At 65.3% G+C, this 55524-nt stretch carries 56 protein-coding genes and 1 other RNA gene (1 of these 57 only partly in view); 23 read left to right on the top strand and 34 right to left on the bottom strand.

Annotation, left to right across the window (positions count from 1 at the left end; translation table 11 throughout):
- Window positions 1-617: the 3' portion of a 2-dehydropantoate 2-reductase gene (locus tag JQ586_RS34460; protein WP_212399085.1), read on the top strand. The gene continues 307 nt to the left of window position 1, outside the view; the window shows 617 of its 924 coding nt (coding positions 308-924); its start codon lies beyond the left edge, outside the window; the stop codon is at window positions 615-617.
- 291 nt (window positions 618-908) lie between these two features.
- Window positions 909-1289 carry a DUF1330 domain-containing protein gene (locus tag JQ586_RS34455; RefSeq protein ID WP_212399084.1) on the top strand — a complete coding sequence of 127 codons (381 nt, stop codon included), beginning with the start codon at window positions 909-911 and terminating at the stop codon, window positions 1287-1289.
- Between the two features lie 51 nt (window positions 1290-1340).
- On the opposite strand, the gene JQ586_RS34450 is transcribed toward JQ586_RS34455, so the two are convergent.
- The gene (locus JQ586_RS34450; protein WP_312017054.1) at window positions 1341-2315 is read right to left on the bottom strand and encodes an IclR family transcriptional regulator; all 975 of its coding nucleotides are present in this window, start codon (window positions 2313-2315) and stop codon (window positions 1341-1343) included.
- 39 nt (window positions 2316-2354) lie between these two features.
- Here JQ586_RS34450 and JQ586_RS34445 point away from each other — a divergent pair, with 39 nt between their 5' ends.
- From JQ586_RS34445 to JQ586_RS34420, 6 genes are read left to right on the top strand one after another with little or no spacing between them, the layout of a single operon-like run.
- Complete coding sequence (locus JQ586_RS34445) at window positions 2355-3530, top strand: ABC transporter substrate-binding protein (protein WP_212399091.1); 1176 nt, start codon at window positions 2355-2357, stop codon at window positions 3528-3530.
- 56 nt (window positions 3531-3586) lie between these two features.
- A complete protein-coding gene (locus JQ586_RS34440) occupies window positions 3587-4936 on the top strand; it encodes an aromatic ring-hydroxylating dioxygenase subunit alpha (RefSeq protein WP_212399083.1) in 1350 nt (449 codons plus the stop codon).
- Entirely contained in the window at window positions 4933-5739 is an 807-nt protein-coding gene (locus JQ586_RS34435) for an SDR family NAD(P)-dependent oxidoreductase (protein ID WP_212399082.1), read from the top strand. Before JQ586_RS34440 ends, JQ586_RS34435 begins: the two co-directional genes overlap by 4 nt.
- Window positions 5740-5769: 30 nt before the next feature.
- Window positions 5770-6363 (top strand): 3-phenylpropionate/cinnamic acid dioxygenase subunit beta, encoded by a 594-nt coding sequence (locus JQ586_RS34430; RefSeq protein WP_212399081.1) that lies wholly within the window; start codon window positions 5770-5772, stop codon window positions 6361-6363.
- Window positions 6364-6373: 10 nt separating this feature from the next.
- The gene (locus JQ586_RS34425) at window positions 6374-6568 is read left to right on the top strand and encodes a hypothetical protein (protein WP_249148534.1); all 195 of its coding nucleotides are present in this window, start codon (window positions 6374-6376) and stop codon (window positions 6566-6568) included.
- 24 nt (window positions 6569-6592) lie between these two features.
- Window positions 6593-6988, top strand: a complete 396-nt coding sequence (locus JQ586_RS34420; RefSeq protein ID WP_212399080.1) for a hypothetical protein — start codon at window positions 6593-6595, stop codon at window positions 6986-6988.
- 61 nt (window positions 6989-7049) lie between these two features.
- Here the strand turns inward: JQ586_RS34420 and JQ586_RS34415 are convergent, their stop codons facing one another.
- The 4 genes from JQ586_RS34415 to JQ586_RS34400 form a co-directional block, all read right to left on the bottom strand.
- Window positions 7050-7316, bottom strand: a complete 267-nt coding sequence (locus tag JQ586_RS34415; RefSeq protein WP_212399079.1) for a DUF3551 domain-containing protein — start codon at window positions 7314-7316, stop codon at window positions 7050-7052.
- Between the two features lie 45 nt (window positions 7317-7361).
- Complete coding sequence (locus JQ586_RS34410; RefSeq protein WP_212399078.1) at window positions 7362-7634, bottom strand: DUF3551 domain-containing protein; 273 nt, start codon at window positions 7632-7634, stop codon at window positions 7362-7364.
- An 83-nt stretch (window positions 7635-7717) separates the two neighbouring features.
- On the bottom strand, window positions 7718-8419 hold the full coding sequence (locus JQ586_RS34405; RefSeq protein ID WP_249148533.1) for a hypothetical protein: 702 nt from the start codon (window positions 8417-8419) through the stop codon (window positions 7718-7720).
- Window positions 8420-8529: 110 nt separating this feature from the next.
- Window positions 8530-9366: a metal-dependent phosphohydrolase gene (locus JQ586_RS34400; RefSeq protein WP_212399077.1), complete on the bottom strand. Its 837-nt coding sequence runs from the start codon at window positions 9364-9366 to the stop codon at window positions 8530-8532.
- Window positions 9367-9609: 243 nt separating this feature from the next.
- Between JQ586_RS34400 and JQ586_RS34395 the strand changes: the two genes are divergently transcribed.
- The 3 genes from JQ586_RS34395 (at window position 9610) to JQ586_RS34385 (ending at window position 12334) form a co-directional block, all read left to right on the top strand.
- Window positions 9610-9825, top strand: coding sequence for a hypothetical protein (locus JQ586_RS34395; RefSeq protein ID WP_212399076.1), 216 nt, complete (start codon window positions 9610-9612; stop codon window positions 9823-9825).
- 164 nt (window positions 9826-9989) lie between these two features.
- Entirely contained in the window at window positions 9990-10778 is a 789-nt protein-coding gene (locus JQ586_RS34390) for an ATP-binding cassette domain-containing protein (RefSeq protein ID WP_212399075.1), read from the top strand.
- A complete protein-coding gene (locus JQ586_RS34385; protein ID WP_212399074.1) occupies window positions 10775-12334 on the top strand; it encodes a glycine betaine ABC transporter substrate-binding protein in 1560 nt (519 codons plus the stop codon). Before JQ586_RS34390 ends, JQ586_RS34385 begins: the two co-directional genes overlap by 4 nt.
- 36 nt (window positions 12335-12370) lie before the next feature.
- On the opposite strand, the gene JQ586_RS34380 is transcribed toward JQ586_RS34385, so the two are convergent.
- From JQ586_RS34380 to JQ586_RS34360, 5 genes are all read right to left on the bottom strand, one after another.
- On the bottom strand, window positions 12371-13333 hold the full coding sequence (locus JQ586_RS34380) for an ABC transporter permease (protein ID WP_212399073.1): 963 nt from the start codon (window positions 13331-13333) through the stop codon (window positions 12371-12373).
- The gene (locus JQ586_RS34375) at window positions 13323-14309 is read right to left on the bottom strand and encodes an ABC transporter ATP-binding protein (RefSeq protein WP_212399072.1); all 987 of its coding nucleotides are present in this window, start codon (window positions 14307-14309) and stop codon (window positions 13323-13325) included. The genes JQ586_RS34380 and JQ586_RS34375 overlap by 11 nt, the downstream gene beginning before the upstream one ends.
- Window positions 14306-15472 (bottom strand): NEW3 domain-containing protein, encoded by a 1167-nt coding sequence (locus JQ586_RS34370; RefSeq protein ID WP_212399071.1) that lies wholly within the window; start codon window positions 15470-15472, stop codon window positions 14306-14308. Before JQ586_RS34370 ends, JQ586_RS34375 begins: the two co-directional genes overlap by 4 nt.
- Before the next feature lie 273 nt (window positions 15473-15745).
- Window positions 15746-17458, bottom strand: a complete 1713-nt coding sequence (locus JQ586_RS34365; protein WP_212399070.1) for a sulfatase-like hydrolase/transferase — start codon at window positions 17456-17458, stop codon at window positions 15746-15748.
- Window positions 17459-17626: 168 nt separating this feature from the next.
- Window positions 17627-18331 carry a TetR/AcrR family transcriptional regulator gene (locus JQ586_RS34360; protein WP_212399069.1) on the bottom strand — a complete coding sequence of 235 codons (705 nt, stop codon included), beginning with the start codon at window positions 18329-18331 and terminating at the stop codon, window positions 17627-17629.
- A 111-nt stretch (window positions 18332-18442) separates the two neighbouring features.
- Between JQ586_RS34360 and JQ586_RS34355 the strand changes: the two genes are divergently transcribed.
- On the top strand, window positions 18443-19063 hold the full coding sequence (locus tag JQ586_RS34355; RefSeq protein WP_212399068.1) for a ferric reductase-like transmembrane domain-containing protein: 621 nt from the start codon (window positions 18443-18445) through the stop codon (window positions 19061-19063).
- A gap of 13 nt (window positions 19064-19076) precedes the next feature.
- On the opposite strand, the gene JQ586_RS34350 is transcribed toward JQ586_RS34355, so the two are convergent.
- On the bottom strand, window positions 19077-19310 hold the full coding sequence (locus JQ586_RS34350; protein WP_212399067.1) for a hypothetical protein: 234 nt from the start codon (window positions 19308-19310) through the stop codon (window positions 19077-19079).
- 140 nt (window positions 19311-19450) lie between these two features.
- Here JQ586_RS34350 and JQ586_RS34345 point away from each other — a divergent pair, with 140 nt between their 5' ends.
- The gene (locus JQ586_RS34345; protein ID WP_212399066.1) at window positions 19451-20497 is read left to right on the top strand and encodes an adenylate/guanylate cyclase domain-containing protein; all 1047 of its coding nucleotides are present in this window, start codon (window positions 19451-19453) and stop codon (window positions 20495-20497) included.
- 179 nt (window positions 20498-20676) lie between these two features.
- Window positions 20677-21783, top strand: a complete 1107-nt coding sequence (locus tag JQ586_RS34340; RefSeq protein WP_212399065.1) for a DUF2336 domain-containing protein — start codon at window positions 20677-20679, stop codon at window positions 21781-21783.
- Between the two features lie 177 nt (window positions 21784-21960).
- Here JQ586_RS34340 and ilvC read toward each other — a convergent pair whose 3' ends face one another.
- The 8 genes from ilvC to miaA form a co-directional block, all read right to left on the bottom strand.
- On the bottom strand, window positions 21961-22980 hold the full coding sequence (ilvC, locus tag JQ586_RS34335; protein WP_212399064.1) for a ketol-acid reductoisomerase: 1020 nt from the start codon (window positions 22978-22980) through the stop codon (window positions 21961-21963).
- A 151-nt stretch (window positions 22981-23131) separates the two neighbouring features.
- On the bottom strand, window positions 23132-23743 hold the full coding sequence (locus tag JQ586_RS34330; RefSeq protein WP_212399063.1) for a LysE family translocator: 612 nt from the start codon (window positions 23741-23743) through the stop codon (window positions 23132-23134).
- Window positions 23744-23750: 7 nt separating this feature from the next.
- A complete protein-coding gene (locus JQ586_RS34325; protein WP_212399062.1) occupies window positions 23751-24629 on the bottom strand; it encodes an EamA family transporter in 879 nt (292 codons plus the stop codon).
- Window positions 24630-24672: 43 nt separating this feature from the next.
- Window positions 24673-25368: a class I SAM-dependent methyltransferase gene (locus JQ586_RS34320; protein WP_212399061.1), complete on the bottom strand. Its 696-nt coding sequence runs from the start codon at window positions 25366-25368 to the stop codon at window positions 24673-24675.
- Window positions 25369-25371: 3 nt separating this feature from the next.
- Complete coding sequence (ilvN, locus tag JQ586_RS34315) at window positions 25372-25914, bottom strand: acetolactate synthase small subunit (protein WP_212399060.1); 543 nt, start codon at window positions 25912-25914, stop codon at window positions 25372-25374.
- 24 nt (window positions 25915-25938) lie between these two features.
- Window positions 25939-26925 carry a threonine dehydratase gene (locus JQ586_RS34310; protein WP_212399088.1) on the bottom strand — a complete coding sequence of 329 codons (987 nt, stop codon included), beginning with the start codon at window positions 26923-26925 and terminating at the stop codon, window positions 25939-25941.
- Window positions 26926-27075: 150 nt separating this feature from the next.
- Complete coding sequence (locus JQ586_RS34305; protein WP_212399059.1) at window positions 27076-28851, bottom strand: acetolactate synthase 3 large subunit; 1776 nt, start codon at window positions 28849-28851, stop codon at window positions 27076-27078.
- 342 nt (window positions 28852-29193) lie between these two features.
- Window positions 29194-30135 carry a tRNA (adenosine(37)-N6)-dimethylallyltransferase MiaA gene (gene miaA / locus JQ586_RS34300; RefSeq protein ID WP_212399058.1) on the bottom strand — a complete coding sequence of 314 codons (942 nt, stop codon included), beginning with the start codon at window positions 30133-30135 and terminating at the stop codon, window positions 29194-29196.
- On the opposite strand from miaA, the gene serB reads away from it, so the two are divergent.
- Window positions 30134-31039, top strand: coding sequence for a phosphoserine phosphatase SerB (serB, locus tag JQ586_RS34295; protein WP_212399057.1), 906 nt, complete (start codon window positions 30134-30136; stop codon window positions 31037-31039). The two genes, miaA and serB, sit on opposite strands and share 2 nt — an antisense overlap.
- A gap of 98 nt (window positions 31040-31137) precedes the next feature.
- Here the strand turns inward: serB and JQ586_RS34290 are convergent, their stop codons facing one another.
- The 9 genes from JQ586_RS34290 to JQ586_RS34250 form a co-directional block, all read right to left on the bottom strand.
- On the bottom strand, window positions 31138-32637 hold the full coding sequence (locus JQ586_RS34290; RefSeq protein ID WP_212399056.1) for a Do family serine endopeptidase: 1500 nt from the start codon (window positions 32635-32637) through the stop codon (window positions 31138-31140).
- Window positions 32638-32800: 163 nt separating this feature from the next.
- Window positions 32801-33001 (bottom strand): DUF2065 domain-containing protein, encoded by a 201-nt coding sequence (locus JQ586_RS34285; RefSeq protein WP_212399055.1) that lies wholly within the window; start codon window positions 32999-33001, stop codon window positions 32801-32803.
- A 95-nt stretch (window positions 33002-33096) separates the two neighbouring features.
- Window positions 33097-33999: a protease modulator HflC gene (gene hflC / locus JQ586_RS34280; RefSeq protein WP_212399054.1), complete on the bottom strand. Its 903-nt coding sequence runs from the start codon at window positions 33997-33999 to the stop codon at window positions 33097-33099.
- Window positions 33996-35135, bottom strand: coding sequence for an FtsH protease activity modulator HflK (gene hflK, locus JQ586_RS34275; protein ID WP_212399053.1), 1140 nt, complete (start codon window positions 35133-35135; stop codon window positions 33996-33998). Before hflK ends, hflC begins: the two co-directional genes overlap by 4 nt.
- A 145-nt stretch (window positions 35136-35280) precedes the next feature.
- Complete coding sequence (locus JQ586_RS34270) at window positions 35281-35793, bottom strand: dihydrofolate reductase (protein ID WP_212399052.1); 513 nt, start codon at window positions 35791-35793, stop codon at window positions 35281-35283.
- A complete protein-coding gene (locus JQ586_RS34265) occupies window positions 35793-36278 on the bottom strand; it encodes a GNAT family N-acetyltransferase (RefSeq protein ID WP_212399051.1) in 486 nt (161 codons plus the stop codon). Before JQ586_RS34265 ends, JQ586_RS34270 begins: the two co-directional genes overlap by 1 nt.
- 8 nt (window positions 36279-36286) lie before the next feature.
- The gene (locus JQ586_RS34260) at window positions 36287-37081 is read right to left on the bottom strand and encodes a thymidylate synthase (protein WP_212399050.1); all 795 of its coding nucleotides are present in this window, start codon (window positions 37079-37081) and stop codon (window positions 36287-36289) included.
- A 193-nt stretch (window positions 37082-37274) separates the two neighbouring features.
- On the bottom strand, window positions 37275-38789 hold the full coding sequence (locus tag JQ586_RS34255) for a tripartite tricarboxylate transporter permease (RefSeq protein ID WP_212399049.1): 1515 nt from the start codon (window positions 38787-38789) through the stop codon (window positions 37275-37277).
- 7 nt (window positions 38790-38796) lie between these two features.
- Window positions 38797-39297: a tripartite tricarboxylate transporter TctB family protein gene (locus JQ586_RS34250; protein WP_212399048.1), complete on the bottom strand. Its 501-nt coding sequence runs from the start codon at window positions 39295-39297 to the stop codon at window positions 38797-38799.
- Window positions 39298-39500: 203 nt separating this feature from the next.
- On the opposite strand from JQ586_RS34250, the gene ssrA reads away from it, so the two are divergent.
- The 6 genes from ssrA to JQ586_RS34220 all read left to right on the top strand — a co-directional run bounded on the left by ssrA (window position 39501) and on the right by JQ586_RS34220 (window position 43285).
- Window positions 39501-39858: a transfer-messenger RNA gene (gene ssrA / locus JQ586_RS34245) on the top strand.
- A 144-nt stretch (window positions 39859-40002) separates the two neighbouring features.
- Window positions 40003-40536, top strand: coding sequence for an SspB family protein (locus tag JQ586_RS34240; RefSeq protein WP_212399047.1), 534 nt, complete (start codon window positions 40003-40005; stop codon window positions 40534-40536).
- A 153-nt stretch (window positions 40537-40689) separates the two neighbouring features.
- Window positions 40690-42105: a class II fumarate hydratase gene (gene fumC / locus JQ586_RS34235; protein ID WP_212399046.1), complete on the top strand. Its 1416-nt coding sequence runs from the start codon at window positions 40690-40692 to the stop codon at window positions 42103-42105.
- A gap of 277 nt (window positions 42106-42382) precedes the next feature.
- Window positions 42383-42571, top strand: a complete 189-nt coding sequence (locus JQ586_RS34230; RefSeq protein WP_212399045.1) for a DUF4169 family protein — start codon at window positions 42383-42385, stop codon at window positions 42569-42571.
- A complete protein-coding gene (locus JQ586_RS34225) occupies window positions 42568-42840 on the top strand; it encodes a ribbon-helix-helix domain-containing protein (protein WP_212399044.1) in 273 nt (90 codons plus the stop codon). Before JQ586_RS34230 ends, JQ586_RS34225 begins: the two co-directional genes overlap by 4 nt.
- Window positions 42841-42916: 76 nt before the next feature.
- Entirely contained in the window at window positions 42917-43285 is a 369-nt protein-coding gene (locus tag JQ586_RS34220; RefSeq protein ID WP_212399043.1) for a VOC family protein, read from the top strand.
- An 84-nt stretch (window positions 43286-43369) separates the two neighbouring features.
- On the opposite strand, the gene JQ586_RS34215 is transcribed toward JQ586_RS34220, so the two are convergent.
- Both JQ586_RS34215 and JQ586_RS34210 read right to left on the bottom strand, forming a co-directional pair.
- Window positions 43370-47059: an AsmA-like C-terminal region-containing protein gene (locus tag JQ586_RS34215; protein ID WP_212399042.1), complete on the bottom strand. Its 3690-nt coding sequence runs from the start codon at window positions 47057-47059 to the stop codon at window positions 43370-43372.
- Between the two features lie 190 nt (window positions 47060-47249).
- Complete coding sequence (locus tag JQ586_RS34210) at window positions 47250-48482, bottom strand: cytochrome P450 (RefSeq protein WP_212399041.1); 1233 nt, start codon at window positions 48480-48482, stop codon at window positions 47250-47252.
- 67 nt (window positions 48483-48549) lie between these two features.
- Here JQ586_RS34210 and JQ586_RS34205 point away from each other — a divergent pair, with 67 nt between their 5' ends.
- Window positions 48550-49164 carry a TetR/AcrR family transcriptional regulator gene (locus tag JQ586_RS34205; protein ID WP_212399040.1) on the top strand — a complete coding sequence of 205 codons (615 nt, stop codon included), beginning with the start codon at window positions 48550-48552 and terminating at the stop codon, window positions 49162-49164.
- Window positions 49165-49185: 21 nt separating this feature from the next.
- Here the strand turns inward: JQ586_RS34205 and JQ586_RS34200 are convergent, their stop codons facing one another.
- Genes JQ586_RS34200 through JQ586_RS34185 form a run of 4 tightly spaced genes read right to left on the bottom strand, consistent with a single transcriptional unit; the run spans window position 49186 to window position 54386 of the window.
- Window positions 49186-50469 carry an MFS transporter gene (locus JQ586_RS34200; RefSeq protein ID WP_212399039.1) on the bottom strand — a complete coding sequence of 428 codons (1284 nt, stop codon included), beginning with the start codon at window positions 50467-50469 and terminating at the stop codon, window positions 49186-49188.
- Window positions 50470-50497: 28 nt separating this feature from the next.
- On the bottom strand, window positions 50498-51475 hold the full coding sequence (locus tag JQ586_RS34195; protein ID WP_212399038.1) for an NAD(P)-dependent oxidoreductase: 978 nt from the start codon (window positions 51473-51475) through the stop codon (window positions 50498-50500).
- A gap of 12 nt (window positions 51476-51487) precedes the next feature.
- Window positions 51488-53338: a TRAP transporter large permease subunit gene (locus tag JQ586_RS34190; protein WP_212399087.1), complete on the bottom strand. Its 1851-nt coding sequence runs from the start codon at window positions 53336-53338 to the stop codon at window positions 51488-51490.
- A 16-nt stretch (window positions 53339-53354) separates the two neighbouring features.
- Window positions 53355-54386 carry a TRAP transporter substrate-binding protein gene (locus tag JQ586_RS34185; RefSeq protein WP_212399037.1) on the bottom strand — a complete coding sequence of 344 codons (1032 nt, stop codon included), beginning with the start codon at window positions 54384-54386 and terminating at the stop codon, window positions 53355-53357.
- A 155-nt stretch (window positions 54387-54541) separates the two neighbouring features.
- Here JQ586_RS34185 and JQ586_RS34180 point away from each other — a divergent pair, with 155 nt between their 5' ends.
- Window positions 54542-55279: a FadR/GntR family transcriptional regulator gene (locus JQ586_RS34180; RefSeq protein WP_249148531.1), complete on the top strand. Its 738-nt coding sequence runs from the start codon at window positions 54542-54544 to the stop codon at window positions 55277-55279.
- The last annotated feature ends 245 nt before the right edge of the window (window positions 55280-55524 follow it).

Here is a 55524-nt window from a genome sequence, read left to right as displayed (position 1 = left end):
ACGGGATCGACGCGCCGGAACGCCTGATCCCGATCCTCGGACAGAAGGCCGTGATGGGCGGCGTCGCGCAGATCAGCGCCTCGATCATCAAGCCCGGCGTGATCAACCAGGTCGGCACCTTCATGCGCATGATCTTCGGCGAGCTCGACGGCAGCGTCACGCCGCGCGGCAAGGCATTGCTCGAGCTCTGCCTGAAAGCCGGCTTCGACGCCACGCTGAGCGAGCAGATCACGACCGAGCTCTGGATGAAGTTCGTGCTGCTCGCCACCAATGCCGGCATGACCGCGGTGACACGGCAGCCGCTCGGCAGGCTGCGCGACGACCCCGATTTGCGACCGTTGTTCGTCGCGGCCTGCGAGGAGACCGTCGCCGTCGCGCGTGCCTCCGGCATCAAGCTGCCGACGGATGCGCTTCAGAAGGTGCTGGATTTCATCGGCCACGCGCCGCCGGCAATGAAGGCGTCGATGGCGCTCGATCTCGAGCGCGGCAACCGGCTGGAATTGCCCTGGCTGAACGGCAAGGTGGTCGAACTCGGCCGCAAGCTCGGCATCCCGACGCCGACGCATGACATGCTCTATGCGGTGCTGAAGCCCTACATCATGGGCACGCCGGCGTAGTGTGAGCCATCGCCACACGCGAGATGTCTTGCCAGGCTGAAGCAGACACGCCGCGTCACAAAACAACCATAGGTATTGATCCGGGGACGGTGTAGCCTCCTCGCGCGGCAAGCGTTTGGCTTGCCGAGAGCTGCAGATAAAGCGGAGACATGCCGAATTCTCCGCTTGCGACAGTTGGCAGCCTATTCCATCGGCGACATTGTTTTCGACTGGCAATTCCCGCGGCAGCGAACGCGCGCGCTCACCTGCGACGCGTACTCACCTGAACCATAGATCAAATGGAGAATTACCTTGAAAACAGCATACACTGCTGCCTTGTCCATGCTTGCCGGCATCGCGGTCGGCGCCGTCGCGATCGAAGGGCTTCACGCGCAGTCCACACCAAAGGCCTATGTCGTCTCGGAGATCGAGGTCCTCGATCAGGGCGCGCAGAATGCGTACCTTCCGAAAGTGACGGAGCTGATCAAGTCGTCCGGCGGAACCTTTCTGGCTCGCGGCGGCAACATTTTCGCTGTCGAAGGCGAGGCGCCAAAGCGTGTGACCATCGCGGTCTATGACAGCTTCGCGAAGGCTCAGGCCGCGCGCACGTCGCCGGAGTGGAAGGCACTGGCACCGGAGCGGAACAAGGCGATCAAGGTCAGATCCTTCATCACCGAAGGCCTGCCGAATTGATCCTGGAAGGATGAACGCTTGTCGCGAGGCCGCCCGACCGGGCGGCCTCTTCTAATCGGCGCGCACACGCCTCGTTGCCGACGGCTCACCGTCCTGAAATCCCGACAGGACCGAAATCCGCCGCCCGGCCTCGCGCACCAGCTTCGAATATTCAAGCAGCTTCTGCTCATCGATACGGGCACTCGGCCCGTACAGGCCCACCGAACCGACCACGCTGCCGCGATGATCGAAGCACGGCGCCGAGACCGCGACGGCGCCGGCGAAGATCTCACCGTGGCTGGTTGCATAGCCGTGACGCCTGGCGAAGCCCAAGGCTTCCTCAAGCTGCGCGCGCTCGTCGCCCTTCTTGACGGTGGAGAGAAGCTCGGCCTGTCGCGCCGGGTCCATGAAGGCCAGCATGGCCTTGCCGGTCGATCCCTGGGTCAGACTCAAACTGTCGCCGACACCACGGCTGATCGAGAGCACGTGACGGCTCTCGCATTCGAGAATGCAGATGCCTCGGTCCTCCTGCACCCGGAAAAGCGCTGCGGTCTCGCCGGTTGCTTCGCGCAGGCCTTCGACAACCGGGCGCGCGATCGTGACGACATCCAGTCCCTTCAACCACACATGCGACAGCTTCATCACGCCATGTGACAGACGGAAGCGCTGCGGGTCACCTTCGGCCTGAATGAGGTCGCGCTGCGCCAGCGTCTGCAGCAGACGGTACAGGGTTGGCCGGCTGAGCCCGACGCGCTTCTGGATTTCGATGACGCTCAAGGCCGGCTGATCGGGGGTGAAGCATTGCAGGATCGCGATCGCTCGGTCCACTGCGCGCACTCCCGACGCGCCGTGCTCCGTGTCCTGATCGTCAGCCCTGGGTTTCTTCGTCATCGACCACCTCGGCAATTTCGGCGGGGCGCACTGCATCCAGCGCACTTGACCGACCCGCCCGCGCGGATACAGTATCAAATTATGAGAATGATGTCCATCAGATGGACACAAACAAATCGGACACGTCGGGAGGATCGGGATTTGCTTCAGACACACGCGTCCTGCAGATGGGCGATCTCGGCGATCGCCACGCTGATGCTCTCGACGTCGCTGGCGCAGGCCGCACCCGACGGCTCGGGCATTTCGGACGGCGTCGTGCGGATCGCGGTGTTGGGTGACTATGGCAGCGGCCGCGATCTTGGGGGCCCAGGCTCGGTCACCGCCGCAAAGCTTGCCGCCGAGGATTTTCACAACAAGGTGCTCGGCAAACCGATCGAGATCATATCGGCGGATCACCAGAACAAGCCGGACGTTGCGGTCGGGATCGCGCGGCAATGGTTCGACGTCGAGCACGTCGATGCGGTGACCGACCTCGCCGTGAGTTCGGTCGGCCTTGCCGTCGCCGGGCTTGCCACACAAAGCAACCGCACGGCGCTGGTCTCGGGCGCAGCGACGTCGGAACTGACCGGCGACAAATGCTCGCCCGTCGTCACGCACTGGGCGGACGATACCTACGCGCTGTCGGCCGGACTTGTGGGGGAACTGAGCCGCCGCGTCGGCAAGGATTGGTTCTTTGTCGCGGTCGATTATTCGTTCGGTACGGCGATGGTGAAGGATGCCTCGCGGGCCGTGACCGATGCGGGAGGCAAGGTGCTCGGTGCGGTGCGATACCCGTTCAACACCACAGACTTTTCATCCTTTCTGCTGGCGGCCCAAAGCTCCGGCGCCAAGGTCGTGGCACTGGCCGGCACGGGTGCCGACACCGTCAACGCGGTGAAGCAGACCCACGAGTTCGGCCTGCAACAGGGCGGACAGACCATCGTCGGCATGCTGACCTTCATCTCCGACGTCCATTCGATCGGCCTGCGCGACGCGCAAGGCATGTACGTCGCAGCGCAGTACTACTGGGACGACGACGATGGCACCCGCGCGTTCGCCAAGCGGTTCTTCGAGATCGAGAAGCGCGAACCGACCAAATTGCAGGCCGCGACCTATGCGGCGGTACGCCACTATCTGAAGGCGATCGAGGCCGGCGGCAGCGACGACGCCAAGACCGTCAACGCCGAGATGCGCAAGCTGCCCGTCGATTTCTTCGGCCGGCCCGCGCGCATCCGCAACGACGGCCGCGTCGTCTACGATCTTTCGCTCTATCGCGTGAAGAAGCCGGAAGAGAGCAGGTATCCCTGGGACTATTACCAGAAGATCGCGGTGATTCCCGGCGACCGGGCCTTCCGTCCCGAAGGCACAGGCGGCTGCAAGCTCGACGAATAGGAAACAACTTCATTTGCCGCGACACGCCGTCGCGCATGTCAGACAAGGAGGAATCGATGTCTCCACGGAATGACTTTGACCATCTCGTTGACGTCAGGAACGGCTTCATCAGCCGCGAGATCTTCGTGGACGCCGAAATCTACCGGCAGGAGCTCGACAAGGTCTTCACCCGGGCCTGGCTTCTGGTCGGCCATGAAAGCCTGGTGCCGAATCCCGGCGATTTCTACACATCGCGGATGGGCGAGGAGTCGGTCATCCTCTGCCGCGACAAGAAGGGCGAAATCCACGTCTTCCTCAACTCGTGCCGGCACCGCGGCATGAAGGTGTGCCGATACGAGCAGGGCAACACGTCGCTGTTCACCTGCCCCTACCACAGCTGGACCTATACGACCGACGGCAAGCTGCAGGGTGTTCCGCTGCACCGGACGCTGTATGACGGCGTGCTCGACCGCGAGACCAACTCGCTGGTCTCGGTCGCCAAGCTCTGCAACTACAAGGGTTCGATCTGGGCGACCTGGGACAAGGATGCGCCCGACTTCATCACCTATCTGGGCGACGCCAAGATCCATCTCGACCAGGCGCTCGATTGCCGCGACGGCCGTGAGGGCGGCTCGGAGGTGATCGGCGTCCATAAATGGGTCTTCCCCGCCAACTGGAAATTCGCTGCCGAGAACTTCCTCGGCGACACCTATCACAATCCGAGCCACCGCTCCGTCGACCTGATCGGCATCGGGCCGAGCGCCGCGGCGGGCAAGAAGGGCCGCCGCGACGACGAACTCGAGAAGGCGCAACACGTCTGGATCAGCTTTCCGGGCGGACACGGCGTGCACAGCGCCATCCAGCCGGAGGCCAACGAGTACGTCGAGTCCTTCCTCGACAACCCGATCCTCGAAAAATACTTCCGGCACTGTTTCGAGGAGCGGAAGCGACGGCTCGGCGAGCAGGCACGCCTCCTGCCTTTCGTCGGCACGATCTTCCCGAACACCTCCTACCATGGACGCCAGCCGCGCGGACTGTGCGCCTGGCATCCGCACAGCCCGACCTCGACCGAAGGCTGGCGTTTCTTCCTCGTCGACAAGGACGCGCCGCAGGAAGCCAAGGACTACCTGCGCCACTACTACATGCGTTACTCGGGCCCGGCCGGCATGACCGAGCAGGACGACATGGAGAACTGGCTCTATGCGACCGCGGCCAGCACGGGGACGATCGCGCGGCGTCACCCCTTCAATTATCAGCAATCCATGGGTGCCTACGTGACCGATCATCCGCTGGGCGGCGACGTCAGCACGCAAGTCACCGAGCAGATCGCGCGCGGCTTCTATCGTCGCTGGACCACCTACATGCAGGGCGGCGACTGGAACGAGTTGCTCGGGTCGCCCGCGGGCAACAGGCAGGCCGCAGAATGACCGCCGCGGGAAAAACCGTCCTCGTCAGCGGGGGCACTTTCGGCATCGGCCGCGCGATCACGCTCGGCCTTGCCAGACGCGGTCATTCGGTCGTGGCATTTGGCCTTGAGTCGCCGCAGGTGTCGAGCATCGCGCAAAATGCCATTCCCGGCCTGCGCGAGCTGCTTGATCGCGAGGGCCTCTCCGCCGAACTGATGGAAGCCGATGTGTCTGATGCGGCTGATGTCGCCGGGGTGATCGAGCGGGCGCTGGCGCGCTACGGCCGCATCGATGGCGTCGTCAACAACGCTGCGATCGGTCCGCTCGGAACAGTGCTCGATACCGACGAGGCGCTGTTCGATCGCATCATCGCCGTCAATCTCAAGGGGCCGTATCTGACGAGCCGTGCTGCGATCCCGCACATGATCGCGCAAGGTGGCGGCGCGATCGTCAACATCGGATCCGGCGCCGGCTGGGGCAAGCCGAACATGGCGGTCTATAGCGCGAGCAAGGGTGGCGTCGTGGCCCTCAGCGCGGCGATGGCTTACGATTTCTTCCATCAGCGGATCCGCGTGAACACCGTGATCCCCGGTGGCGGCGGTATCGTCACCGGCATGAGCCTCGGCCGCGTCGGCGGCGAAGCAAGCCGCTTCGGCAAGGGCGCGGCGGGTACCGCCGCAGGCCGCGCCGCCACCGGCGACGACATTGCCAATGTTGTCGCCTTCCTGCTGTCGCCGGAAGCCGAAACGCTGTCCGGCACCGTGATCGACGTCGGCTGCTTTGCGCAACAGGGCGGACCGATCCCGTCCAAGCCGGCACCCTGACGATATGCCATTCCTGATGAGGAGATGCCCATGACGATGACCGTCCAGGACAGACAGCCGGCCGATCCGGCATCCAACGCCGCGATCGAAAGATCCGCGGCCTACTACCGGCTGAAAGCCGATGTCGAGGATTTCTATTATCGCGAGGCCGACCTGATCGATGACCGCCGCTTCCGCGACTGGCTCGACCTGCTGGCCGAAGACATCACGTATTTCATGCCGATCCGGCGCAACGTGAAGTTTGGCCAGCAGGCCGCGCGCGAGAATACCAGGCGCGGCGAAGGCATGAGCTGGTTCGACGAAGACAAGTGGACGCTGAGCAAGCGGGTCGAACAGATCCTGACCGGCGTGCACTACGCCGAAGAACCGCTATCGAGGATCACGCACATGGTCAGCAATGTGCAGATCAGGGCTGTGCGGCCGGATCTCGACGCGCCGCGCGAGCTCGATGTCACCAGCCGCTTCCTCGTCTACCAGAACCGCGTCGAGTACGAGACCTACACCTTCGTCGGCCGCCGCAACGACACGCTGCGCCTGACCGAAGCAGGCTGGAAGATCGCGAAGCGCGAGATATTGCTTGAACAGAACATCCTGATGGCCAAGAATCTGACGACCTTCTTCTGAGCGCTGCGCAATGATGGATGTCACGACGATCAAGGTGGGGGCGCGCCTGAAATTGCAGGAAGGCGTCGTTGCCGAGGTGATCGAGAACATGGACGACGGCCAGTGGCTGCAGGTCCGCTGCCTGGAATCGCCCGCCCGGCCCGATGAGGTCGGCACCGTCGAGCTGTGCCATGCCCAGGACATCGTCAAGGTGCTCAGCGAGTAAGTTCCAGCGTTTGGACAAGTGGACATGCTGCGATTTGAGTATATGCCGAGCGATTTCCATCCGCTGTTCCTGTTCCTCGGCGAAGGAACGGATCTCGCGGCGCTGGCAGCGCTGTTGCGGCGATTTGCCGAGAATCCGCAATTCATCACCGTGGCGGAACGCATTCCGGGCGCCGTCTCGCGGCACGAGTTGGTGCTGGCGCCGGCCGACGACGAATTCGGAATGCGCGACCTCGGGGGGCGCTTCGCCTGGAAGCTGACGGGCTGGCAGGCCGAGCGGATCGCCGAGCGCATCGAATTGCTGACGCCGCAAGACAGCAAGTCGGGCTCGGAAATCCTCGAGATCGGCAGCGACGGCGAAATCCCGGTCAAGATGTCGCGCGGCGAGTTCACCGACGACTTCCTGATCACGCGCAGATAGCGGTGGACGTTTCCGCGTAAGAGCTCCGTTCCGATTCAACCGGAACGGAGATTGCGCGACATCAATATGAGTGGCGATGGCGGCGTCCGGGTGCCGGCCGCGACCCCGCGTAATAGGGGTTGACCGAACACGTCGCGGCAAGACCCGAGGCCGTCGCCTGGCACTGCGGGATCGAAGTGAACTTGCAAGCGATATAGCCCCCGCCGCCCCCGATCCGGCCGCCGAAATATTGTATGCACACCGGATAGTTGGGATCGTAGTTCTGCGCGGCCGCGGGTCCGGCCATGGCGACGGTAAACGCTGTGACCACATAGAATATCAGGCGCATCGACTTCTCCTTGTCATCGGGATCGTTTCCTCGCAATCGCCGGAGTTAGTCAACGTGGTGGTGGCGCCGCTGCGCGCGGCCCTTCGGCGCCGGTTTTGGACCGGCATAGAACGGATTGGCCGAGCACGTCGCCGGTCGCCCCGAGGCGGTGGCCTGGCACTGCGGGATCGAGGCGTAGCTGCAATCAATGTACTCCGGCGTCAGCCCGCCACCATAGACGGTCATGCACACCGGGTAGTTCGGATCATAGGCCTGCGCGGCGGCGGGCCCGGTGAACACGACCCCGAGCGCGGCAATCGCGTAGAATCTGAAGCGCATCGGATCCTCCCTGAAGTCCCGACGTTTCGTCACACCTGCGGGAGTTAGTCAACAGCCGGGCACGGTCACGTCGTGATTGGAGGCTATCGCTGGTCGCCCGCCGGCTTGCCGTCGTCGTCGCCGAGGCAACGGATGATGAAGGCAGTCGTATCCCGCGGCAGCACCTGGGCTGCGCGCGCCTTGAGGCGGCATTCGACCTGCGCGATCTGGCGCGCGCGCTGCCGCTCGGTCGGCAGCGACGACTGGCGCAGCCGGCGCAGCGTCATGGGCGAGCCGTCCGATTCGAAGCTCAGCTCGTATTTCTTGCCGTTCTGGTCGGTGGCGGCACAATTGATGCTCGACACCTGCCGCGTCACGAAGCTTCCGATCTGACGGCACGAGCCCGTCGACATCTCGACCTGGGGCACCGGCAGGCCGTCGACCCTCGGCCGGTCGTGCGATTTCAGCAGCATGCGGTCGACCGAGACCTCGAACACATTGTCCTGGGTCCGCTCGGCACTCTCGCCGGCGAACGAGACGATGTGGCTGTTGTCCGCGGGGTCGTCGAGCACCACGGTGAACTCCGAACGTCCGCGCTGATTGTGGAAGTAGGCGACCGCCTTGCAGCTGTAGTTGCGTCCGGCAACGTTGACATTGCGGCAGGTGCCCGACATCAGCGCATACAGGTCGACGTCATAGACCGGACCGGCCATTGCCAGCGCGGGCCACCAGCCGATCGCGACCAGGATCAGCCACGCAAAGCCAGACGTCCGATGATGGGGAATGCATTCGAGGGGCAAGCGCATGGCCCAAGGTCGCCGATTTGCCTCGGCCATGCAACCGGGCGATGGCCGGCAAACGCCGGTATTTTGCCGGACCGGAGCCGGATGAGCGGCGCACCGGATGAGCCGGCGAGTCAGCTCTGCGGACCGGAAAGCCCGATCTCCCGTTCGGCACGGAACACATTGCCGTAGAGGTTGGCGATCCACTGCCGGCCCCGCGCCGTCATGTTGAGGTCACCGATCGCCCCCTGGATGTTCGGGGCCACCATGTTCCAGTAGAATTGGGGATAGCGATCGACGATGTCGGCCGGCGATTCATAGCCGAGCTGGCGGTTGATGCCGACCTCCTCGAACTCGTGATAGAGCGCGTTGGCCTTCCGGATGTAATTGGGATCGCCGAGTTGCCCGATGAAATCGGCCGCGCGCACGATCGCCGCCTCATCGTCATATTCCTGGCCTTCCGACGCCGGAAACCTGGTGCCCTCGATGTTGCGCGCGACCCGCTCGCGGTTGAGCGGAACCACCGCCCCGAGCCGGTCCAGCACGTAGAGCTTGGAGCGGTCGACGTGATAGAGCATCAGGCCTGCGTCCGACGAGCCGCGCGGCAGCGTCACCTTGTTGCCGGCCGCATCGATGACGTAGCCGTCCGGGCCGTCGCCCTTGAGGAGGCCGCGCACATAGCCGATGTCGTGGGTAAGGCAGGCGATGATCGTGTGCGTGTAGTCCTCGGCGGTGACGTGGGTGCGCAGCGCACGACCGCACATGATGTCATGCCCCGCAAGCGCGACCAGCATGGTGTGCTCGACATTGTGATAGAGCGCATCGCTGTTGCCGATGCATTCAAGGGCAATGCGGGCGGCGGCCGGCAGCAATTCGCCAAAACGCGCCTGCGACGCCCCGAAGGTGCGCTGGACGTGCGCGGCAAGAAACTTTTCCAGGGCACTTGCCGCCAACTCAGGTAACGTCATCATCGATGCAGCCCCGACAGCGCAACCTTCCTCGTCCACTCCGATCTCATGTCGTCGTTGGAACGCGACTATAGCGTATCCGCGCGCTGGCGGCTACGCGCCGCCGGCAGCCGTACCCTCCCCGGCCGGCCGTATTTTCCCGGAATTGCTCACGGAGATGCGAGCGGCGCTGATAGTGGCATGAACCCTGCATGATTCGGTTCAGGAGTCGTACCAGACCGGGTATTTCCACTGATAAAGGCCATCATGCTCGTTACCCTCATCGCCGTCCTCTGCAACGCCCAGCTCTGCATGGAGAAAGTCGTCACCACCAGTGATCAATCCGGCATCACCATGGGAGCCTGCGCGGTCAATGCGCAGATCGGCATCGCCGATTGGCTCGCCAAGGGGCCGTATCACGAGTGGCATCTGCAGAGTTATAAGTGCATCATGGGCAAATACGTCCCCAAGAACGATGTGTGATGTGCTCACAGGCCGGCTGCCTCCGCACCCCGGCCTGATAGACACCTGACCAGATCAGGGACAACGCAAGACGCGAGGCCGACGGCGCGCCTCAGTTCGAGTCAAACCTCCTTTTATGGGCTATCACTGTCGTCGATGATGGTGAATCTCGAGGCCCCGCCGCGATGCCCGCAACGCCGCTGATCGCCTATGCGCATGTCGGCAAGAGCTTTGCTGACGGCCGCGTGGTGGCGGTCGACGACGTCTCGCTCGAGGTGACCGAGGGCGAATTCCTGGCGATCGTCGGCGGCTCCGGCTCCGGCAAGACCACGCTGCTCCGGCTCGCCAACCGGCTGATCGAGCCGGACCGCGGCCGGATCGCGGTCGAGGGTGACGATGTCAGCCGCATCGACCCGATTCTGCTGCGCCGCCGCATCGGCTACGTCTTCCAGAGCGGCGGGCTGTTTCCTCACCTCACCGTCGCCGGCAATATCGGCATCACGCCGAAGCTGCTCGGCTGGCCGCAGGCGGAGATCGCGGCACGGGTCGACGAATTGCTGGCGCTCGTGCGGCTCGACGGTGCGCACCATCGCGACCGGCTCCCGCACGAGCTCTCCGGCGGCCAGCGCCAGCGCATCGGCGTGGCGCGTGCGCTCGCTGCGAAGCCGCGCATCGTGCTGATGGACGAGCCGTTCGGCGCGCTCGATCCCCTCACCCGCGACGCGCTCGGCGACGACTATCGCGCGCTGCATCGCGAGCTCGGCCTGACCACCGTGATGATCACCCACGACATGACGGAAGCGATCCTGCTCGCCGATCGCGTCGCGGTGATGCGTGCGGGCCGCCTGCTGGCGCTGGGCACGCCGGCCGAACTTTCGACCGATACGGATCCCTATGTCGGCGAGCTCTTGCGCACGCCACGCCGCCAGGCGGAGCGGCTCGGCGCATTGCTGCCGCGGGACGGCGCCGCATGAACCTGCTCACCGATCCCCGCTGGGGCGACGCGCTCGCCCATCTGCCTGACTACCTCGGCAATCACGTCCGGGTCAGCGTCGCCGCGCTGGCGCTGGGGCTGGTCGTCAGCCTGCCGCTCGCGATCATCGCACGCAACCGGCCGGTGCTGCGGGGCGCGATCCTCGGGCTTGCCAGCGTGGTGCAGACGGTGCCGGGACTGGCGCTGCTCGCGCTGTTCTATCCGCTGCTGCTGGCACTCGCGGCGCTGACGGCGGCGTGGTTCGGCTTCAGCTTCTCGGCGTTCGGCTTCCTGCCCGCGGTGCTGGCGCTCGCCCTCTATTCGATGCTGCCGGTGCTGCGCAACACCATCACCGGGCTCGCAGGCGTCGATCCGGCGATCCTGGAGGCCGCGCAGGGCGTCGGCATGACGCCGCGGCAATCACTCACCATGGTCGAATTGCCGCTGGCGCTGCCGGTGATGATGGCGGGGATCCGCACCGCGGCGGTGTGGGTGATCGGCACCGCGACGCTGTCGACGCCGATCGGCCAGACCAGCCTCGGCAACTACATCTTCGCAGGCCTGCAAACCCAGAACTGGGTGTTCGTGCTGTTCGGCTGCGTCGCCGCCGCGGTGCTTGCTCTCGCGGTCGACCAGCTGCTTGCACAGATCGAGAACGGCCTGCGCAACCGCAGCCGGCTGCGCGCCTCGCTCGGCGGACTCGGGCTCGCCGCACTGATCGCGGCGACGCTGGTGCCGGCGATTGCGCGCCCGCATGGCGGCTACGTGGTCGGAGCCAAGACATTCGCCGAGCAGTATGTGCTGTCGGCCCTGATCACGCAGCGGCTGCAATCGGCCGGGCTGTCCGCCACGACACGCGCCGGGCTCGGCTCCAACGTGATCTTCGACGCGCTCGCGGCTGGCGACATCGACGTCTATGTCGACTATTCCGGCACGCTGTGGGCCAACCAGTTCCACCACACCGAGATCAAGCCGCGAACCGAGCTGATCAACGAGCTCAAGGCGATGCTGGCACGTCAGAACATCACCCTGCTCGGCGAGCTCGGCTTCGAGAACGCCTATGCGCTGGTGATGCCGAAGAAGCGCGCCGAGGCGCTCGGCATCCGTTCGATCTCCGATCTGGTGGCACAGGCACCATCGATGTCGATCGCCGGCGACTACGAATTCTTCTCGCGGCCGGAATGGGCCGGCATCCGCAAGGCCTATGGGCTGTCGTTCCGGGCCCAGCGGCAGATGCAGCCGGATTTCATGTATGCCGCGGTCGCCTCGGGCGAGGTCGATGTGATCGCCGGCTACACCAGCGACGGCCTGATCGCGAAATACGATCTCGTCGCGCTCGACGACGACAGGCATGCGATCCCGCCCTATGATGCGATCATGCTGCTGTCGCCCAAGCGAAGGGACGACGGGGCGCTCAAAGCCGCGCTGCAGCCGATGCTCGGCAAGATCGATATCGCCACAATGCGCGAGGCGAATTTGCGCGCATCAGGCAATGATGCAACATCGTCGCCCGATGCGGTCGCACGGTGGCTGTGGGAGAAGATCGGGCCAAAGTAGCTCTCCGATCGTCATTGCGAGGAGCGCGCGGTCTCCTCAGGCCCTGACCTCCTGCCGCTGGAACAAGACATAGCCGGCCACAAACAACACGATGGTGCAGGCGATCAGCCCGACCGTCTGCGGCCAGGCGATCATCACGCTTTGCGCGAACGGCAGCGGCGCACCCATCACCGCACCGCGCAGCTGGTCGAGAAATACCGGACCGAGCGTGCGCGTCGTCGGCGACAGGACCGCCAGCATCGCCTCGCCGAACAGGTCGTTGGGCGAGAAGCGTTGCAGGAGCTGGGTCCAGATCACGGTATCGGGCGTGTCGATGCCGAGCGCGGCGTAACGCGGATCGGGCGGCGCGATCGCCTGAGCGAACGCCGGCGCCAGCATCGGCCACAGCACGGTCAGGAACAGCCAAATGCCGAGCGCGACCAGCGCGGCGGTGGCCGGCGAGCGAAACACGATCGACAGCAGCATGGCGAGCGACAGCCAGACGCCGGCATAGAAGATCGCGATCACCAGGAAGACCAGCGAGCGGGCGATTTCCTCGCCGCCCGGCGGCACACCGAGGAAGATCAGGCCGAGCCCGATCACCATCAACCACAGCGCCGTCAGGCTGATCGCAATCGTCGCAAGTCCGGCGAGATATTTGCCGAGCAGCAGCGCATCGCGATAGATCGGCTGCGCCAGGATCCGCGACAGCGTACGGCGGTTGTGCTCGCTGTTGATCAGGTCGAAACCGAGTCCGATCGCCATCAGCGGGATCAGGAAGCCGAGGATGGCGACGAAGGACGGCAGCGGCGCCTGATCGACCGTGAACAGTCGCAGCAGCAGGAACGGGTCCTCCGCGGTGTTCTGGCGCAGTGCGATGATCGCCTCGTAGAGCGCCGCCAGCGCCGTCAGGACGATCAGCAGCTCGAGCATCAGCATGCGGACGCTCGAGATGTTGTCGGACAGTTCCTTGATGAAGACCGCGCCTGCGCCCTGAAATGCTGATCCTTCACGCCGCATCGCGCACTCCTCCGGATTGTGCCGCCTGGAAATAGCGGGCGTAGATCGCTTCCAGGCTCGGCTCGTCGACCGAGAGCCGCCGCAGCGCCCCGTTGGCTGCGACCACCGCGCGCGCCGCATCCGGCCGCACGTCGTGCTCCGCAGTCATGCGGAAACGGTCCTCGGCCAGCGTCTCGACATTGCCGACGCCCGGGATCGCCGCAAGCCTGCGAGCGATGCCGGCGCCTTCGGCCTCGACCTCGACGACGAAGCCCGCGCCCAGCACCTGGACCGCGAGCTCGGCAACCGAGCCCATCATCACGATCCGCCCGTCGCGGAACAGCGCGACGCGATCGCAGACGCGCTGGACCTGATCGAGCATGTGCGACGACAGCAATACGGTGACGCCCTCGGCCTTCAGCTCCCTGATGAGGTCGAGGAACTCCAGCGTCGCCTGCGGATCGAGGCCCGAGGTCGGCTCGTCGAGGATCGCGATCTCGGCACGCTTGACGATGATCTCGGCAAGCCCGAGCCGCTGCCGCATGCCCCGCGAATAGGTCGCGACACGCTTGTTGGCGACCTCGAGCAGCCTGACCCGGGTCAGCGCCGCCACGATCCGCTGCGACCGTTCGGCCACCGAGAGCCCCATCAGCTTGGCGACATAGGCGAGGTTCTCGACCGCGGTCAAATGATCGTAGAAGCCGACGGCATCCGGCAAGTAGCCGACCCGCCGCTTCACCTGCAGCGGCGCGCGTGCCGGATCGAAGCCGAGCACGCTGACCCGTCCGGCCGAGATCTCGGTGAGGCCGAGCATCATCAGGATGGTCGTGGTCTTGCCGGCGCCGTTCGGGCCGAGCAGCCCGAACACCTCGCCCTTCGCGATGTTGAAGTTGATGGCGTCGACGACCGTGGACTTGCCGTAGCGCCTGGTGAGATCGCGTGCGGCGATGACGACGTCAGGCGACGCCGCTACGCCTTCGTTCTGCGGTCCGCTCATCGCCGTCCGAACCTCGCAACGGCGCCAAGCATCAGGAGCAGCGCGACGCCGATCACGCCGGCTCCCGCCATGCCCCAGACGGTGGAGGTGTTGACGGTGATGCGAAACTGGCTCGAAGCACTCTCGCCACGTGACGTTGCACGCATCGCGAGCTGGTAGTCGCCGGCGAGCGACTTGTCGCCCGGTGTCACCAGCGCCTGAACCTCGGCATCCTTGCCGGGCACCAGGTGCTCGATGGTGGCGGGCTGGAACGTGACCTTCCAGCCGGTCGGCGCTGTCGCCGCCAGCGTGATGTTGTCGGCCGGCGCGGTGCCGGTATTGGTGACGACGACGGGAATCGTGCTTTGTTCGGCGGCGACCGCACGCGCGCTCAACAGGCCGTCACGCCCGGAGAGCTGGAGCTGCGGCTGGCCGGCGATGTCGAGAGCCACCTCGGTCTGGGCCGACGCGTCCTCGGCGTTGACCGTGACCTTCACCGGGAAATGTCCGGCATCGACGGTGCTCGGCGGCCGGACCTTGAGCTTGATGTCCTTGGACTGGCCGGCCTCGATCGGAATCGAGGACAATTCCTGGGTGCCATAGGCCTCGGTGAACGACGTCTCGAAGCTGTTCGGCGCGGCCGCCGCGAAGCTTGCGACCAGATTGCGCCCGCTGTCGTTCTTGATGGTCAGCGTGTATTCGAAGTTCGATTTCGGGCTGCCCCGCAGCTCAGGAAGCTTCGACGACACGGTGAGCTTGGCCGGCAATTCCTTGGCGAGCGCAACGGCGATCGGCAGTGTCGCCTCGCTGCCCTGCCCTTCGGCTTTTACTGTCAGCGTCTGCTCGGCGAGCGAGCTGTTCGCCGGCACGTCGAGCCGGAGCTGCAACGGCACGCTGGAGTCGGGCGCCGGCATCGCGGCCGCGACCGGCTGACCGCCGCCAAGCAGCGTCGCTGTCCAGCCGCTGGGCACGCCGTCCACCGAGAGGCTGTAGCGCTGCGGACCGAGGCCGTAGTTCTGAAGACGGAGCGAGATGTTCGAGGTGGTGCCGGGCCTGATGGTGACGGCCGGATAGTCCGTCATCATGTAGAGGCCCTTGATGTCGCGCGGTGGCTCTGCGGCATGGGCGGCGGGAATGAGAAGTCCGAAGACGGCGACAAGGCGCGCGAGATCGAGCGCTCGCATGGGCAAACACTCCTGCAAGAGAGGCAAGATTGGCTGATTTGACGCTGCGCGCCGATGAAACATCGTGGCAGCGGCGCGACAGATCATCGAGCCAATCGTGACGAAATCTCGGCAAGTCAATTACAAATGAGTAATGCTCGGCGCGATCGCGGGAGACATTCGTCTAACGACGTTGGTCTAGTTCATGACGCGATCACGGCACCGTCATCGCAAAGCAGCGCAGGATGGGTTTCGCTTCGCCCCACCCCATTCTGCAAATCTGCGCACACCGCGCTACAATCCCTTGATGATGCCGGCGTCGATCAGCATGCGGTTGAAGCGGCGTGCCTCGGCCCCGTCCTTGCAGGAATAGAACTTGCCGTTGCAGCGGAGCATGATCGCCTTCTGCTCCTCGAACGACGGATCGAGCGGAATGCCGGCGGCTTCCTGGATCACCAGCGGCAGGTAGGCAGCGTCGATCGTGTCCATCACCGCCGGGCTCTTCACCGGCTCGAAGTTGACGGCGTCGATCGCGTAATAGGTGGCGTAATAGCGCGGGTCATACTCCATCAGCTTCTTGCCGATGCCGGCCTCGTCGAGCCCGGGATCGAGCAGTTGCGGCGAGAATTCCGGCTGATGATCGCCGTAGCGCACGATCAGGAACGGCTGCGCCGGAAAATTCTTCTTCAACGCCGCGATGAAGCCGGCATAGTCGCTCGCGCTGATCGCCTGGCGGCGCAGATATTCGTCGACCGCGGGCGCATTGCCCGGCTTCTTCCACGACGGCAGCAGGTCGGGGCGGAATGTTGTCCCCCATGGGAAATGATTTGCCGCGAGATAGACGAAGGTGAACAGCGGCGTGCCCGGCGCCTTCTGCTCGGCCATCAGGCTCAGGGCCTTGTCGTAGAAGAAGCTGTCGGGCTCGATGTCTTTTGCATGCAAATCGTGCGCATCATAGAAGTGCTGGATGCCGGTTGTGGCCTGGAAGCCGCGCGCGCTCATGAAAGCGCCGAACGCCGGATAGAGCGACAGCGTGTCATAGCCGCAGCGGCGCAGCGCGAGCGGCAGGCCGCGCGCGACGCGTCCCGACGCGATCCTGGTGACGAAATAGGCGAAGCGGCCGAACGAACGCGACGACAGTCCGGCCAGCACGTTGTATTCGGTGAACCAGCTCGGCCCGCCATTGCTCTCGGCCAGGAAGCTCCGCTCGACGCCGTCATAGGACTTGAAGTGGCTGCCGTAGCCCGGCGGCACCTTGACGCCGTCGGCCATGCGAATGTCGAAGCTCGATTCATCATGGATCATGATGATGTTCGGCCGCACTCCGGCGGGATGGCACGCATCGATCAGCGGCAGCTTCAGCCGGTCGCTCGCGACCGGATCCGACTCCATGAAACCATAGGCCACGAAGTCGGACACCGCGGTCACGCCGGAGCGCGCGAATTTCGACAGATAGCCGTCGTCATAATAGCCGCGCCAGGCCTCATCCGGCCAGGCGAAGGCGTAGGCCGAGAGCGCGGCCGTACAGGCGAGGCACGCGGCTGCGGCCGGCAGGCGGCGGATGCGGAACGGATCGAGCCACCATAGCGCATACATCAGCGGCAGCGTGACGAGGCCGGCGCCGATCAGCGACCAGCGCAGGTTCGGGAAGATCGTCAGCAGGAACGCCGCGGTGTCGCGATCGATCACCATCAGGTCGACGAAGTTCGCGGTCATCTGCACCACGTCGTGCTTGAAGCGCGATAGCAGCACCAGCACGACGACCAGCGTCAGCGACAGCGCGCCCGACAGCGCCGGGCGGCGCAGCAGCGCGATGAACAGGAAGTTCAGCAGACCCCAGGTGAACAGGAAGCAGATGCGCGAGCCGAAGTCGGTTTCGGTCCGCAGCATCAGGACCAGCGCGCCGAGATGCGGTGCTGCAACCGCCATCAGCCGCCAGATGCCGATCGCAGCCAGGCCGCCGGCCAGCGCGGCAACGGAGGAATTTTGCTGTGGCGCGGGCGCCATGGGTGATACGCAATACAAACCGGCGCAATACACGGGCCTGGGCTGGCGACGGCCAGCGGACGCGCGGCGCAGCCGGTACCCGCACCGCGTCATAAAACCGTAGTGGAATTGTCATGAACAGGCAATGAACTCGTCGGGCCGCGTCCGGCCAGGTCGGCGTGGCGCGCCTTAAACTTTCGCAGCAGGCGACGTGCCTCTCGCCAGGCCGGCGATGAAGAGATCGATGATGCCGGCTGCCATCCGCTCGGCCTCCGCCTCGGCGACTCCCCAGCGCGGCAAATGGCCGTCGATGTGCATCCGCGCAAAGCCATAGACCAGGGCGCGGCCGGCGATCCGGACCTGCTTCAGGTCCGCGGTCCCGATCTGGCCGGCCGAGAACGCCTCCGCCAGCGTGCGCTCGGTCAGGGCGATCAGTTCGGCATTGTCACTGGAGACCCCGGCCGACCGGTCATGGTCGAAGATGCGGCGGGTCGAGATGACCTCGAAATGGGTGGGGTTGCGCAGCGCCCAGCGCAGATAGGCGATGCCGAGGCAACGGAAACGGCCGAGCGGATCGACGGGTCCCTCCGCCAGGGCCGTCTCGATCTCGGCACGGAAGCGGCGTTGCGCTTCTTCGGCCACCGCGTTCATCAGCGCGTCCCGGCTCGGGAAATGCCGGAACGGCGCCCCCGGCGAGACCCCGGCGCGGCGCGCGGCCTCGCGGACACTGACCGCCTCGGGCCCGCCCTCGCCGACCAGCTGCATGGCGGCATCGATCAGCACGCGGCGGAGGTCGCCATGGTGATAGGGCTTCGCCGCCGGCACGCGCGCTGCGGCCCGGCGCGGCTTGGCCGGTCGGCGTTTGGCGGGCGGGCTCTCGACGGGGCGGCGCATGGCGCACCTCTAGCATCACCCGCTTGTGACTGTAAGCACCGATTACACGAGTTGACCACACCGCTGCGACGCGATGTAACTGATGATTACATTACCTGAGGGAGGTCGGACATGCCGAAACGTCAAAGCTGGTTCGAAGGCTGGCGGCTGTTTGCCGTGCTCGCGCTGACCCTGATCGCGCTTTCGATCTGGATCGCCGGGACGCGGCGTTTCGAGGTCGACGGGCTGCGGATGGTGATCCGCTTCACCGCGCGCACCTCGCTGCTGTTGTTCTGCCTCGCCTTCTCCGCCGCGGCGCTGGCGCGGCTCCGGCCGAACGCGTGGACGCGCTGGCAGCGCCGCAACCGGCGCTATCTGGGCGTCACCTTCGCCGCCTCGCACGCCATCCACGCCGCTGCGATCGTGTGGTTCGCAAAGGCGGACCCGGCCGGCTTCGCGCAGGCGACCTCGGTCGTGTCCTATATCTTCGGCGGCATCGGCTACGGCTTTGTCATCGCCTTGACCGCGACCTCGTTCGACCGCACCGCTGCGATGCTCGGCCCGCGCGCCTGGCGCGCGCTGCATCTCACCGGCGGCTATTATCTGCTGCTGCAGTTCACCGTCTCGTTCGCCAAGCGGATTCCCGAGATGCCGCTGTATGTGCTGTTCCTGATCCCGCTCGCCGCCGTGCTGGCGCTGCGCCTGATCGGAATGGCGTCACGCGCCGCGCCGCGGCCGGCGCAGGCCGGCTAGGCGAGCGCCAGCATCACACCAGATGGAATCGGCGGCCCAATTGTCGATGCACTGACATCACGGCGCGATCGACGTCGCTGATCAGGCTGTCGCCGAGCACGACGTCCGGAATCTCCCAGTTGCGTCCGATCCGCACAAGCGGCAGCGCCGCGACCCTCATCACGCGCGCCGTCTCGCATCCGGGCTGGGCGCGCAACGCATCGTCAGCAAGGCGGGTCAGTTCGTCGTGGCTCTTTGCGTCGGTCATGACGGCAGGGCGTGACACCGGATGATGGCTCACTGATGGCGAAGACCTTCCAGCTCCCAGGCGCGCGCTTCCATCATGCTGCGCACGCTGCGGCTGGCCTTCCCGGTCCGCACGCGCTATTTCAAGAGGGTGGAGGGACCATGCGGCGCTCGGTGACGCTCACGATCGTCCTGGCGATCACTGGCCTGCTGGGAGGCGGCCTGTTTCGCTACATCTTCAACGACCCCAGCGAGGCCTCCGTCGCCAACTATCTGCGAAGCTGCACCCACGGCGTGGCGCTGGCGCTCGTGATGGGGAGCGTTCATCTGTATTTCAGCTCGCGCAGCAGCGCCTGGGTGCGCCGATGGCCGTTTGTCGTCGAACTGTTGATCCGCTCGATCACCATGGCGGTTGTGCTGGCGATCACCGCAATCGCCATGGAGGTGATCCTCTATGACCACCGGATCGAGTTCGGATGGATCGCCGGCGACTTTCCCAAGATCATGGGCTTCTCGCTCGGACTGTCGGTCCCGTTCTCGACCGCCTATGAGCTGACGCGGATGACCGGGGGCAGGACACTGCTCCATGTCCTGCTCGGACGCTATCGGCGGCCGATCCGCGAGCAGCGCGTGCTGCTGTTTCTCGACCTCGTCGGGTCGACATCGCTTGCCGAGGCGATGGGCGAGTTGCGTGTGCAGGAATTGCTGACGCGCTTCTTCTTCGATATCGACGAGGCGATCGTGAGCCACGGCGGTGAAGTTCACGCCTATGTCGGCGATGAGGTGATCGTGACATGGCCGGTCAATGCCAGTCCCTCCTCGCGGCGCTATCTCGATTGCGTGTTCGCGATCGACGATCGCCTTGCCGAACTCGCCGACGACTATCGGCGGGAATTCGGCACGGTGCCGGCGTTTCGTGCCGGAATGCATGCGGGCACGGTCGTCATCAGCGAGTGCGGCGATTCTCGCCGGCAGCTCGCCTATTTTGGCGACACCGTCAACGTGACGGCGCGGTTGCAGCAGCATTGCAAGGTCGTGGGGCGCGCATTGCTGGTGTCCGGCGAATTGCTTCGGCTGCTGCCCGAGGACGCAAACGTCATCATCGAGCCGCTGGGCGCGACGCGGCTGCGCGGACGCGCCGCGCCGATCGAGATATTTGCCGTCGCGCGGCGCGAGGCCGCGACGGCGCGTCGGCAAGCATCATCGTAAAGGAATTCTTAAACTTCGCGCTGCCTGCGAAAGACACACGAATTGAATCATGTCCGGTCGCGTTCCGTTAAGGATGCGTGGCACCCGTATTTGCGCCGGGTTCCGGCTTAACGCGGGCGTAACGCCGCGCACGGCATGGTGGCTGCTGGTGTCATTCAACAACAACAGGCTGCCCATCCATGGCGCAACAGCCGGCACAGTCGATCATTGCCGAACTTGAAGATGCTGTCCGGGACGGAACGTCCGCAAAGCGCGTGCAGACGCTGCGTCGCGTGACCGACCTGTTCCTGAACGACGGCGACCGTCTCAACGACGAACAGGTCAAGGTGTTCGACGACGTGTTGTGCCTCTTGATCACGCGCGTCGAGACCCGCGCGCGGGCCGAGCTCAGCAAGCGGCTCGCACCGCTCGACTACGCGCCATTCGAGGTGATCCAGCATCTCGCCTGGGACGACGACATCAACGTCGCCGGCGACGTGCTCACCCATTCCAGCCGCCTGGGCAACGAGGCGCTGTTCGAGATCGCCAGCACCAGGGGGCAGGAGCATCTGTTCGCGATCTCCGCACGCGAGAACCTGCCCGAGGCCGTCACCGACGTGATCGTCAATCGCGGCGAGGACAAGGTGGTCCACCGCCTCGCCAACAATGCCAGCGCACGGTTCTCCGACGCCGGCTATTCCAACATCGTGGCGCGCGCCGCGGGCGATGACGAACTGGTCGAGATCCTCGGGCTGCGCCTCGACCTGCCGGCCAAGCTGCTGCGCGAACTGTTGCACCGCGCCAAGGATGCGGTGCGCGCCCGCCTGCTCGCGATCGCGCCGCCCGCGGTATGCGACGAGATCCGCAAGGTGCTGAACGACATCGCGCAGGAGGGCATCGCCGCTCCGCGCCGCAACTATGGCGTCGCCGAGGAGCTCGTCAGGCTGATGAAGCAGCTGAACGAGCTCGACGACGTCGCGGTCTACAAGTTCGCCGAAGCCGGCAAGTTCGACGAAGTCACCGTCGCGCTCGCCTTGCTCAACGACATGCCGATCGAGATGACCGAGCGGCTGATGCTCGGCCAGCGCTCCGACCTGATCCTGATCCCGTGCCGCTCCGCGCGGCTCAACTGGCCGACGGTCGAGACCATCCTGCGCAAGCGGCCGATGCCGCGCCGGATCGACGACGCGACGCTCGCGGTCGCCCAGCGCGACTACCGCCGGCTGTCGCTGGAAACGGCCCAGCGCACGGTGCGGTTCTGGCAATTGCACAACAGGATCGAGAAGCAGCCGATGGCGGCGGGATAGCCGAACCGGGCGCTTTTCGCGGCGTCACAAACGCAAAGGGCGGGCAAGGCAAGCGCCTGACCCACCCTTTCGATTTTGCGCGCAGGATGGGCAGAGGCGCACCAGCGCCGTGCCCACCCATCAAACGCCTCGTCAAGGTGGGCACGCTTGCGCTTTGCCCACCCTGCATTTCGCGCCTTAGTTCTTCGACTTGTCGACGAGCGCGCCCTTCTTGATCCACGGCATCATGTCGCGCAGCTTCTCGCCGACCTGTTCGATCGGGTGCGCGGCGAGCTTGGCGCGTGTCGCCTTGAACGAGGTCTGGTTGACCTTGTTCTCGAGCATCCAGTCGCGGGCGAACTTGCCGGACTGGATGTCGTTGAGCACCCGCTTCATCTCCTTCTTGGTCTCGTCGGTGACGATGCGCGGACCGGTGACATACTCGCCGTATTCCGCGGTGTTGGAGATCGAGTAGTTCATGTTGGCGATGCCACCTTCATAGATCAGGTCGACGATCAGCTTCACTTCGTGCAGGCACTCGAAATAGGCCATCTCCGGCGCGTAGCCGGCCTCGACCAGCGTCTCGTAGCCGCCCTTGATCAGCTCGACCAGGCCGCCGCACAGCACGACCTGCTCGCCGAACAGGTCGGTCTCGCACTCTTCCTTGAAGGTGGTCTCGATGATGCCGGCGCGGCCGCCACCGATCGCCGAGGCGTAGGAGAGGCCGAGGTCATGGGCGTTGCCCGAGGAGTCCTTGGCGATCGCGATCAGGCAGGGCACGCCGCCGCCACGCTGATATTCCGAGCGCACGGTGTGGCCGGGGCCCTTCGGCGCGATCATCAGCACGTCGAGATCGGCGCGCGGGTCGAGCAGGTTGAAGTGCACGTTGAGACCGTGCGCGAAGACCAGCGCTGCGCCCTTCTTCATGTTGTCGTGCAGGTGCTCGCGATAGATATCGCCCTGCAATTCATCCGGAGTCAGCATCATCACGAGGTCGGCCCATTTGGCAGCCTCGGCGACTTCCATCACCTTGAAGCCGGCATTCTCGGCCTTCTTGGCCGACGCCGACCCCTTGCGCAGCGCGATGCCGACCTCCTTGACGCCGGAATCCTTCAGGTTGAGCGCATGGGCGTGACCCTGGCTGCCATAGCCGACGATGGCGACCTTCTTGCCCTTGATCAGGTTCAGGTCGGCATCGCGATCGTAGTAAACTCGCATCGTGGTTTCCTCGTTTCAGAAAGGGAGGCCAAAATCGGCCGATGGATCAGGCTTTCGGAAGGACGAACCGCCGGGCGCCCGCGAATTTCCGGCGTTGTCTAGAGCATTTTCCCTCATCTGGGAAACCCCCATCTCGCATGGCGGTGCGGCATCATGCGTCCATGAAGACGGGGTAGAGCGAGGCCAGGAGCAGGATGGCCATCACCACATTGAAGATGCGGATCGCCCGGCGCGAGGTCAGGACCGGCCGCAGCGCGGTGCCGAACAAGGCCCAGGCGATGCAGGAAACAGTTCCCAGCAGCAGGCTGAGGGCGACCTGGATCGCGATGTTCCAGGGGAAGACGGCAATCGCCGCATAGGCCGTGATGGTACCGATCACCATCACCCAGCCCTTGGCATTGATCCATTGGAACATGGCCGCGCCCCAGAAGGTCATCGGGCCGCGGCCGTCCCTGGCATCCTGCTGCTCGGCCGACGGCGGCTCGGCCATGGCGATAACAGCCGCGAGGTAGACCAGATAGACGACGCCGCCATATTTGAGGATGGTCTGCAGCACCGGATAGGCGATGAAGATGGCTCCCAACCCGACGCCGACCGCGCCCACCATGAAGGCAAAGCCGACCGTAATGCCGGCAATGTGCGGCACGGTGCGGCGGAAGCCGTAGGTCAGCCCCGACGACAGCAGCATGATGTTGTTCGGACCCGGTGTGAAAAACATCACCACGGCGAACACGACAAAGGCGAACATCAGCGAATGCGACATGGTGCCCTCACGCGACCTTCGGCATTGCCTTGGGCCGCTTCGACAGCAGCATCACGGCAATGCCGCCGACGACCGTGAGCATGCCCGCGAGCCGCAGCGGCCCGAATGTTTCGCCGAACACGATGCTGGAGGCCGCTGAACCCACGAACGGCACCAGCAGCGCGAACGGCACCACCTGCGCCGCCGGATGATCCCGCAGCAATCGTCCCCACAGCCAGTAGGCGATGCTGGTGGAGACGGCGCCGACGAACAGCATGGACCCGACAACGGCCGCCGACATATGCGTGAGCGCGCCCCACACCGGCCCCGCCCCCGATGTCAGCAGCGACAGGACAAGCAGCGGCACCGCGGCGCAAAGGCACAGCCACGCAAACAGGTCGAACATGCGCGCGCCCTGCGCTTTCCGCAGCAGCAGGTTGCCGATTGCGAACGAGATCGGCGAGATCATCAGGATCGCGAATGCCGCCACGCTGAAATCATGACCGACGGTGCCACAGATCATCAGCAGGCCGGTCGCTGATATCGCGATGCCGACCGCCTGCATCCGCGACGGCAATTCGCCGAACAGCACGGCGGCAAAGGCGATGGTGAACAGCGCCTGACTCTGCACGATCACACTGGCGAGCCCGACCGGAACGCCACGGGCAATTGCGATCGACTGTGCAAGGAACTGGCCGAGGAACAGGCTGAGGCTGATTGCGATCAACAGCGGCCATGACACCTGTCTCGGCTTGCGCAGGAACAGGCACGGCACCGCCGCGATGCCGAAGCGCAGCGCCGTCATCAATGCCGGCGGCAGTTCATCGAGCGCGACCCGGCTCGCGACGAACGCAAGTCCCCAGATCACCGCGACCATGACGGCGATGCCAACATCGGCCGGCTTCATTGTTGTTCTTCTTCTGGTTCAGCTTCGTTCTGTCGGTCGGTGTCTAGATCTGCTCGTCCGGCTTCGGTTTGCGCACGAGATAGGTGCCGTGCAGGGGCGCGTGATAATCGGCGGAGACCAGCGTGAAGCCGGTCTCGGTCAGCATCCGCTCCATCACCCAGCCGAAGGTCGAGTATTCGTCGCGCATGTGCGTCATCACGCTTTCGCGCTCGAAATCGTGGTTCTTGATCGAGAAATCGGCCCAGCCCTCGACGTCGCGGTCGACGCCATCGGGCATGCTGACGAACACCATGTCGCGCAGGTAGAAAGTCGCGCCGGGCTTCAGCGCGCTGAAGATCCGCGACATCGCCACCGCCTTCCAGAAGTCGGGCAGATGGTGCAGCGTGAACTCGCTGACGATCAGGTCGTAGGAATTCGGCTGGTAGGCGAAGGAGAGCAAACCGGTCGGCTGGGTCCGGATTCGCGCCTTGCGGTCGCGCGCGTAGATCTCGGCGAGCCCGAGCATCGCCGGCGAGATGTCGATGGCGTCGACCTCGGCGCCCATCAAGGCCGCCTCGGTCGCCAGCACGCCGTTGCCGCAGCCGATATCGGCGACCCGCCAGCCCGGCTTGACGCCCAGCATGGTCAGCGCCTGGCGGGCGCGGGCATCGCTGTCCTCGCTGATGTCATAGATCGAGGCGACGGCCGTATCGAGACCGACCCGCCGCCGTTGCGTGTAGTACCAGTCGCGCGCCAACATGATTCACATCCCTTCCGGCCCGCGCGTGATGGCGGCCACCCCGGTTCGTGACACCTCGACCAGGCCCAGAGGGCGCATCAGGTCGATGAATTGGTTGATCTTTGACGAATTGCCCGTGATCTCGAAGACGAAGCTCTCGGTGGTGGCGTCGATCACCCGGGCGCGGAACGCATCCGCCAGCCGCAGCGCCTCGACGCGATGATCGCCGGCGCCCCGCACCTTGACCATCGCAAGCTCGCGCTCGATCGAGTTGCCGGTCAGCGTCATGTCGACGACGCGATAGACCGGGATCATGCGGTCGAGCTGATGCTTGATCTGCTGGATCACCATCGGCGTACCCGTGGTGACGATGGTGATGCGCGAGAGATGCTTCTGGCTCTCGGTCTCCGACACGGTGAGGCTGTCGATGTTGTAGCCGCGGCCGGAGAACAGGCCGATCACGCGCGCGAGCACGCCCGGCTCGTTCTGCACGAGCACCGACAACGTGTGCGTCTCGTTGGGATCGTGACGCTCTTCCAGGAAATAGGCGGATGCGGGCTGGTTCATTGTCGTCCCTTTACATTCCTCTCGTCACGCCATTGCCCGTCTGGCTGATGGCGCGGCCTCTGTCCCGACCCAGGTGCGGAACAGGTCGAAATCGATATTGCCGCCGCTCAGGATCAGGCCGACCCGCTTGCCGGCGAGCCTGCCTCTTTCCTGCAGCGCGGCCGCGAGCGACGCGGCGCCGGCGCCTTCGGCGAGATTGTGGGTATCGGTCCAGTAGGCGCGGATCGCATGAGCGACCTCGTCGTCTGTGACCTGCACGATGCGCGAGGCGCCCTTCCGGATCAGCGCGAACGCCTCCGGATCCGGGATCCGCGTCGCCATGCCGTCGGCGCGGGTGTTGCTGGTCTCGGTGGTCACGATCTTGCCGGCGGCGAACGACAGCGCGTAGGACGGAGCTTCCGTCGACTGCACGCCGACGATCTCGGTCTTCAGTCCGAGCAGGTCGCGCGCCATGATGCAGCCGCAGATGCCGGAGCCCTGCCCGATCGGCACGTAGAGGATGTCGAGGCCGGGCGCGCTGCGGAACAGCTCGAGGGCGTAGGTCGCAACCCCGAGCACAAGGTCGGGGTGGAACGACGGCACCATGTGCAGGCCCGCGAACTGCGCGCGCCGTTCGGCCTCTTCCCGGGCGGCCTGGAAATCCTCGCCGTGCTCGACCAGCTCGGCGCCGAATGCCCGCATCGCGCGGTTCTTCTCGGTCGAGTTGCCGCGCGGCACATAGATCACCGCCGGCACGCCGTGTCGACCGGCGGCAAAGGCCAGGCTCTGGCCGTGATTGCCGCGCGTCGCCGAGATGATGCCGGGCACGTCGGGCCGCTCGCGCTTCAGCCGCTCGAGATAGACGAGGCCGCCGCGCACCTTGAAGGCGCCGATCGGGGTGTGGTTCTCATGCTTGACCACGACTGATGTGCCGAGCCGCTCGGCCAGCAGCGGCCAGACGTGCGCCGGCGTCGGCGGCACCGCGGTGCCGACGATGCCGTGCGCGCGCTCGAGCTCGTTGAGGTCAAACATCCTGGTCTTCCGATCGTCCTTCACTACCGTCATCCCCGCGAAAGCGGGGATCCGGTACTCCAGAGGCGCCCGGGAGAAATCGAGACGCCTCGGCGTACTGGATCGCCCGGTCAAGCCGGACGATGACAGTGGTATTTGTCGCACGCATCATCACACCAGCGCCTTGCCGCCGGCGAAGGCGGTGGCGGTGATCTCGTCGGTGGCCTCTTCCGGCAGCAGCATCTCGTTGTGCGCCTTGCCCGACGGGATCATCGGGAAGCAGTTCTCAAGCGCCGCGACCCGGCAATCGAACAGCACCGGGCGCCTGACCGAGATCATCTCCCTGATCGCACCATCGAGATCGCCCGGCTTCGTCGCCCGCAGGCCGACGCAGCCATAGGCATCCGCGAGCTTGACGAAATCAGGCATCGCCTCGGTGTAGGAGTGCGACAGGCGGTTGCCGTGCAGCAGCTGCTGCCACTGCCGCACCATGCCCATGTACTGGTTGTTCAGGATGAAGATCTTGATCGGCAGCTCGTGCTGGACCGCCGTCGACATCTCCTGGATCGTCATCTGCACCGAGGCGTCGCCGGCGATGTCGATCACCAGGCTGTCGCGGTGCGCCACCTGCACACCGATCGCGGCCGGCAGTCCATAGCCCATCGTTCCGAGACCGCCCGAGGTCATCCAGCGGTGCGGCTCCTCGAAGCCGTAGAACTGCGCAGCCCACATCTGGTGCTGGCCGACTTCGGTCGTGATGTAGGTGTCCTTGCCGCGGGTCAGGTCGAACAGGCGCTGGATCGCGTGTTGCGGAAGAATGATGTCGTTGTTCTTCCGGTAGGACAGCGAGTTGCGCGCACGCCATTGCGCGATCTGCTGCCACCACGCCTTGATGTCGGGCTTCTTCGCTTCCGCCTTGAACACCTGCAGGAGGTCGCCGAGCACGTTGGCGGCGTCGCCGATGATCGGCACGTCGACACGGATGTTCTTGTTGATCGAGGACGGGTCGATGTCGATATGGATCTTCTTCGAGCCCGGCGAGAACGCGTCGACGCGGCCGGTGATGCGGTCGTCGAACCGCGCGCCGATGCACAGCATGACGTCGCAATCATGCATCGTCATGTTGGCTTCGTAGGTGCCGTGCATGCCCAGCATGCCGAGCCAGTTCGGCCCCGAGGCCGGGTAGGCCCCGAGCCCCATCAGCGTCGAGGTGATCGGAAAGCCCGTCACCTCGACCAGCTCCCGCAGCAGCTTCGAGGCCTCGGGGCCCGAATTGACGATGCCGCCGCCGGTGTAGATCACCGGACGCTTCGCGGATGCCAGCATCGCGACCGTCTTGCGGATCAGGCTCGCATCGCCCTTCAGGCGCGGCGTGTAGGAGACATGCACGTCCGACTTGCGCGGCGGATGATAGGTACCGGTCGCGAACTGCACGTCCTTCGGCACGTCGACCAGCACCGGGCCGGGCCGGCCGGACATCGCGACATAGAAGGCCTCGTGCAGCACCTTGGCGAGGTCGTTGACGTCACGCACCAGCCAATTGTGCTTGGTGCAGGGCCGCGTGATGCCGACGGTGTCGCATTCCTGGAAGGCGTCATTGCCGATCAGATGGGTCGGCACCTGGCCAGAGATGCAGACCAGCGGGATCGAATCCATCAGCGCGTCGGTCAGCGGCGTCACCATGTTGGTGGCACCGGGCCCCGACGTCACCAGCGCCACGCCGGGCTTGCCGGTCGAGCGCGCATAGCCTTCGGCCGCATGGCCGGCGCCCTGCTCATGGCGGACCAGGATGTGCTCGACCTCGCTCTGCTGGAAGATCTCGTCATAGATCGGAAGCACCGCGCCGCCCGGATAGCCGAAAATGTGCTCAACGCCGTGATCGATGAGCGCGCGCACGACCATCGCGGCGCCGGTCATCTGATTGGGGTCGTGGCTCTTGTCGGTCATGGCTCGCTCCGGATGCGCTTGATTTTGCGCGGCTTTTGTCGGTTTCTCAGGTCTGTTTCGGAAAATAAAAAAGGGCCCCAGAGGCCCCATGCACACCGCCCGTATCTGGATGGCCGCTAGCCATCCCCGGCGGTGTGCCTGGGTACGACGGCGATAAGGAGTTTGGTAATAATGTTGCGCACGAGACTGCTCGGTCTTCCCAAAGGTTGCGCGAACATAGCGGCCAAAGCCCGAATGTCAAGGCAAGGCAGAGACTTTCGCGATATCCGTAGTGTAACGGGGTTCCGATCGTTCGGCGAGTGTTTTTGCGTGCCTGCAAGCGCATGGCAGACGGGCGTCGAATCAAAAGGGAGAGAGCCGTAGCTCGTCCTCCAGCCACTCCACCGCCGCCTCCGGCCTTACCCACTTGAATTCCGGAAGCTGATGCCGGAACCAGGTGAACTGGCGTTTGGCATAGTGGCGGGTGTCGGCCCGGCCGATCTCGGCGGCCTCCTCCAGGGTGATCTCGCCCTTCAGGTGCCGGATCAGTGTGGGCACGCCATGGGCCTTCATGGCCGGCAGCAGCGGATCGAGGCCGCGCGCCGCCAGCCGCTCGACCTCGCCGAGTGCGCCCGCAGCGAGCATGGCCCCGAACCGCGCATCGATCCGCGCGTAGAGCTGGTCGCGGTCGGGGGCGAGGAAGACCGCGGAGAACGCGCCCGGCGGCAGCAACGGCGGCAGGCCATCGCGATGCCAGTCGGGCAGCGTTCGGCCGGTGGCCTCCACGACCTCGAGCGCGCGGGCGATGCGGGTCCGGTCGCGCGGCTTCAGGCGCGCCGCGGACACGGGATCGCGGCCTGCGAGTTCGGCGTGCAGCGCCTCGACACCGTGCTGCTCGAGCCGCGAGCGCACGCGTTCGCGCACCTCCGCGGGGATCGGCGGCACCGCGGAAAGACCGCGCGTCAGCGCCTTGAAATAGAGGCCGGAGCCGCCGACGAAGATCGGCAGGCCACCTTGCGCGCGCACATCGTCGAGCACCCTGGCAGCCTCGTTGACCCAAGCGCCGGCGGAAAAATTCACGCTGGCGTCGACAGCGCCGTAGAGCCGGTGCGGAACCTGCGCCTCCTCGTCAATGGTGGGACGCGCCGTGATGATCCGGAGGTCGCGATAGACCTGCATCGAGTCGGCGTTGATCACGACCCCGCGGGCCCGTTGCGCAAGCGCGAGCCCCAGCGCCGACTTGCCGCTGGCGGTCGGCCCTGCGATAAGCACGGCCTTGTCCAACCCGTTCGAATGCGCCTGCATGTCCCTCGTCGCCACACTCATCTGCAATCCCGCAATCCCCGCGCTCGACTCCACCATCGTCGACGGTGCACGGGCAGTGCTGCCTTCGGCCGGCCCGGCGCAATGGCTGTTCAACGAAGTGGCGGTCGATATCCCCTTCGAGAGCCCCAACCACAGCAAGGACGACATCGAGGCGTTCGCAGAGCGCCTGCGCCAGGCGCGCGCCGATCTGCCGATCGACATTGTCGTGCAGCCTCGGATCGCCCGGCGCAAGAAGCTTTTTCTGGCCGACATGGATTCCACCATGATCGGCCAGGAATGCATTGACGAGCTGGCGGATTTCGCCGGGCTGAAGGCCCATGTCGCCGCCATCACCGAACGCGCGATGCGCGGCGAGATCGAGTTTGAATCGGCGCTGCGCGAACGCGTGGCGCTGCTCAAGGGGCTGTCGGTGAGCGTGGTCGACGAGGTGCTGGAGAAGCGCATCACGCCGACGCCCGGCGGCCGGGCGCTGGTCATGACCATGCGCGCCCATGGCGCCTATACCTGCCTGATCTCCGGCGGCTTCACGCTGTTCACCAACCCGGTCGCGGCGAAGATCGGCTTCCAGGAGAACCGGGCCAACCGGTTGCAGGTCGCGGACGGCAAGCTGACCGGCGAGGTGATCGAGCCGATCCTCGGGCGCGCCACCAAGCTCGCCACCCTCGTCGAACTGATGGAATCCTTCGATCTCGACGACATCGACACGCTCGTTGTCGGCGACGGAGCCAACGATCTCGGCATGATCCAGGCGGCCGGGCTCGGCGTCGCCTATCACGCCAAGCCGAAGGTTTCGGCCGCAGCCGCGGCGCGGATCGAGCATGGCGACCTCACCGCGCTGCTCTACGCGCAGGGCTATCGGCGAGACGAATTCGTGGAGGGATAAGGACGCGGTCATTCCGGGGCGGTCCGCCGGACCGAACCCGGGATCTCGAGGTTCCGGGTTCGATGCTTCGCATCGCCCCGGAACGACTTCGGAAATTGTTACTGCACGCCCAGCGCGACGAAGCGCAGTTCGCCGTCGCCATTGGAGACGAGCAGCAGCACCGACTTCTTGCCGTCCTTCTTCAGCTTCTCGACGCGGTTCTTGATGTCGGCGGCGCTGGAGACCGCCTCCTGCGCCACCTCGACGATGACGTCGCCGGCCGACAGGCGCTTGTCGGCGGCATCGGAGCTCCCGTCGACGCCGGTGATGATGACGCCCTTCACGCTGTCCTTGATCTTGTACTTGGTGCGCAGGTCCTTGCTCAGGGCCGCCAGATCGAGGCCCAGCGCCTTCTGCGTCACCGGCTTCTCGGCCGTATCGTCCTTCGGCTTGGCGTTGGCCTGCTGGACCTTGTCGGTATCCTCGAGGCGGCCGAGCGTGACCTTGCGGGTCTCCTCGTTGCCCTTGCGGATGACGACGACGTCGACCTCCTTGCCGACAGCAGTGTCGGCCACGATGCGCGACAGATCCTTGGGGTCCTTGACGTCCTTGCCGTCGAACTTCACGACCACGTCGCCGGGCTCGATGCCGGCCGGTTTCGCCGGGCCCTTGTCGTCGACACCGGCAACCAGCGCGCCGCGCGCCGGCTTGATGTTGAGGCTCTCCGCGATCTCGTCGGTGACCTGCTGGATGCGCACGCCGAGCCAGCCGCGGCGCAACTCGCCGTACTTCTCCAGCTGGTCGACAACACCCGCGACCGTCTTCGACGGCACGGCAAAGCCGAGGCCGATCGAGCCGCCGGTCGGCGAGATGATCAGCGTGTTGACGCCGATCACTTCGCCATCGAGGTTGAACAGCGGACCGCCGGAATTGCCGCGGTTGATGGCGGCGTCGGTCTGGATGTAGCTGTCATACGGCCCCTGGCTGATGTCGCGGTTCTTGGCCGAGACGATGCCTGCGGTCACCGTGCCGCCGAGGCTGAACGGGTTGCCGATCGCGACCACCCAGTCGCCGAGACGCAGCTTGTCGCTATCGCCGAACTTGACCGCAACGAGCGGCTTCGGCGGCTTGAACTTCAGCACCGCGAGGTCGGTCTTCTTGTCGATGCCGACCACCTCCGCCTTGATCTTGGTGCCATCGTTCATGATGACGTTGATTTCGTCGGCGTCGGCGATGACGTGGTTGTTGGTGACGACGATGCCCGATGTGTCGACGATGAAGCCGGAGCCGAGCGAGTTGGTCTTGCGTGGCGCAAACTCGCCGCTCTTGTCGCCGCCCTTGCCGCCGGGGCCGCGGCGGTTCTTGAAGAAGTCGTCGAAGAATTCCTCGAACGGAGAGCCCGGCGGCAGTTGCGGCATCGCGCCGCCGCCCTTGGCGTCGATGGTCTGCGAGGTCGAGATGTTGACGACGGCGTCGATCACCTTCTCGGCGATGTCGGCGATGCCCTCGGGACCGCGCGCGAACGCCGGCACCGAGTTCAGCGTGCACGCAGCACCGATCGAGATCGCAGCTCCCATCAGGCGGAGGCGACGGCTCAGGGCTGGTCTGACAGCGGTCATGTCGGAATCTCTCCAGGGAAACGGGTCAAGATCGTTGCTCACAGAGTGCGCCCGAACCGGCGCGCGGCGCAAGCATCTCAGCCGGGCATTTCGGCGAAAAACCGGCCACGCAAGGCTCACGATTTCGTTCCGGTTCGCCTGTCGCGCGGGAACACGGAAGCGATCAGCGCCGCACCAGCCAGATCAGGATCAACCCGACGACCGCCGAGCCGATGCCGACGACACGCAGGATGTTGTCGGGCGTCGCCAGCGCGCTCTTCATCGCGCGCCGCATCCATGCCGGGCTTGCGGCGAACAGGATGCCTTCGAGCACGAACAGGATTCCCAATCCGATGAGGAAGTCGCCGAACGCTATTGACCTCATCGGATGGCAACCTCCCGCTTGATGCATTCTTCTTGAAGGAGCGGAGATGCGGTTTTTCGCATCGCCGCCGTGTCGTGACGCGACTGTGGGCGGCGCTACTGTTTGGGCGTTGAAGCCGCCTCGGGCGGCTTGCCGCTGGCACTGCCGAAATACCTGAAGAAATCGGAGTCCGGCCGCAACAGGAAGCGCGTGTCGCCCGCTTTCAGGCCGTTCTCATACGCCGACATCGAGCGATAGAAGGCGAAGAAGTCCGGATCCTTGGTGTAGGCTTCGGCAAACAGTCGGTTGCGCTCGGCATCACCCGCGCCGCGCGTCTGCTCCGCGGTCGAATTGGCCTCGGCGACGATCACGGTTGCCTCGCGGTCGGCCCTGGAGCGGATCTCCTGGCCTTTCTGGGCACCCTGGGCGCGGAACTCGGCGGCCTCGCGTTGACGCTCGGTCTGCATCCGCTGATAGACCGCCTGGCTGTTCTGCTCGGGCAGATCGGCGCGGCGGATCCTGACGTCGACGACCTGGATGCCGTAGCCGTCGGCCTCCTTGTCGAGCTGGTCGCGAATCCGCGACATCAGCTTCTCGCGCTCGTCGCGGACAACGGCGATGAAGTTGACCTCGCCGAGCACGCGGCGCAGCGACGCGTTCAAGAGAGTCGTCAGCTGCAGATTGGCGGCCTGGATCGAGCCGACGCTGGTGTAGAAGCGCAGCGCGTCCTTGATCCGGTAGCGGGCGAAGGCGTCGACGACGAGCCGCTTCTGGTCGGAGGCGATGATTTCCTGCGACGGGTTTTCGAGGTCGAGGATGCGCTTGTCGATCAGGATCACGCTGTCGGTGAACGGAACCTTGAAGTTCAGGCCCGGCTCGGTGACGACGTCGACCGGTTTGCCGAAACGGACCACGAGGGCCTGCTCGGTCTGCTGCACGGTGAAGACCGAGCCGTAGGCGACGATGATCAGGACGAACAGGACGATCAGGGCGGCGATGCCCGTGACAGGTGATCTCATCGCGAGCCTCCCTGCGGCTGTCCGGCCGGTGCCGGAGCGGCCGGACGCTTGGCCGTCAGTTCGCCGAGGGGGAGATAGGGCACGATGTTCTGGCCCGGAGCGCCGTCATAGACCAGCTTATCGGAACCGCCGAGCACGCGCTCCATGGTTTCCAGATAGATGCGTTCACGCGTCACGTCGGGAGCCTTCTTGTACTCTTCGTAGACCTTGAGGAAGCGCGCGCTCTGGCCCTTGGCCTCGGCGACCGCCTGCTCCTTGTAGCCTTCGGCGGCCTGGATGATCTGCGCGGCACGGCCGCGAGCCTCGGGCACCACGCGGTTGGCGTAGGTCTGCGCCTCGTTCTGCGCGCGCTCGAGGTCGGCGCGCGCCGCCTGCACGTCACGGAATGAATCGATGACCTGTGCCGGCGGGTCGACCTTCTGCATCTGCACCTGCGTGATCTGGATGCCCGCGCCGTAGGTATCGAGCGTCTTCTGCATCAGTTCCTGCACGGTGGTTTCGGTCTGGGTGCGCGCGCCGGTGAGGATCGGCTGAATCTCGGAGCGGCCGATCACCTCGCGCATCGCGCTCTCGGCCACCGCCTTCACGGTGCCTTCGGGATTCTGGATGTTGAACAGGTAGGCGCCGGCCCCGCCCGGCTTGATGCGCCACAACACCGTGAAGTCGACGTCGACGATGTTCTCGTCGCCGGTCAGCATCAGGCTCTCCTCCGGCACGTCGCGGATGCTGCGACCGCGCCGGGCTGGATCGTCGATCAGGGTCATGCCGATCGAGATCGTGTTGACGCGCAGCGCCTTGGGCAGCAGCACGGTTTCGATCGGATACGGCAAGTGATAGCGCAGGCCGGGCTGTGCATCGCGCTCATATTTTCCGAAGCGCAGCACGACGCCGAGTTCTTCGGACTGGACCCGGAAGATGCCGGAGGCGAACCAGATCGCCAGCGCCGCAACCAGCACCAGCACGATGCCGATGCCGCTGAAATGACCGCCCGGCAACCATTGCTGCAGCCGATCCTGGCCACGACGCAGCAGGTCCTCAAGGTCCGGCGGCCTTGGCCCGACCGATTGCGGACCGGTGCCCCATGGGCCTTTCGGACCCGAGCCCCACGGCCCCCCGCCCTGATTCTTCCACGGCATCAAACATCTCCTCGACAAGCCCGGGCTCGGACGCCCCGGCTCGAATGTCCGGCCCGGTTATAGGGGACCGTCGGGACCCTTACAACGCAAGCTTCCTGGCGGGACGAGCTATGCCCCGGGGCATAATTGTCAATGCAAACATTGGTTAACCCTGGCGGCGCCGACGATATGTCACATAGGAGAAGTCGACGCTGTCGCCCTCGCCGGCGGGATGGCGGACACGCGCCGCCTCCTCCCAGTCGTTCGGATCGATTGTGGCAAAGTGCGTGTCGCCGTCGGGACGGGCATGGACTTCGGTGATCTCGAGGCGGTCGGCGGCGCCCATCCACTGCGCATAGATTTCCGCGCCGCCGATCACAGCGATCTCGGTGGCGAAACGCCGCAGCGCGTCGCCAAGCGCGATCGCATGGGCGTGCTCGAAGGAGGTCGTGACCACGGCGCCGCGCGCCCGGTAGTCCGGATTGCGCGTCACCACGATGTTGGTGCGTCCCGGCAGCGGCCGGCGCAGCGATTCAAAGGTCTTGCGCCCCATCACAACAGGCTTGTTCAGGGTCATCGCCTTCAGGCGCTGCTGGTCGGTTTTCAGGCGCCACGGAATGGTGTTGTCACGTCCGATCACGCCATTCTCCGCGGCGGCGACGAAGAGCACGATCTCCATCAGCGCCCCCCGTCCGCAAGCGCGTCAAGCGCCGGACCCGAGACGCGGCAGATCGTCCATTCGTCCATCAGTTCGGCGCCGAGCGATTTGTAGAAGGCGATCGAGGGCGCGTTCCAGTCGAGCACCGCCCATTGCAGCCGCGACCAGCCGTTGGCGAGGCACTCTTTCGCCAGATGCGCGAGCAGCGCCTTGCCGATGCCCTTGCCGCGCAGCGCCGGGCGCACGAACAGATCCTCCAGATAGATGCCGTGGCGGCCGGAAAAGGTCGAGAAGTTGACGAACCAGACCGCGAAGCCGGCGGGCTCACCGTTCCATTCCGCGATGTCGCAGAACAGCCGCGGATTGGCGCCGAACAGCGCCTCGGCGATGTCGGCCTCGCTGGCGCGAACCTCGTGCGCGAGCTTTTCGTAGTCGGCGAGTTCGCGGACCAGCGCGAACACCAGTCCCGCCTCATTGGGCCGCGCGCGGCGGATGGTGAGAGACATTCAATCCCTCACACCGCGACCTCGGCCTTGATATGCGGATGCGGATCATAGCCCTCGAGTTTGAAATCCTCGTAGCGGAACGCGAAGATGTCCTTCACGTCGGGATTGATCGCCATCGTCGGCAGCGGTCGCGTCGGCCGCGTCAATTGCAGGCGCGCCTGCTCGAGATGGTTCGAGTAGAGATGCGCATCGCCGAGCGAGTGCACGAAGTCGCCGGGCTTCAGCCCGGTGACCTGCGCGACCATCATGGTGAGCAGCGCATAGGAGGCGATGTTGAAGGGCACGCCCAGGAAGACGTCGCCGGAGCGCTGATAGAGCTGGCACGACAATTTGCCGTTCGCGACATAGAACTGGAACAGGCAGTGGCACGGCGGCAGCGCCATCTTGTCGACCTCGGCCGGATTCCACGCGCTGACGATCAGCCGCCGCGAATCCGGATTGCGCTTGATCATTTCGATCACGCCGGCGATCTGGTCGATGCTGCGTCCGTCCGGCGCGGGCCAGGAGCGCCACTGCGAGCCGTAGACCGGGCCGAGATCGCCATTGGCGTCGGCCCATTCGTCCCAGATCGTGACGCCGTTGTCGTTGAGATATTTGATATTGGTATCGCCGGCGAGGAACCAGAGCAGTTCGTGGACGATCGCCTTCAGCGGCAGCCGCTTGGTGGTCAGCATCGGGAAGCCGGCCGACAGATTGAAGCGCATCTGGTGGCCGAAGACCGACAGCGTCCCTGTGCCGGTGCGGTCGTGCTTCTCCGCGCCGTCCGCGAGGATACGTTCGAGCAGGTCGTGGTACTGGTTCATGGCGTCTGTTTCGGGCCTTCGAGAGTGCGGCGAATGTAGCGGCCGAGGCTGCGGGTCGACACATCGATTCGGCTGATCGCACCGATTATACCCGGAAAAATGAGCATCTCCGGGCCAAACGACAAGGGGCGGAACCCGCGTCCCGCCCCTCCCTATCCATTTGATTGCGCTCGATAAAGTTTCGCCGGCGCGATCAGCTCTCCGATTCCACGAACACCTCGTCGCGCTTGGCGCGCAGCGCCGGCAGCACGGCGAGCACCAGCAGGCCGCCGGCGATCGCCAGCAGCACCGCCGACAGCGGCCGCGAGACGAACACGCTCCAGTCGCCGCGCGAGATCAGCAGCGCACGGCGCAGATTCTCCTCCATCAGCGGACCCAGCACCATGCCGAGCAACAGCGGCGCCGGCTCGAAATCGTGCTTGATCAGCCAGTAGCCGATCAGGCCGAAGGCGCCCGCGAGGATGACGTCGACCGGCGCGTTGTTCACGGAGTAGATGCCGATCGCGCAGAAGATCACGATCGAGGGGAACATCAGCCGGTAGGGCACGCGGAGCAGGCGGACCCAGATGCCGACCAGCGGCAGGTTGATGATGATCAGCATCAGGTTGCCGATCCACATCGAGGCGATCATGCCCCAGACCAGGTCGGGCTGCTTCTGCATCACCTGCGGACCCGGCACGATGCCATGAATGGTCATCGCGCCGACCATCAGCGCCATCACCGCATTCGGCGGGATGCCGAGCGTGAGCAGCGGGATGAACGATGTCTGCGCAGCGGCGTTGTTGGCGCTCTCCGGCGCCGCAACGCCCTCGATCGCGCCGCGGCCGAACCGCGATGGATTCTTCGCGATCTTCTTCTCCAGCGTGTAGGCCGCGAACGACGCGATCACGGCGCCACCGCCCGGCAGGATGCCGAGGATCGATCCGAGGATCGTGCCGCGGATGATGGCGGGCGTGGAGTCCGCGATGTCCTTCCGCGTCGGCATCAGGCCGGTGATCTTCTGCTGCACCAGGTCGCGGTTCATCTCGGATCCGGCGTCGAGGTTGCGGATGATCTCGGCAAAGCCGAACACACCCATCGCGACCGTGGCGAAGCCGAGGCCGTCGGCCAGTTCGGGGATGTTGAAGGCCATGCGCGAGGCCCCGGTCTCGATGTCGGAGCCGACCATCGAGAGCAGCAGACCGAACACGATCATCGCGATCGCCTTCAGCACCGAACCCTTGGCGAGCACCACCGCGAAGATCAGGCCGAGCACCATCAGCGAGAAATATTCGGCCGGACCGAAGGCCAGTGCGAGCTTGGTCAGCGGCGCGCCGAGCACGGCGATCAGGACGGTGGCGACGCAGCCGGCGAAAAACGAGCCGATCGCGGCGATCGCGAGCGCAGGTCCCGCGCGCCCCTGCTTGGCCATCTGGAAGCCGTCGAGCGCGGTGACGACGGAGGTCGCCTCGCCGGGAATATTGACCAGGATGGACGTGGTCGAACCGCCATACTGGGCGCCGTAGTAGATGCCGGCGAGCATGATCAGCGCGCCGACCGGCGGCAGGCCGAAGGTGATCGGGAGCAGCATCGCGACGGTTGCGATGGTGCCGATGCCGGGCAACACGCCGACCAGCGTGCCGACCAGCGCACCGATCAGGCACATCAGGAGGTTGACCGGAGAGAAGGCGACGACGAAGCCGTGAGCGAGATTGGCAAAGAGTTCCATCGCGCCCTCACTGCACCAGGAAGCGCGGGAACATCGGCATCGGCAGCCCCAGGACGTAGGGGAACAGCAGCGCGCAGCCGAGCGTCAGGCAGGCGCCGACAATGATCGCCTCGAGCCATTTGGTCTCATGCGAGCCCAGAGCCGCGATCAGGAAGCTCACGAAGGCGGAGACGACGAGTCCGACCGGCCGGATCGCGAGCGCGAAGAACACGATCGACGCCGCCACGAAGAACGGCCCTCGCCATGAGTAGGCTGCGATATGCGGACCGTCCTTGAGGACCCCCACCACGGCGACGGCTGCGCCCAGCAGCAGCAGCAGCACGGCGAATATGCGTGGCGCCGTGCCGGCGCCGAAGGAGAATCCGTGCATGCCCTGCAGATCGCTGGACGCCCACAGCGCAAACAGGGCGATCCCGATCAGGACGATTCCGCCGACAAAGTCCTGCGGTCCGCGCACCCATTTCGGCAGGATGGATCTGGCCGGCGCCTGGTTCGGCGTGTCAGTCATGAATTCACTCCCCCGGCAGGCTTTCCCGCCCGTTCTGATTGGATGGTTTGTGATGTTCGCCCAAGACCTTGCTAGCGATTTTCGTCAGGCAATGCCAGCCGGCGTCGGTCACCGGACCGAAGGCCTGCGCAAGACGCGGAACTGAGCGATGATGCGTGATGACCCAAATCGGCGCGTTTTCACACCTGAACAGCCCTGAATCGGCTCTATTTTTCTCAATCGTTGCCCCCTATATTGAGGGTGCCGGTTCGCCGGCTATGGAAATAAATGACCGTCGCAATAAACCATTCGGACCCGGGGGCGGTACCCGGCGCCTCCACCAAAACCCGTCGCCTCGAGGCGGCTTTTGGCGGGGGCGAAATAGGATCGACGAGGGCGTAAAGGGCGCGTTTTTTCTCGGTATGGTTCCGCCGACATCGGGCCATTGCAATAGTTGCCAACGACAACTTTGCTCCGGTTGCTCAGGCTGCGTAACGCAGTTTGAAAGACCATCTTAAAGTCCTAGCGGGTTAAGCTCCGCTAGGCGGGGTTCGGAGGCACCTGGCAACAGAAGCCTCCACTTCATTCCAGACCAGGGATTTCGGCCAGCATTTCCGCTGCCGCCCCTGCTGATTTCCGGCTCCCGGCGGGGTAGCATGGCCAAAATGGGGCGAGTCGGCGGTCCGGCGGCGCCACGGGTCAATTTTCGAAAGCAACAGGATTACCATGGCGACCGATCACATCCGATATGACGTGCTGGCGCGCGACGCGCTGCGCGGGGTGCTGCGCCGGGTTCTGACCGACGCCGCCGAACATGGTCTGCCCGGCGAGCATCATTTCTACATCACCTTCCTGTCGACCGCCGAGGGCGTGAAATTGTCGCCGCGGCTGCTCGCGCAATATCCGGAAGAGATGACCATCATCCTGCAACACCAGTTCTGGGATCTGGTGGTGACGGAGGACCGGTTCGAGGTCGGCCTGTCGTTCGGCGGAATCCCCGAGCGGCTGACCGTGCCCTTCGCCGCGGTGACGCGCTTCCTCGATCCGTCCGCACCGTTCGACCTGCAGTTCGACGCCTCCGACGCGGTGGCCGAAGCGCCGCCTGCCGAGTTGCCAGCCTCAGCGCCAGCCACGCCCCTCCCCGCACCGGCAGTTCGACCCGCGGCCGAAGCGAAGGCCGACGAAGCCGGCGCCGATGAGCCGGCGAAGTCCGGCGAAGGCGCCGAAGTGGTCCGGCTCGATCGCTTCCGCAAGAAATAATCCAGGCGCGGACCTGCCTCCGACCTTGTAAGATGCGCTCGCACGGGATGACGGATCGTCGTCCCGCACTATCTTGTGCATGCGCGTGACCTCTGCGCAGACCTTCCTGCTATCGCGCCGGGTTACGCATCGACGACGCAACGGAAGGCATCCATGGCTCGATCAACCAATCCATCCAACGCCGCCACCCGCAGCGAGACCGACAGCTTCGGTCCGATCGATGTGCCTGCCGACCGTTACTGGGGTGCGCAGACCGAACGCTCGCGGCAGAACTTCAAGATCGGCCATGACCGGATGCCGATTGCGATCGTTCACGCGCTCGGCATCGTCAAGCTCGCGGCAGCCGAGACCAACCGCGAACTCGGCCAGCTCGATGAACGGCGCGCCGGCGGCATTGCCAGCGCCGCCAGGGAAGTGATCGAGGGCAAGCTCGACGATCATTTTCCGCTGGTCGTCTATCAGACCGGTTCGGGCACGCAGACCAACATGAACGTGAATGAGGTGATCGCCAACCGTGCCAACCAGATGCTCGGCGGCGAGCTCGGCGCCAAGCAGCCGATCCATCCGAACGACCACGTCAACATGAGCCAGTCGTCGAACGACTCTTTCCCGACTGCGATGCATATCGCGGCGGCAAGCCGGATCATCGCCGACCTGATCCCGGCGCTCGGCGAGCTGCATCAGGCATTGCACGAGAAGGAGGAGGCTTTCGCCAAGATCGTGAAGATCGGGCGCACCCACACCCAGGATGCAACACCGCTGACGCTCGGGCAGGAATTCTCCGGCTATGCCGCGCAGGTCGAGAGCGGCATCGCGCGCCTCAGGAGCGCCGTGAAGGAGCTGTTTCCGCTGGCACAGGGTGGCACCGCCGTCGGCACCGGCCTCAACTCGAAGCCGGAATTCGCCAAGGCCTTCGCCAGGCACGTCGCCGAGATCACCAAGCTGCCGTTCACCAGCGCCGCAAACAAGTTCGAGGCGCTCGCCTCCAACGACGCCTACGTGCTGGTTCACGGCGTGATCAATTCGGTCGCGACCGGCCTGTTCAAGATCGCCAACGATATCCGCTTCCTCGGTTCGGGCCCGCGCTCGGGGCTCGGCGAGTTGATCCTGCCCGAGAACGAGCCGGGCTCATCGATCATGCCGGGCAAGGTCAACCCGACCCAATGCGAAGCGGTGACCATGGTCTGCTGCAAGGTGTTCGGCAACGAGACGACGATCACCGTCGCCGGCAGCCAGGGCCATTTCGAGCTGAACGTGTACAAGCCCGTGCTGGCATACTGTATGATGAATTCGATCCAGTTGCTGTCCGACGTCGTCCGTTCGTTCACCGAGCATTGCATCGTCGGAATACGCGCAGACGAAAAGCGCATCAGCGAGTTGATGCAGCGTTCATTGATGCTGGTCACGGCGCTCGCGCCGAAGATTGGCTATGACAATGCGGCCAAGGTCGCCAAGGCCGCGCATGCGCACGGGACGACGCTGAAGGAAGAAGCTTTGCGGCTTGGCTTTGTATCTGCAGATGAATTTGAACAGCTCGTGCAGCCGGACAAAATGACACACCCCGGCTGAGTACATTCATTGTCCGGATAATTACGGACAACCTGCGTGATATAATTATAGATCATAACGCCTAAAGACTAAGGCCGGTCATCTATCGGCTGCGCGCTGGCGCATGTTACAGCAAGACAGATGTCAAGTTTTCGCAGAGCGAAATTGATTCTTTGATGCTATCACGACGCATCAACCGGGGATTCTTGATGGATATCGAACCAGGCGCGCAGCGTCGTCACTCTTGCTTTCGTCACGATGCATCACCAAGTCGGATGAAGGGACAATGAGGACAAGCATGGGCGACGTGGTCAATTTGAAACGGTTCAAGAAGCGCAACGAGCGCGAACAGGCCGCGAAGCAGGCCGACACGAACCGTGCGCTATTTGGTCGCACCAAGTCAGAGCGCAGCCGTGATGAACTCATCGCAGAGCGCACCGCTCAGGTCCTCGATCAGCATCGCATCGACGGAGGAGAGGCATCATGAAGTCCCCCGTCGTGAAGCGTTCGATTGTGGTGGCCGGACACAAGACCAGCGTCAGCCTCGAAGAGGCGTTCTGGAACGGCATGAAAGAGATTTCCGGCCTCCGGAACATGACGCTGTCGGAGCTGGTCGGCGAGATCGACAATAATCGCCAGCAGGGGAATCTTTCCTCGGCGATCCGCCTCTTCGTGCTGGATTATTTCCGCTCGCGCGCCACGCCGGCCGTGCCGGATGTCAGGCCGCAACAGATCGATACGCGCCAATCGGCCTGACACCCTCTGCAATCGCCGCGACTGACCGCCGCCATGCTATGGAGCATGGCGGCTTAATTTTGCGCGGGCACCCAGCATGAAGATCAAACGGATCGTCGCTGACGTCGCCGCTACCGACGTGGCGGCAGCGAAGGTGTTCTATCAGGATGTCCTGGGACTCCGATCGCTGATGGATTTCGGTTGGGTTGCGACCTACGGCTCATCCGAAACCATGCAGGTTCAAATCAGCTTCGCATCCGAAGGTGGCTCCGGCGCGCCAGTGCCTGATCTGTCGATCGAGGTCGACGATCTCGATGAAGCGCTTCGCCGCGTCACGGCGGCCGAGATTGCGATCGAATACGGGCCGGCGGACGAGCCGTGGGGCGTGCGGCGCTTCTTCGTCCGCGATCCCTTCGGCAAGCTGGTCAATATCCTCGAGCACCGGGCCTCCGGCGCGATCAGTTGAGTTGAATCGTCATCGCTTCAGTCTGTTGCCTGAGCATGATCTCCGCACAAGCGCCTTGCGCGTTTGTCGCAAGAACGCGTCGCGCTAGTTCTGTGTTGCTGGACGCGGCGGCGGATTGGCGACCTGTGGCGTCAGCGACAATGGCGGCCGCGGCCGCGGCCTGAGCGCGCCGGGCGGCGGCTTGACCTCGATCGGCGGCGGCAACGGCGCGACCTGTGGCTGGCTCGCGGTCGGTGCTGACGGCACGACGGCGGGCGCCGTCGCCACCGGAGGGACGACCGGCGGGCGCGGCGCCACGATCTTCGGCTTGGGCGGCGCGCGGCGCGGCAGCGGTACATCCGTCGGCGGCAATGCCGCGGAATTGGCGTTGGGTGTCTCGGGAGCTGGCTCGGTGGGTCGCGGAATCGCTGCCGGCATCGGCTCCGGCGGTGGCGGCGGCTCGCCGCGCTCGATCGCGTCGAGCCGCTTGGTCTCGCGATCGATCGCGCGGACCGCAAGCCACGACGACAAGGCCGCGATATCGAGGCTTCGCGTCAAGCCGTCCGGCGTGCCGACGGCGAGCAACTGGATCTCCGGGCGACTGTTGACGGTTCCGACCTGGGTCGACGCCAGCGCGGCGCGGATGTCGGCCTGATCTGCCGGAATGTCGTAGCCGCCGGATACGGTGGCATTGGCACCATTGGCCGCGAGCGTGGTGGCGCCGACACGGATGCGGCCGTCGCGGATGTTGAAGGGAATTTGCGCCGATGCGATCGACAGCGAGCCGGCTGTAAGCGCCGGCTCGACGATCTGCTTCAGCCTGATGTCGTCGGTTGCCTGGCCCGTGTCGCTAGCGCGGATAGCGACGTCGAACGCTCGCGGGTCGAGGCCGTTGAGCGTCACACCGTCCAGCGTGACGGTGCCGCTGCCGGACAGCGCACCGGTGAGCGCCGAGGCGCTGCGCCCCTGGGTGAGCAACGTCATCTGCATGGACGCGCGGCTCTTGGGTATCGCAAGGCCGCGATAGCGCAACGCCGGCCCGTCGACACCGGAGAGCTGAACGTTCGCGTTCACAGCAAGTCCGCCGGGCCCCTGCCGCGCATCGACGGTGGCCGACGCCTCACCGCCTCCGATCTTGCCCTTGATGCCGTCGAAGGTCAGTGACTGGCCGTCCGATTTGATAATGCCGCTGACCGGTTGCAGTTCGGAGCCGCCCGGCAGCATGCCGCGCAAGGCCTCGAACGCGACCTTACCGCGCCAGCCATTGACGAGGCCCGGGCCGAGCGGGTCCGCCGCATCATGTCCCGTCACGCCGATTGCGGTCGCAAAGGTCGGCGCCAGCGCGATCTGATCGAGACCGATTTCGCCTTCCACGCTCTTCTGATCGGCAAGCGTCACCGCCAGCCGTCCGCGCAGCCGCGAGCCGGCGACGATGCTGTCGAGATCGTCGAAAGTCACCTTGTCTCCCGCCAGCATCACCCGCGAGGAGAGGCGAATGCTCCCGAGATTGTCCGACGGTTTCAGCTGCAGCAGCGGACTGAGATCGGCGCTGCGTATGCGCAGGTTCACGCTGGACCTGGAGTCCTTGGCCCACGGCTCCGCGGTCCCCTCGGCGTCAGCATCAAGTCCCGCCCCCCAGAGCCTCGCCTTCAGCCGCAATGGCGCGTGCCACGCGCCGTTCATCGTGCCCTCGAACTGCGCCGCTCCGGCGCCAGCTGCGACGACGTGATCAAGTCCAAGCAGCGCCAGCAGGGCATTGGCATCGCTGGCCGTGAATTTCGTCTCGAGCGCAAGATCGCTGCGGCTGATCGTGTCGAAATCCAAGCCACGGATCGCAGCAGCCGGCGTCGTCGCCGACAGCACGGTGTGTCCCTTGACCTGCGGCGCATCGAGATCGAGCGTCGCCTGCGCCGCCGTCCGGTCGGCGGTCTTTCCGTTGCCGAGATCGAGCGCGAGCTTCGCCCTGACAGGACCGGCATCGGCGCGCAGCGCGCCGAGCCGCGCGGCAAACGACGGTGCGAACGGCTGCACGATCGCGACGAGGCGGCCGAGCGAAGCGGCCGTCGCGTCGAGCGCGAGCTTGCCGGTCGCGCTGGTGCGATCGAAGCGGCCACTGGCGTCGAGCGCGACGTCGCCGGGTTGGCCGATTTTCACCCGCTCCAGCACGATGTCCTTTGGACTATAGGCAAGTTTCGCGACCAGCGGCCGCAACTCCTGCCCCGCCGATATCGCGTCCCCGACGGCGAGCGAGAGCTGCGCCTCGTCGGGCCATTCGGCCTGCGGGCCGGCCAGCGAACGGATGAAGGCCGCGGTCGCATCGAGGTCGAGCCGCTCCGCCTTGAGCTGTGCCTCGACCTTCGATCCTTCGGCCTTCGCGCGATGCGAGACGGCGACCCGGCCTTCGACCGCGCCACCCTCGATCTCCGCCTTCATGCCGTCGATCGCGAAGCCCGCCGGCGACACAGTGACGTCGCCGCGCAACCGCAGCGGCTTCTGGCTGCGATAGGCAAGGTCACTGCGGCCCTGCAGCCAGGTCATCAGCGCATCGGGGTCCGAGGATTCGATGTCGAGCGCAGTCTTGAAGCCGTTGGGCGCTGCGCCTTGCGCGCTCGCGCCGCTCATCGAGACACGCGTCGAGCCCGGCGCGCGAAACTCCAAACTGCGCACCGTCCAGGATTTCGCCTCCGAATGAAGCTCGGCCGAGATGTCCTGCAGCGGACGACCGCCGAGCATGATCTGCTCGGCGGCCAGCTCGATCTGCACCGGGATCGGGCATTGCGGTAGGCCCGCGACGAAGCCGCGCAACACCGGCAACACTTGCGCCGGCTCGGTATTGCCGTCCTGGCCGTCCTTGCCAGCGAATTTGTCGGCATCGAGTTGTCGTGCCGTCAGCGAGGCACGCAGCAGCGGCGCCGCGCCAAACTGGATATCGCCATTGCCTGCGAACTTCAGCGCGCGATCCTCGGCACCATAGCTCACGTCGACCTGGTCGAGATGCGCCGCCGAATAGTCCGATTTCACCTTGGCCGCGATCCGCCACGGCGGCGTGTCGCTCCCGCCGCGCCGGGTCGGCGTGCCCGCCAGCACGACGGCTCCGTCGAATCGCGGCGCGCGCGCCTCGAAGCTCAGGACACCGTCGAGATCGACCGAGAACGGGCGCTGGCCGGGATCGATGCTGAAATGAACGCGGGTGCCGCTGCCGTCAGGGCCTTGCCCCGACGAGACGCGAAACGGATAGCGGTTGCCTTCGAACATGAAGTTGCCGTCACCGCGGATCGCGCCGGCGAGCGAACGGACGTCGCCGCTGAAGGCGATGTCGTTGAGCTCGAGCGTGCTGCGGCTCGCGCCGCCATGCAGCGCCACGCGGCCGGTGAGGTTGAGCCGGTCGATCGCAAGCGAGGCCAGGCTGAAGGCGCCGGTGGAAGCGGGCCAGTCGATCCGCCCCTTGGGATCGAGCCCGAGATCGAGCGACACGCCGTTGATCGTGAGGTCGGTCGCGCGCCACTCGCCGCGCATCAGCGAGCCCAGGCTGAACTCGACAGCGAGGTTCGCCGCGCGGACCTTGCCGAGGTCGTTTGCGCCGCCGACAGTGACGGTTTTCAGGCGCAGCGAGGGAGCCGGCAGCAGGCGCGCGTCGAGATCGCCGGCGACCCGCACCGGCGCACCGACGATCTTGCTCGCCTCCGCCTCGAACTGCGGCCTGAACTGGTTCCAGTCGACGAAATACGGACCGACCAGCGCGGCCACCAGTGCAAGGATGAAGGCGATTGCCAGGCCGAGCAGTGTCGTCTGCACGGTGTCTCCCTTTGAACCCGCTCCGCTTGCGGCCTGCGCACGCCAATCCTGGGCCGGAGCAGTTCAATATATAGAGGCAAGTATGGCGAAGTCACAGCGGCTTTGCTGCCGTGACTTCGGGCCGGACGGCGCTATCAGGTCAACGGCGCGTGCGCGCCGGATCTTGCCGCTTCCCGGGAAACCCGGCGGATCACCATCGCGCAGGCAGCTGCTTCAGCCCGCGCAGCACGAAGGTCGGCCGCCATTCCGGATTTTCCGCGTCATCGAGACGCAGGTCCGGTATCCGGCGCAGCAGGGTCGAGATCGCGATCTCGGCCTCGATCCGCGCCAGCTGGGCGCCGAGGCAGAAATGGATGCCTCCCCCGAACGACAGCGGCTTCACGTTCGGCCGCCTGATATCGAGCGTCTCGGGATGGTCGGGGTAAACAGCCGGGTCATGATTCGCCGAGCCGAGCAGGCAAAGCACGGCGTCGCCCTTCGGGATGCGCTTGCCGCCGAGGTCCTCGATATCCTCCAGCGCGACACGGCCGGTCATCTGCACCGAGGAGTCGTAGCGGAGGAATTCCTCGATCGCGTTGGTGATCAGGCCGGGTTCGGCCTTGAGCAGCGCCAGCTGGTCCGGATTGCGGTGAAGCGCGAGCAGGCCGTTGCCGATCAGGTTCACCGTGGTCTCGTGACCGGCGCCGAACAGCAGGATGATGTTGGCCGTGAGTTCCTCATTGGTGAGCTTCTGGCCATCCTCCTCGGCCTGGACCAGCTGCGTGGTGAGATCGTCGCCCGGTTGCTTGCGCCTGAGCTCGAACAGCTGGTTGAAATACATCGCCGCCATCGTATTGCCGGCGTTTCCCTCCTTGATCTCCTCGGGCGACAACGGCACCGGATCGAGCACGCGCCCGCCATCACGCGAGCCCTTGTAGAAGGCTTCGCGATGCTCTTCAGGGATGCCGAGCATATCGCAGATGATGGTGACCGGCAGACGGAAGGCAAAATCCTCGATCAGGTCCATCTTTCCTTGCGGAATGATGCGGTCGAGCGTCTCGTCGACGATCTGCTGGATGCGCGGCCGCATGTCCTCGACCCGGCGCGCGGTGAAGGCCTTCACCACGAGGCCGCGCAGGCGGGTATGATCCGGCGGATCCTGCTGCAGCATCCAGTGGCCCATGCTGCGGAAGATCGGCTCCTTCATGATGTCGGGGCCGTAGCGGCGAATGGTGCGGTCGACATAGTCCTTGCCGAAGCGCTTGTCGCGCAGCACGAGGCTGACCTCGGCGTGGCGGCTGGCGACGTGGGCGCCGTGCGCGTTGACGTGCATCGGGTCGTGGGTGCGCAACCGCTCGTAATGCGGATAGGGATTGCGAATGAATTCGGGCGCCAGCGGATTGAAGAGCGGGTCGCTGCTCATCGACTGTACGTGCTCGTTCATGGTGATCGCTCCATGGGCAACTCGATACACTCTTGTATTGAGTTGCATTGTGCCCTAAACTGCGCCGATGTCAAGGGTGCGCACCAGGCCGACACGGGACGATACCTGCGAGAAGCTGTTCGAAGCGGCGGCGCATGTGTTCGAGGAGCAGGGAATCGGCAGCGTCAGCATCGAGGCGATCGCGGCGGCCGCCGGCTTCTCGCGCGGCGCCTTCTATTCGAACTTCAAGAGCAAGGACGAATTGATCATCGCCATGCTCGAGGATCACGTCGAGCAGTCGATCCGACGCTGCCTCGACCTGCTCGCCAAGCACAAGGACCCGGCCGATTACATCGCGGCCTTCAGAAACATGGATCGCACGCGGCAGGATCCGCTCGGGCGATCGCCGCTGCTGCACATGGAAATGATCTTGTTCGTGGCGCGCGCCGAAAAACGCCGGCCGGAACTCGCCAAGCGCCTGCGTGCGCGCCGGCAGATGATCACCGAGATCGTCGAAACCACTGCGAAGAACACCGGCAAGACCTTCCAGGATCCCGCGTGGGTCGGGGCGATCCTGCTCGCGCTGGAGGACGGCTTCCGCCTGCATCGTCTGATCGATCCCGAGACCACGCCGGCCGACAGCTTCCTGCGCGCGGCCGACGACCTGCGAGCGGCGATCGGCGTCGCATTCGATGCACCGTAGCAAGCACAAGGGCGCACCCCCCTACCCCTGGCTCATCTTTCCGGCGACGGCGCGTACCTTGCCGGGCGAGGCCTGCCAGATCGCGAACGCCGACAGCAGGCTCACGACGATTCCGAGCGCAAACCCGGCGCCATAGCTGCCCGAGATGTCGTAGAGCTGGCCGGTGATCCAGGGTCCTGCGGCGCCGCCGGCCAGCGCGGCAAGCATGACCGTGCCGAAGATGCTGCCATAGTGCTTGCCCTGGAAGATCTCCAGCACCACCGGCCCCATCACTGAGGTCAGGCCGTAGCCGAGCGCGCCCTGGGTGAACACCATCAGATAGACCAGCGGCATCACCGGCCAGTATTTCAAGGCGACCAGCGCCGCGAAGCAGATCGCGAAGCCGACACAGGAGATCGCCCAGACCCATTCGCGACCGATGCGATCGGAGAGATGCCCGAGCCAGATCTGGCCGGGAATGCCGAGCAGGCTGACAATGCCGAGGGTCCAGACGCCGACGCTGGAGCTGAAGCCGATGTCGAGCAGGAACTTGGTCTGGTGCACCTGCACCGCGTACCAGATGTACAGGCCGCAGAAATAGCCGAGCGCGATCCACCAGAACCGCGCGGTGCGCAGCGCACGTTGCAGCGTCCAGTCGGTGCCGGCCCAGACCGGATCGACGACGTTCGAAGCCGCCTTGGCCGCGGTCGCCGAGGTCGGCGCGGCATCGCCGTCGGGCCGCAGGCCGATGTCCTCGGGCCGTTCGTGCAGCAGCAGATTGATCGGCGCCAGCACGACCAGCACGACTATCCCCATCGCGGTGCAGGCGGTGCGCCATCCCGTCTGCTCGATCATGTGCTGCACCCACGGCAGCAGCGTCACCGAACCGACGCCGACGCCCGCGAAAGCGAGCCCGAGCGCGAGGCCACGGCTGCGCAGGAACCAGTTCGGCACGAACAGCGACTGGCCGGAATAGCCGAGGCAGACGCTGCCGGCACCGACCAGCACGCCGATCGTGAGATAGAGGTGCCAGGGCTGCGAGGTCAGCGGCGCCAGCAACAGGCCCGATGCCATCAACACGACGCCGAGTTCCATCACCGCGCGCGGTCCGCCGCGGTCCATCAGCCGTCCGATCAGCGGGCTGGCGATCGCCGAGGCCACGAAGCCGAACGAGAACGCGCCGGCCGTGACGCCGCGCTCCCAGCCGAACTCGGAGATGATCGGCGGATAGAACAGCGAGAACGCGGTGCGCGCGTTGACGCCGATCGCCATGGTGACGAACGTCACCGCGACAATGATCCAGCCGTAGAAGAAGGGAAGCCGCATGGTCACCTTGTAGCAGATTGTTCGTCGCCTAGGGCCGCCGCATCCAGCGATCGGCGTTCACGGCCCCGATGGGAATCTCGCCGGCGACGATTTTTGCGACCTGGCGCACCGTCTCCGACGATTGGTGTTCGATCGCCGGCGGCGTCAGGCCGCCGACATGCGGCGTCGCGATTACATTGGGCAGCTTCGCGAGCTCCGGGGTCGGCATCTGGTCCGGTGCGCGGCCGACATCCATCGCCGCACCCGCAACGCGCTTCTCGCGAAGCGCCACCGCCAGCGCCGCTTCGTCGACGAGATTGCCGCGTGACAGATTGATGAAGAACGCGTGCCTCTGCATCCGCGCCAGCGCGGGCGCCCCAATCAGGTTCTCGGTCTGCGCATTCGCGACCGCAAGGCAGACGACGTAGTCGGCGTGCGCGAGGAGATCGTCGAGCGGCAGGTGCCGGATCGCGACATCATCGATCGTGACGAAGGGATCGGCGACGATGACCGTCATGCCGAGCACTTTGGCAATGCCGGCGAGATGGCGGCCGATGGCGCCGTAGCCGATGATGCCGATCGTGCTGCCGGCGAGTTGCCGGCCCATCACGACGTCAGGCTTGCTCCCGGCATGGTAGTCGGCCGTCGCGCGCGACACGCCGCGCGACAGGTCGACCATGAAGCCGAGCGCAAGCTCGGCGACCGACTGCACGAAGCCGGGGCTTGCCTGCGTCACCAGCACGCCGGCGTTTGACGCCGCCGCGACGTCGATGTTGCGGATGTCGACCGCGCAGCGCACGAAGGCGCGAAGCTTCGGCAGGCGCGGAAAAATTTCGCCCGGGCCCTGCGTCATGCGATCGGCGACGATGATATCGACATCGGCTGCGGCCTCGACCAGCGCCGCCGCGTCGAGCGCCACATCGCCCTCGTGCAGCTTGACGTCGGCGACCGCACGCAAGCCGTTCAGGCTGCGCTCACCGTAGTAATCGCGGCGCATCTGCGGGGTATGAGCGAGCAAAACTCTCAAGCGCATAGCCTCCTAATAGCCCAGCGCGTGCGGCAACATCGTGCTGATGGCGGGCACGAAGGCGATCACCAGGAGGCACAGCAACAGCAGGCCGAGATAGCCCGTGATCGGCTTGATGGTCTGCTCGATCGGAACGCTGCCGATCAGGCAGGCACCGTAGAGCCCAAGACCGAGCGGCGGCGCAAACAGCCCGAGCCCCATCGCGATGACGAGCACGACGCCGAAATGCAGCGGATCGATGCCGAGCTTGACCGCGACCGGCAACAGCAGCGGGCCGAAGATGATCAGTGCCGCGGCGCCTTCCAGCACCGAGCCCATCACCACCAGCACCGCGATCGACAGCACCATGAACAGCCAGACGCCATGGCTGCCCGAGACCGAGAGCATGAATTCGCCGACAGCATGCGGCACCTGCTGCAGGGTCAGGATGAAGGCCAGCGACTGCGCCGCGGCGACGATGAACAGCACGAGGCCCGAACGGGTCGCGGATTGCACGAAGCAGTGCGCCAGGCTCCTGATGCCGAGCTCGCGGAACAGCAGGCTGCCGACCGCGATGGCATAGACCGCGGCGAAGGCCGAGATCTCGGTCGCGGTGGCAAAACCGCTCTTGAAGCCGAAGAAGATCATGAAGATCAGCCCGAACGAGGCGATCGCGCCGGTCCACAGGCCGGACACCGCCGCGCGCGGCGCGGCGTCGCCGCTGTCAGCCGGGCGCTTTCCGAAGATGATCGACACCGCGATCAGCGCCACTGCCATCAGCGCGGCCGGCAGCATGCCGGCGACGAACAGGCCGCCGATCGACAGGTTGGCGACGAAACCGAGGATGATCAGGTTGATGCACGGCGGAATGGTCTCGGCCATCACGGCAGACGCGGCGAGCAGCGCCACCGCCCCGCCCGGGTTCTGCCGCGAGCGCCGTGCCGCCGGGATCAGCACCGAACCGACCGCGGCGACGTCGGCCATCTTCGAGCCCGAGATGCCCGAGAACAGCACCATCGACATCACCATCACGACGTTGAGCCCGCCGCGCATCCGTCCGACCGCACGCTGCAACAGCTCGATCAGGCGCACCGACATGCCGTTGGCTTCCATCAGGTAGCCGACCAGGATGAAGAAGGGGATCGCGAGCAGCACGAAATTGTCGATGCCGCGCGCCATCTGCTGGGCGAAGATAACCCCGGGCAGAGTGCCCTCCACCCAGATGAAGATCAGCGCGGCGAGCGCCAGCGCAAACCCGATCGGCAGTCCGCCGAACAGCGTGAGGAAGAAGCCGACCAGCATCAGCGTCTGCGATGACGGCACCGAGGAAGGCGCGAAGGCATCCCAAGCCAGATAGAGACCGACGATGACGCCGGTCACGACGAGGCCCGCGATCATGTCGAGCAGGGAGCGGCCACAGAACAGCTCGAGGGCGAACACCGTCATGAACAGCGCGCCGACACCCATCGGATAGAATGTCCATTCCAGCGGCAGGCCGGAACCGGAGGTCTGCCCCGTGGTCAGCCAGCCCATCTTGATGGCGTTGAACGCGACGTAGCCGGCCACGATCGTGACCAGCAGCGCGCCGACCGCATCGACGACGCGCCGTCCCCCCGCCGGGAGCATGTTGACGAAGAAGGCGACGCCGAGATTCTCGCTGCGCGCCAGCGCGCTCGCCGCGCCGAAGAAGCTCGACCCGACCATCAGGCCGCGCGCGACATCGTCGGACCACTCGACCGGCGCGTTGAACCAGAAACGGGCGAGCACCGAGACGCAGACCACCACGAGGTCGGCGGCGAGCAGGACCGCGGCGATCGCATCGCTCGCGGCGAGCAGCGGCGCAGTGATCCGGAAGCCGGCGCGGCCGGGCACGGCTGCGGCCATCGACATCGTATCAGCCTCAGGCCTGGGTGGCGCGGATGATATCGACGACGGCCTTCGCCTCGGGCCGCGCCTTGATGAAGTTGTCGGTCTGTGGCAGCACCCGCTTGCGGAACGCCTCCTTGTCGCATTCGACGACGCTGACGCCCTTCTCCGTCAGCGCGGCCAACGCTTCCTTCTCCACCGCGAGACCGTGCGCGCGGGTGTCGATCGCGGCCTTCTTCGCGGCATCGAGGAAACCCTCGCGCAGCTTGGGATCCATCCGGTTGTAGGTGGTGTCGCTGAAATAGATCGCGAGCGGCGAGAAGTTATGCTGCGTCAGCGCGTAGTTCTTCGAGGTCTCGTAGAATTTGCTTGCGAGGATGGTCGGCGGATCGTGCTCGAGCCCGTCGAGCACGCCGGCCTGCAGCGCCGTGTAGATCTCGCCGAACGCCAATGGCGTTGCCGCCGCCCCCATCAGCCGCAGGCATTCGGTGATGATCGGATTGGGCAGCGTGCGAATCTTCAGGCCCGCGAGATCTTCCGGCGTCTTCACCGGCTTCTTCGCCAGCACGCTGCGCGCGCCGAAATTATAGGCCCAGGCGATGATGCGGATGTTGCCGCCCTTGAGCAGCGCATCCTCGATCGGCTTCGCGGCGCCGGCATCGAACGCCTTGGTCTGTTGCGGGAAGCTGGTGAAGAGGTAGCCCAGGTCGAAGGTACCGACCAGCGGCACCAGGTTGGCCGAGATCGACGAGCCCGACACCATCAGGTCGATCACGCCCAACTTCACCGAGTTGATGACGTCGATCTCCTGGCCGAGCTGGTTGTCGGGAAAGAACGAAATGTCGATCTGCTCACCGAGCCCGTTGGCCTTCAGGCTCTTGACCAGGTTGTCGTAGTAGACGCGGCCGTTGGCGTATTTGGGATCGTTGGGCAGCGAGGACGAGCATCGCATCTTCATGGTCGCGGCCTCGGCACGGCCGATCAGCGCCGGCGCGGCGGCGAGCCACGCGCCCGCTGCGACCGACGACTGCAATACGATACGGCGGCTGAAGCGCTTCGACGTCATGGTGCTCCTCCCCAGGAACGGATGTGTGTTGCCCGCAGCCTTGGTCGTTCGCGAGCTTGGCAGGCTATTTGTCTTAATGTATGACAAAACAAATCAAGTCGCGCAAGGGCGCAACCGGGCTGCGCAAGTGCGCACCAACCGCAGCGAGGCTTCCGATGTTCCAGACACACAGCGCGTTGCGCCGGAACGTGCACAGCCAGGTCACCGACCGTGTCGGCAGCAGCATCGTGCGCGGCGAGATCGGCGTCGGCGAGACGCTGCCGCCGGAGATGCAGATCTGCGAGATGATGGATGTCAGTCGCACCGTGGTGCGCGAGGCAATCCGCACCCTCACCGGCAAGGGCCTGATCGAGTCGCGGCCGAAGAGCGGCACCCGCGTGCGGCCGCCCGAGCAGTGGAACCAGCTCGATCCCGACGTGCTGCGCTGGCATCTCGAGACCGAGAACATGGACCGCTACCTCGCCAAGCTGTTCCAGCTGCGCAGCGCGGTCGAACCGGCCGCCGCCGCGCTCGCCGCGATCCATGCCGGCGAGGACGACATCGCGCGGATCCGCGCCGGCTATGAGGGTATGGCAGCGGCCGAGGCCAACGAGGCGTTCGTCATGGCCGACATCGCGTTCCATCAGGGCATCTACTTCGCGACCCGCAACGAGTTCTTCTGGCCGATCGCCCAGATGTTCGAGATCACCCTGCGCCGGAGCTTTGCGATCGCCGCCACTGGTGCTCACCGCCCCCGGGCGCTGGTTGAGCACAAGGCGGTGCTCGACGCCATCGCCGCGGGCCACTCCGAAGCCGCGCGCGAAGCGACGGTGGAGCTGCTGACGCATTCGGCGGATGATCTGGTGCGGATCAGGGGGCGCGAGTTCGAGACGGCGGCGCGTGCGCAGCGATGAGAATGTTTGTGGCGATGATCGTGATGAACCGATCGCTGCTTCCGCATCGTCGTCCTGGCGTTCGCCGGAACGACGCTGAATGCGTGGCGCGGCTTGCGAGTCGTACATGCGCATTCTCGCGGCACGACGTGTCCGAGGCTTGCATCTCGTTTCGCCCTCTTCTCTCGGAGAGGGCGCAGGGAAAGCCGGGTGCCGATCGCACCCATGGGCCCCGTGCAAGGTAGAAAGCACGGGGGTAGGACCAC

The sequence above is a fragment of the Bradyrhizobium jicamae genome, from assembly GCF_018130215.1.
In the GTDB taxonomy this organism is placed as follows: Bacteria; Pseudomonadota; Alphaproteobacteria; order Rhizobiales; family Xanthobacteraceae; genus Bradyrhizobium; species Bradyrhizobium jicamae_A.
The sequence above is the reverse complement of the archived record's forward strand: the minus strand, read 5'-3'. Positions and strand labels throughout refer to the sequence as shown.

Bases quoted from the DNA above. Each gene is read 5' to 3' on its own strand.
- JQ586_RS34400 (WP_212399077.1), bottom strand. From the start codon at position 9,366: ATGATGACGTTACCTGAGTTGGCGGCAAGTGCCCTGGAAAAGTTTCTT.
- miaA (WP_212399058.1), bottom strand. From the start codon at position 30,135: ATGCAGGCGCATTCGAACGGGTTGGACAAGGCCGTGCTTATCGCAGGG.
- JQ586_RS34270 (WP_212399052.1), bottom strand. From the start codon at position 35,793: ATGGAGATCGTGCTCTTCGTCGCCGCCGCGGAGAATGGCGTGATCGGA.
- JQ586_RS34250 (WP_212399048.1), bottom strand. From the start codon at position 39,297: ATGACTGACACGCCGAACCAGGCGCCGGCCAGATCCATCCTGCCGAAA.
- JQ586_RS34360 (WP_212399069.1), bottom strand. From the start codon at position 18,331: ATGCGCCGCCCCGTCGAGAGCCCGCCCGCCAAACGCCGACCGGCCAAG.
- JQ586_RS34225 (WP_212399044.1), top strand. From the start codon at position 42,568: ATGAAGTCCCCCGTCGTGAAGCGTTCGATTGTGGTGGCCGGACACAAG.
- JQ586_RS34340 (WP_212399065.1), top strand. From the start codon at position 20,677: ATGGCGCAACAGCCGGCACAGTCGATCATTGCCGAACTTGAAGATGCT.
- JQ586_RS34200 (WP_212399039.1), bottom strand. From the start codon at position 50,469: ATGCGGCTTCCCTTCTTCTACGGCTGGATCATTGTCGCGGTGACGTTC.
- JQ586_RS34345 (WP_212399066.1), top strand. From the start codon at position 19,451: ATGCGGCGCTCGGTGACGCTCACGATCGTCCTGGCGATCACTGGCCTG.
- JQ586_RS34285 (WP_212399055.1), bottom strand. From the start codon at position 33,001: ATGAGGTCAATAGCGTTCGGCGACTTCCTCATCGGATTGGGAATCCTG.
- hflK (WP_212399053.1), bottom strand. From the start codon at position 35,135: ATGCCGTGGAAGAATCAGGGCGGGGGGCCGTGGGGCTCGGGTCCGAAA.
- JQ586_RS34320 (WP_212399061.1), bottom strand. From the start codon at position 25,368: ATGTTGGCGCGCGACTGGTACTACACGCAACGGCGGCGGGTCGGTCTC.
- JQ586_RS34305 (WP_212399059.1), bottom strand. From the start codon at position 28,851: ATGACCGACAAGAGCCACGACCCCAATCAGATGACCGGCGCCGCGATG.
- JQ586_RS34260 (WP_212399050.1), bottom strand. From the start codon at position 37,081: ATGAACCAGTACCACGACCTGCTCGAACGTATCCTCGCGGACGGCGCG.
- JQ586_RS34425 (WP_249148534.1), top strand. From the start codon at position 6,374: ATGATGGATGTCACGACGATCAAGGTGGGGGCGCGCCTGAAATTGCAG.
- JQ586_RS34415 (WP_212399079.1), bottom strand. From the start codon at position 7,316: ATGCGCCTGATATTCTATGTGGTCACAGCGTTTACCGTCGCCATGGCC.
- JQ586_RS34370 (WP_212399071.1), bottom strand. From the start codon at position 15,472: ATGCGAGCGCTCGATCTCGCGCGCCTTGTCGCCGTCTTCGGACTTCTC.
- JQ586_RS34210 (WP_212399041.1), bottom strand. From the start codon at position 48,482: ATGAACGAGCACGTACAGTCGATGAGCAGCGACCCGCTCTTCAATCCG.
- JQ586_RS34395 (WP_212399076.1), top strand. From the start codon at position 9,610: ATGCTCGTTACCCTCATCGCCGTCCTCTGCAACGCCCAGCTCTGCATG.
- JQ586_RS34240 (WP_212399047.1), top strand. From the start codon at position 40,003: ATGGCGACCGATCACATCCGATATGACGTGCTGGCGCGCGACGCGCTG.
- JQ586_RS34430 (WP_212399081.1), top strand. From the start codon at position 5,770: ATGACGATGACCGTCCAGGACAGACAGCCGGCCGATCCGGCATCCAAC.
- serB (WP_212399057.1), top strand. From the start codon at position 30,134: ATGTCCCTCGTCGCCACACTCATCTGCAATCCCGCAATCCCCGCGCTC.
- fumC (WP_212399046.1), top strand. From the start codon at position 40,690: ATGGCTCGATCAACCAATCCATCCAACGCCGCCACCCGCAGCGAGACC.
- JQ586_RS34405 (WP_249148533.1), bottom strand. From the start codon at position 8,419: ATGCGCTTGCCCCTCGAATGCATTCCCCATCATCGGACGTCTGGCTTT.
- JQ586_RS34180 (WP_249148531.1), top strand. From the start codon at position 54,542: ATGTTCCAGACACACAGCGCGTTGCGCCGGAACGTGCACAGCCAGGTC.
- JQ586_RS34265 (WP_212399051.1), bottom strand. From the start codon at position 36,278: ATGTCTCTCACCATCCGCCGCGCGCGGCCCAATGAGGCGGGACTGGTG.
- JQ586_RS34445 (WP_212399091.1), top strand. From the start codon at position 2,355: ATGCTCTCGACGTCGCTGGCGCAGGCCGCACCCGACGGCTCGGGCATT.
- JQ586_RS34325 (WP_212399062.1), bottom strand. From the start codon at position 24,629: ATGAAGCCGGCCGATGTTGGCATCGCCGTCATGGTCGCGGTGATCTGG.
- JQ586_RS34375 (WP_212399072.1), bottom strand. From the start codon at position 14,309: ATGAGCGGACCGCAGAACGAAGGCGTAGCGGCGTCGCCTGACGTCGTC.
- JQ586_RS34410 (WP_212399078.1), bottom strand. From the start codon at position 7,634: ATGCGCTTCAGATTCTACGCGATTGCCGCGCTCGGGGTCGTGTTCACC.
- JQ586_RS34310 (WP_212399088.1), bottom strand. From the start codon at position 26,925: ATGTTTGACCTCAACGAGCTCGAGCGCGCGCACGGCATCGTCGGCACC.
- JQ586_RS34185 (WP_212399037.1), bottom strand. From the start codon at position 54,386: ATGACGTCGAAGCGCTTCAGCCGCCGTATCGTATTGCAGTCGTCGGTC.
- JQ586_RS34290 (WP_212399056.1), bottom strand. From the start codon at position 32,637: ATGACCGCTGTCAGACCAGCCCTGAGCCGTCGCCTCCGCCTGATGGGA.
- JQ586_RS34205 (WP_212399040.1), top strand. From the start codon at position 48,550: ATGTCAAGGGTGCGCACCAGGCCGACACGGGACGATACCTGCGAGAAG.
- JQ586_RS34435 (WP_212399082.1), top strand. From the start codon at position 4,933: ATGACCGCCGCGGGAAAAACCGTCCTCGTCAGCGGGGGCACTTTCGGC.
- JQ586_RS34255 (WP_212399049.1), bottom strand. From the start codon at position 38,789: ATGGAACTCTTTGCCAATCTCGCTCACGGCTTCGTCGTCGCCTTCTCT.
- JQ586_RS34380 (WP_212399073.1), bottom strand. From the start codon at position 13,333: ATGCGGCGTGAAGGATCAGCATTTCAGGGCGCAGGCGCGGTCTTCATC.
- ilvN (WP_212399060.1), bottom strand. From the start codon at position 25,914: ATGAACCAGCCCGCATCCGCCTATTTCCTGGAAGAGCGTCACGATCCC.
- JQ586_RS34420 (WP_212399080.1), top strand. From the start codon at position 6,593: ATGCTGCGATTTGAGTATATGCCGAGCGATTTCCATCCGCTGTTCCTG.
- JQ586_RS34440 (WP_212399083.1), top strand. From the start codon at position 3,587: ATGTCTCCACGGAATGACTTTGACCATCTCGTTGACGTCAGGAACGGC.
- JQ586_RS34390 (WP_212399075.1), top strand. From the start codon at position 9,990: ATGCCCGCAACGCCGCTGATCGCCTATGCGCATGTCGGCAAGAGCTTT.
- JQ586_RS34365 (WP_212399070.1), bottom strand. From the start codon at position 17,458: ATGGCGCCCGCGCCACAGCAAAATTCCTCCGTTGCCGCGCTGGCCGGC.
- JQ586_RS34190 (WP_212399087.1), bottom strand. From the start codon at position 53,338: ATGGCCGCAGCCGTGCCCGGCCGCGCCGGCTTCCGGATCACTGCGCCG.
- JQ586_RS34355 (WP_212399068.1), top strand. From the start codon at position 18,443: ATGCCGAAACGTCAAAGCTGGTTCGAAGGCTGGCGGCTGTTTGCCGTG.
- JQ586_RS34230 (WP_212399045.1), top strand. From the start codon at position 42,383: ATGGGCGACGTGGTCAATTTGAAACGGTTCAAGAAGCGCAACGAGCGC.
- JQ586_RS34220 (WP_212399043.1), top strand. From the start codon at position 42,917: ATGAAGATCAAACGGATCGTCGCTGACGTCGCCGCTACCGACGTGGCG.
- JQ586_RS34330 (WP_212399063.1), bottom strand. From the start codon at position 23,743: ATGTCGCATTCGCTGATGTTCGCCTTTGTCGTGTTCGCCGTGGTGATG.
- JQ586_RS34350 (WP_212399067.1), bottom strand. From the start codon at position 19,310: ATGACCGACGCAAAGAGCCACGACGAACTGACCCGCCTTGCTGACGAT.
- hflC (WP_212399054.1), bottom strand. From the start codon at position 33,999: ATGAGATCACCTGTCACGGGCATCGCCGCCCTGATCGTCCTGTTCGTC.
- ilvC (WP_212399064.1), bottom strand. From the start codon at position 22,980: ATGCGAGTTTACTACGATCGCGATGCCGACCTGAACCTGATCAAGGGC.
- JQ586_RS34385 (WP_212399074.1), top strand. From the start codon at position 10,775: ATGAACCTGCTCACCGATCCCCGCTGGGGCGACGCGCTCGCCCATCTG.